Consider the following 57,671-nt stretch of genomic DNA (forward strand, 5'->3'; position numbering starts at 1 on the left):
CAGCCGACGGCGTTGAGCTGGCGATCGCGGATCACCATCATTATCAGGGCGTGGTCGGGCAACCCGGTCAGATCCAGCAGATGATTGCTCTCTGCCGGATAGAGCGCGCTCTGGTAACGGTCCAGGGCGGCAATCAGGTTGATGATGTTGGGATGGGCGGGCGATTCAGAGGTGATGGAATACATGGCAGGCTCCTTTTGTCGTTTTTCTCCACCATAACGCTGGCCGACAAACGCAACGGCATATTTTTAACTTATAGCTGCGCCTGACCATTGCGCCCCCCGCGACTGCGGCGTAAGTTTGGGCACAGTCACGGTTAACATCTCAGGAAAACAATGAACACCAAAGCCCGCAAAGTGATGATTATCGGGGCCGGAAACGTCGGTGCCTCCGCTGCCTACGCCCTGCTGAACCAGAATATCTGCGAAGAGCTGCTGCTGGTGGATATTAACCACGCCCGCAGTGAAGGCCACGCCTGGGATCTGGCGGATGCTGCCGCCTATATGCCCGGCATGATGAGCATCTCCACCCGCGAGATGAGCGACTGCGCCGATGTGGATATCGCGGTGATCACCGTCTCCGGCGGCGCCCTGAAGCCAGGACAGACGCGGCTGGATGAATTAACCGCCACGGCCAGCATTGTGAAAAACATTGTTCCGCAGATGATGGCGGGCGGCTTTAACGGCATCTTTCTGATTGCCACCAACCCGTGCGACATCATCACCTGGCCGGTGTGGCAGCTCTCCGGCCTGCCGCGTAATCAGGTGATCGGCACCGGCGTCTGGCTGGATACCACCCGTCTGCGGCGGACCCTGGCGCAGGCGCTCGATATCGGCGCCCAGAGCATCGATGCCTTTATCCTGGGTGAGCATGGCGATACGCAGTTCCCGGTCTGGTCCCATTCGTCGGTATATGGCTCACCCATTGCCGAGGTGTATCAACGCCATACCGGCCAGACGCTGGATTTTGACGAGCTGGCCGAACGCGTGCGCAAACAGGGCTTTGAGATTTACGCCCGCAAGGGCTGCACGGAGTACGGCATCGCCGCCACCATCGCTGAAATCTGCCGCAATATTTTCACCGGCAGCCACCGGGCGCTGGCGATCTCCTGCATTCTGGAGGGTGAGTATGGCGTTGATGGGGTAGCGATTGGCGTACCGGCGGTGCTGGCCCAGAGCGGCGTCCAGCAGATCATTGAATTAAAACTGGCGGAAGAGGAGCAGCAGAAGTTCCGCCATTCGGTAGAGGTGATTAAGGCCAATATCGCCCGCCTGCCCTGAGGGGTTACGGCGCTAAGGTCAGGGTGGCATCCAGCTGGCTTAAGGTCTGCTGCACATTCTCATCCAGACGTTTATCGGTGACGATATCGGTCAGGGAGTTGAGATGCGCCACGTTAAACAGCGACCAGGCGCCATATTTCGTGCTGTCGGCGAGCAGTACGCGGCGTCGGGCGTTGGCAATCAGATCGCGCTTCAGGGCCGCTTTCTCTTCCGTCGGCGAGGTAATGCCGCGCTCCAGATCCCAGCCGTTACAGCTGACAAAGGCGATATCCGGCCAGACGTTCTGCAGCAGGCGGCGACCGTGCTCGCCAATGCAGGACTGGCTGGAATCGTCGATGCGCCCGCCAATGATCGTCACCTCAATCTGCTTGAATTCTGACAAAAACAGGGCGATATGCAGATCGCTGGTGATGACACGCAGCGGCAGATGGGTCAGCTGGCGCGCGAGTTCAATCATGGTGGTGCCCGCATCGAGCACCACCGCGTCACCGGCTTTAACAAAGCTGGCGGCGGCGCAGGCGATGGCGTGTTTCTCCGCCAGGCTGCGCTGCATCTTTTCACTGGTGGTGGGCTGGGAAGGGATAAACCGGTTCAGGGTCACGCCACCATGGGTGCGGCTGATGACCCCCTCCTGATCGAGCTTAATCAGATCCCGGCGAATGGTCGCAGGCGAGGCATCCGTTGCCGCCACCAGCTGATCCACTGTCACCAGATTGTGCCCTTTGAGGTAGTCCATTATCTGTTCTAACCGGCTATATCCCTTCATATTATTCCCGTGTGATTTGCATCGCTAACTGGATAGAAACCGTCATGCTCTCAGACTTCGCTTTACCTGTCCACGCAATGTCAAATGCGGTGCCGTGGTCAGCAGAAGTACGGATAAACGGCAGCCCGGCGGTGATGTTCACCCCGTCGTAAAAACCGAGTAATTTTAACGGAATATGGCCCTGATCGTGATACATCGCCACCACTATGTCGTACATGCCTTCGTGGCACTGCATAAACACCGTATCCGGCGGACACGGCCCGAACACATTCAGCCCCTTCGCCTTCATCGCCTCAACGGCCGGGCCGACAATCTTGATCTCTTCATCACCAAACAGACCGTTCTCCCCGGCGTGCGGGTTAACCCCGGCCACCGCAATACGCGGATTGGTGTAGCCCACGCGCTTGAGGAAGGTATCGGCAATGCCAATCACGGTTTTTACCCGATCCTGGTTGAGGGTATCAAGGAATTTGCGCAACGCGATGTGGGTGGTGATGTGGATCACCTTCAGCTGATCGGTATAGAGCACCATCGCGTAATCTTTGCTGTCGGTCAGGTGCGCCAGCAGTTCGGTATGGCCCGGATAGTGGTGGCCCGCCAGATGCAGCGCCTCTTTGTTCAGCGGCGCGGTGGCAATGGCTTTCACTTCCCCCGCCATCGCCAGCTCGGTGGCGCGACGCACGCAGCGGTAGGCCAGATCCCCCGCCTGCGCCTGTACGACGCCTGGCTGTAACGCTTCGGGGTCCGCCAGCGGCTCATCCAGCACGTTAATGATCGCCGGGCCAAACTGTGCCTCGCTGACGCGGGTAATCACACGTAACTCTGCCGGCGCGGTGATACCTTTTTCCAGCACCCGTTGCAGGGTACGGGCGCAACCCACCACCACGACAGGCGCGCCGGAGAGCTTCCCATCGGTCAGGGATTTGATAATGATTTCCGGGCCGATGCCCGCCGGGTCACCCATCGTTACAGCAATGATATTAGTCACTCATCTTCTCCTCAATAAAATGCAAAACCTCAAGCAGCGTGGTTTCAGTACCAAAACCGCCCGCTTTGGTCATGACTGGCCCCTGCCAGCGACAACCCAAAAATCGACCAAACGGCACGCACTGCGCCACTTGTCCGCGAATGGCAAAACCTTGTGCGTCGAGCGCGCTGGCAACCGCCATCGCCACGTCTCCTCCGGAGACATAGAGCGCCGCCGGGCGGCTGATCTCCAGCGCGTTACGCGTCAACGCACCCAGAAAGGCGCTGATAGTCTCTCCCAGCGCCGCGCGGTTTAATCCGTGCTGCTGGCAGAGCGTCTCTATCTGATGCCGTGCCTGGGTGTCAGCGCAGGTATGCACCACGCAGTGCTGGCCTGCCGCAAGCGCCTGGGCGATCTGCTGCTGGTATCCCGCCATCGTCCCGTTAAACACATCATTGATATCAATTAATACCGTGCTGACATTGTGCTGGTCGCGCACGCGCTGGATCTGCTTTTGCGCAATTTCACTCATCGAACCGATAACCGCCAGCAGCTGGCGCGGCGTGGCAAGACGGCGCGCCAGGGCATCGCACAGCCCGGCGGAACCCACCAGCAGCGGCTTTTCATCGCAGGCAAACGCCGTGTTGATAATCTGGTCCAGCTCCGCGTCGGTCTGCGCATCCACAATCACCAGACGCGCATCGCTCGCGAGCGCTGTGGCAAGTTCCGCCGGCGTGACCACCCTGCTTTTAAGCCGGGTTTGCTCCGCCAGCACCTTCGCTACCTGCGCGTGGCGCACCGGGGTTTTCGGGTCGCTGGCAAACTCGGTCTCCGTCACTGGCACGCCGTTCACCAGGCAGAGGCCCTCTTCGGTGGTGCGCCCGGCGGCCGGAAATGCCGGGGCGATAATCGCCTGGCTCTTACCGCTAAGCCTCAGCAGCGCCTCTACTTCAGCGCCCGGGTTGCCGCGAAGCGTTGAGTCAATTTTCTTAATCAGCCACTTGGCCGCGTGAACGTCGGTCGCATACTGCGTCAGTTTTTCAGCCGCCTCTGATGCCTTCATCGCCCGGCTATCGCTATTAATAACCAGCGCATCGGTGTCGTCGGTAAAAGGCGTCTGAAACGCCACGCTGACTTTTTTGCCGCTTAGCGCCAGGCTCACCCCCGCATCGTTGGCACCGGTAAAGTCGTCGGCGATCACCACGATCTCTCTGTTCAGGTTGTTCACGTTCATCCTCAAAGGTTCGTCGTTCCTGTTAATGATTATATTCAATCATGATTGATTATATGTGAGCAAGATCAAGTTATTCGGTTTGCGAATAAATTATAAATTTAGAGACACGATGACTGTGATTGCCTGTTTTGAGCGAAATCAATCACAGACACAGCAACAGGAGAGCAATGTGTTAACCATTAACAGTACGATAATCAGCGGTGCGGGTGCGATCCCGGCCCTCGCGCCACTGCTGGCAGGCAAGTCGCGCCTTTTACTGGTCACCGACGGTAATATCGCCCGTCTGGAGGCCGCCCGCGCTATCCGCGCCCTGCTGGAAGCCGATAACCGCAGCGTCAGCGTGATTGAGCGCGTGCCGCCAGAGCCCACGCATCACGATGTTCACGCTCTGCTGGCTGACATCAACGATACCGCTTTTGATCTGGTGGTGGGCGTAGGCGGCGGCAGCGTACTGGATGTAGCGAAACTGCTCTCCGTGCTGTGCCATCCGGCCTCGCCGGGGCTGGACGCCCTGCTGGCAGGCGAAAAGCCCACCCAGCGCCTTGCTTCATTATTGATTCCCGCCAGCGCCGGTACCGGCTCCGAAGCCACGCCGAACGCGATCCTCGCCATACCAGAGCAGAGCACCAAAATCGGCATCATCTCCCCGGTGCTGCTGCCGGACTACGTGGCGCTGCTGCCGGAACTGACCACCAGCATGCCGCCGCACATCGCCTCCTCGACCGGGATCGACGCCCTGTGCCACCTGATCGAGTGTTTTACCGCCACCGTCGCGAATCCGGTGAGCGATAACGCAGCGCTGATTGGTCTGCGCAAGCTGGTCAATAACATCGAAACCGCCTGCGCCGAGCCGCACAACCTGGCGGCGAAGCTCGAAATGCTGTGGGCGTCCTACTACGGCGGCGTGGCCATTGCCCATGCCGGAACCCATCTGGTGCATGCCCTTTCCTATCCGCTGGGCGGGAAATATCACCTGCCGCATGGGGTGGCGAACGCCATCCTGTTAGCGCCCTGCATGCGCGTGGTGCGCCCGGACGCGGTGGAAAAATTTGCCCAGGTGTGGGATCTGGTGCCTGGCGCCGATACCTCCCTGTCGATGGAAGCGAAATCTCACGCGCTGGTGGAGTGGTTTGCCGCCCTGGTGCGTCGCCTGAACTTACCGGACAACCTCGAGACGCTGGGCGTCCCGCGGGATGATATCGCTTCCCTGAGCGATGCCGCCCTGAACGTAAAACGCCTGATGAATAACGCCCCGCGTCAGGTCAGCCATGCCGAGGTACAGGGTATTTACCAGACCCTGTTCCCCGAACGTTAATATCGAAGGAGTGAACAATGCGTAACAAGATTGAAGGCGTGCTGACGGCGATCGTCACCCCCTTTACGGACGACGGCGCCCTGCATCTGCCGGGGCTGAAACGCCAGATCCAGCGTCAGCTGGCGGCGGGTAACGGCATTTTCTGTGGCGGCACCAATGGGGAGTTTTTCGTGCTGACCGAAGAGGAAAAAGTGGCCGTCACCCGCGCCTGCGTGGAAGAGGTCGGCGGGCGTGCGCCGGTGGTGGCGCATATCGGGGAGATCTCCACCCGCGCCACTATTCGTCTCGGCAAGCAGATCGAAACCCTCGGCGTGGATGCCGTCTCGGTAATCACCCCATGGTTTGTTCCCCTGACCCAGGCGGAACTGATTGCCCACTACACCGCTATCGCCGATGCCCTGACGGTGCCGGTATTTCTCTACAACATCCCGGCGCGCACCGGCAATACCATTGAGCCGCAGACCGCGCGGGTGCTGGCTTCGCACCCGAATATCATCGGCATTAAGGACAGCGCAGGCAGCTACGAGAGCCTGAGCGGGTTCCTGAAAGCCGTAGCGGATATCGACGATTTTGACGTGCTCAACGGCCCCGATTCGCTCATCCATCAGGGCTTTGTTGAGGGCTGTTCGGCCTGTATTTCCGGGCTGGCGAACGTGGCGCCGGAGGCGATCAACGCCATCTGGACGCGTTTCCATGCGGGCGATGTTGAGGGCTCGCGTCGGGCGCAGGATGGCGTGACTGAACTGCGCACGAATCTGTATAAAGTGGCCTTCTCTCCGGCGGCGGTAAAAAAAGCGCTGCAGGTGATGGGCGAAGAGGTGGGTGAAAGCCGCTACGCGGTGGCTTTCGATGCGCAACAGACTGAACAGATCCGCCAGATAGTGACGAAGTCACTGCAGTAACCGGCGTTTGATTTCGTCCATAAGAATACCGGGCACCGGGTGTGCCCAGGTTTCCTACGCCCTGAAGAGAGGCAAAGATGAACAATTTTACCGCTGAAGATACCCTGATCATCGTAGGCATCGTGATTGTCTACATTCTGTTTACCACCTGGCTGACCTTCCGGTTACGCAGTAAAAACACCGGTGATTTTATGGAAGGCTCCCGGGCGATGCCAGCCTTTATCGTCGGGATCCTGCTGATGTCTGAATATATCGGCGCTAAGTCCACCATCGGGACCGCCCAGGCAGCGTTCGAGGATGGTTTTGCCGCCTCCTGGTCGGTGATTGGCGCAGCCATCGGCTTCCCGCTGTTCGGCCTGCTGCTGGTGAAGCGCATCTATAACACCGGCAAAATCACCATTTCCGGCGCGATTGCCGAAAAGTACGGCAACAGCACCAAAAACATCATCTCCATCATCATGATCTACGCCCTGCTGCTGGTAAACGTCGGCAACTATGTCTCCGGCGCGGCGGCGATCTCCACCGTACTGAAGGTCAACCTGCCGGTAGCAGCCTTTATTACCGCGGTTGTCAGTACCTTCTACTTCGCCTTTGGCGGCATGAAGGGGGTGGCTTGGGTGACGCTGCTGCACAGCGCCCTGAAATATTTCGGCATCCTGATCATCATGGGCTTCGCGCTCTCTAAAACCGGCGGCTTTACGCCTATGATTGAGCAGATGCCAAGCTACTACTGGACCTGGGACGGCAACATCGGCGCCAGCACCATTGTCGCCTGGCTGATCGGCACCATCGGCTCCATCTTCTGTACCCAGTTCGTTATCCAGGCCATCTCGTCCACCAAGGATGTGAAATCAGCTAAACGCTCCACCTGGGTCGCCTTCTTCTTCTGTCTGCCGATTGCCCTGGCGATTGCGGTGATTGGCGTGGCGGCGAAGTATCTGCACCCGGAGATCGACAGCCTCTACGCCATGCCTATCTTCCTGCAGGATATGAATCCGTGGCTGGCTGGCCTGGTGACAACGTCACTTGTGGCGTCGATTTTTGTCAGCGTGAGTACCGTGGCGCTGGCTATCGCCTCGCTGGTGGTAAAAGATTTCTACGTGCCCTACCGCAACCCGACCCCGGAGCAGGAGTTTAAAGCGACCCGCTGGCTATCGCTGCTGATTGGCTTCCTGCCGCTGATCTTCGTCCTGCTGGTACCGGAAGTGCTGAAGCTGTCGTTCTTCACTCGCGCCATTCGTCTGTCGATTTCGGTGGTGGCGGTGATCGCCTTCTACGCCCCGTTCTTCAAAAGCACCCGCGGTGCCAATGCTGGCCTGATTGGTGCCTGCGTGATGAGCTCGCTGTGGTATCTGCTGGGCGACCCGTTTGGTATTAACAATATGTACATTGCGCTGATCACCCCGGCGGTGATTATGGTTCTCGACCGCATCATCCCGAATAAAGCGGATCGCAAAGCGCCTGCCCCTGTTCAACATAATGGAGTCTGATATGTCTGTAACCGTAACCCGTGACGGGATTGTTCGCCCGCAGCCAGAGGATGCCCGCGTGGAAACGGCGATGCTGCCCTCTTCCTGCCCGCAGAACCACGCAGCCAATCTGCTGCCGCTGCCGGATGGCACCCTGATGTGCGTCTGGTTCGGCGGCACCCAGGAAGGGATCGCTGATATTTCGGTGTGGGGGTCGCGCCTGGCCCCCGGAAGCAATCAGTGGAGCGCGGCGGTGAAGCTCTCCGACGACGCCAGCCGCTCGGAGCAGAACCCGGTGCTGTTCCTCGCCCCGGACAATGTGCTGTGGCTGCTGTGGACCGCGCAGATCTCCGGCAACCAGGATACTGCCATCGTGCGCTACCGCAAGTCGCAGGATCTGGGCCAGAGCTGGGGGGAGATCGCCACCCTGCTCGATAAGCCCGGCACCTTTATTCGCCAGCCCATCGTGGTGCTGGAGAACGGCAACTGGCTGCTGCCGGTCTTCTACTGCCGCACTAAGCCGGGCGAAAAATGGGTGGGTAACGACGACATCAGCGCGGTGAAAATCTCGGAAGATCAGGGGAAAAGCTGGCGCGATGTCGAGGTGCCGGAGAGCCTGGGCTGCGTGCACATGAACATCACGGCGCTGAAAAACGGTAATCTGGTGGCGCTGTATCGCAGCCGCTGGGCGGATAATATCTACATCAGCCAGTCGCTGGACAACGGCGAAAGCTGGTCGGTGCCGGAGCCGACTGAATTGCCGAACAACAACTCATCGATTCAGGTCACCACCCTTGCGAGCGGCGAGCTGGCGCTGGTGTTTAACCACATGAGCGCGGCGGGGGCGCTGGAGCGTCGCGCCTCGCTGTATGACGAGATCGACGACGGCGACGGGCGTAAAGAGCCGGAAGTGACCGATGGCCGCGCCGCGTTCTGGGGCGCACCGCGCGCGCCGATGACGGTGGCGATATCCAACGACGGCGGGAAAAGCTGGCCCTGGCAGCGCAATCTCGACGAAGGCGACGGCTACTGCATGACCAACAACTCGCTGGAGAAGCTCAACCGTGAGTTCTCCTATCCCAGCATCAAGCAGAGCTCCGACGGCACGCTGCATATCGCCTACACGTATTTCCGTCAGGCGATCAAATATGTGTGCGTATCGCCGGAATGGGTGAAGGAGTCGCAACAGTGATTATCGGTCACCTTAACGCCCTGCCGCTGGCAGGGCTGCCCTGCGCTCTCCGTGAGATCCTCCATCGCCCGGAGTGCACTCTGGCGGCGCTAACCGCCCGGAATGACGGACGCTGGCAGCCGGAAGGCTGTACGTGGTTCTGTCATATCGGCCCGGCGCAGACCCAGCCGCAGGCCGAGCGCCATACTGAATATCACCATCAGTGGGCCGATATTCAGGTGGTGCTGGCGGGTGAAGAGATCATTAACGCTGGCATGCAGTCGCTGGCCCAGGCGGGCGATGAAGAGCGGAAGCCGGATCTCTTTATCGCTCCCGGTGCGGTGCATCCGGTGAGTATCACCCTGCGCGCCGGCGATTTCGCGGTGTTCCTGCCCGGGGAGCCCCATCAGGCATTATGTGCCGTGGATGAACCCATGACTGTGCGCAAGGCGGTGTTTAAAGTGCCGCGCGCGCTGCTGGAGGGGTGATATGCGTTCAGCCATCGTCACGGGAGCCAGCTCCGGCATCGGCGAAGCGATCGTTAACCGCCTGCTGGCCGAGGGCTGGCAGGTAACGGGCATCAGCCGTCGCGGGGTAGACAACGCCCATCCTAACTTCACCAGCCTGAGCGTCGATTTAAGTGACACTGTCACTATTTCTGCCGCGCTCAACGCCCTTCCGGTGCCACAGGCGATTATTCACGCCGCTGGGATGATGGCTGCCGCCCCGCTCGGTGAGCTGGATCCGGCAGTCAGCGCCCGCCTGTGGGGGCTGCATATTCACGCCGCCGAGATCCTGTTCAACCACTTTGCCCCACGGATGAGCGCCGGTGGACGGCTGGTAGCTATCGGTAGCCGTACCTCTCGCGGCGCCGCGGGCCGGTCGCAGTATGTCGCCACCAAAGCGGCACTGGTAGGCATGGTGCGCAGCTGGGCGGCAGAGCTGGCGCCGCGGGGGATCACCGCTAACGTGGTTGCGCCGGGAGCAACCCAGACGCCGATGCTGAGCGCGCCGGGGCGGGAAACGTCACCGCCAAAAATGCCGCCGATGGGAAGGCTCATCGCCCCGGAAGAGGTGGCGGCAATGGTGAACTACCTGCTGAGCGCCGAGGCCGCGCCCATCACCGGGCAGGAGCTGGTGCTGTGCGGGGGGGCGTCGTTGGGGTAGATTGTGCGGCCTTTAGTCGGGTGGCGGCTGCGCCTTACCCGGCCAACGGGGGGTTGTAGGTCCGTGCAAGCGCAGCGCCGCCGGGCGATGCCGACGAGGGTAATGAGTGCCCCTCTCCCACAGAGAGTGAGCAACAATTGTGCTACGTTTTAACCACTATCCCCAACGCCGGAGCTGCCATGGAATACACCCCGCTTCTTGAATTCTGGTTTCACGACCAACACCAGGCGCTCTGGTTTTCCCGTAACGATGATTTTGACGCCCAGTGCAAACATCGCTTCTACCCGTTGTGGCAGGCCGCCTGCCGGGGGGAGCTATTTCACTGGCGGGACAGGCCGCACGGACGGCTGGCGGAAATTATTTTGCTGGATCAGCTTTCGCGTAACCTGAACCGCAACGATCCCCGCGCCTGGCAGCAGGATGGTATGGCCCTGATTCTGGCTCAGGAGCTGGTTTATCAGCCGATGTGGCATGAACTGGACAGCAACCAAAAGGGCGTCTCGCTACTGCCGATGATGCATGCGGAATCACGGGTCATTCATCAGGAAGCAGAGCGGCTGTTTACCGCCCTGAATGAGCCGGGTTTTCTCAATGCGGAAATCAAACACCGGGCGATTATTGCGCGCTTTGGCCGCTATCCGCACCGCAACAGCATTATGGGGAGAAGCTCCACCCCTGAAGAGGTGGAGTGGTTAAAGCACAACAAAGGCTTCTAAAGCGTGCGGAGGAAAACGGTGCCCTTCAGATAGAGCGCCGCCTGCCCGCCAATCAACACCCTGTCGCCCTTCAGCTCGCAGCGCAGATCGCCGCCGCGGTGAGAGACCTGCCGCGCCTGTAGGGAGGTTTTACCCAGCTTCTCGCTCCAGTAAGGGATCAACATGCTGTGGGCGGAGCCAGTAACCGGATCTTCCGCCACCCCTTCGCCCGGGCAGAAGAAGCGGCTGACAAAGTCATACTTATCCCCTGGGGCGGTAACGCAGACCATCTTACCCAGCGGCATCATGCCGTCGATATCCGGGGTTAGGGCCTCAACCTGCTGCTGGTTTTCCAGCACTACCATATAATCGCGCCCTGCCCGCACCTCTTTCGCCTCGCGGATACCCAGGGTGCTGAACAGCAGTTCGGGTGGGTTTTCCACCGCCTCACAACCCCATGCCGGGAAGTCCAGCGTCAGCCAGTCGCCACTGCGCTTAACCCGCAGTTCGCCGACAAAGCGGGTGGAGAAGACGATCTCCGTGTGCGGGTAATCGAGATATTCAAAAATCACGTGGGCGCTGGCAAGCGTGGCGTGACCGCACAGGTTAATTTCATGCAGCGTGGTAAACCAGCGCAGCTCAAAACCGCTATCGGTGCGCACGAAAAAAGCGGTCTCCGACTGATTATGCTGCTGTGCCATCTTTAACAGAATCTCATCCGGCAGCCACGCCTCCAGAGGGCAAACGGCTGCAGGATTCCCACCAAATGCGCGGTCGCTAAACGCATCGACCAGATAGAATGCTATTTCTTTCATTGGGTTAACCCTTGTTATTAGCGTAAAAACAGATGACCTTTCATGTAGAGTGATGCCTTGCCGCTCATCAGCACCCGGTCGCCCTTCAGTTCACAACGCACATCGCCACCCCTCGCAGAGACCTGGCGGGCAAACAGCGAGGTTTTGTTCAGCTTTTCACTCCAGTATGGGATCAACATGGTATGCGCCGAGCCGGTGACCGGATCTTCCCACAATGCCACGCCCGGCGAGAAAAAGCGGCTGACAAAATCGTATTCGCCCTCGCCCCGGGCGGTAATCGACACTTTTTGCTCGCCGGGGGTCATGGCCTGAATATCAGGCGTAACCGCCTCAACCTGCTGACGGTTTTCCAGCACCAGCACCCAGGCACGTCCCTTACGGGCCTCGACATAACGGTCAATCCCCAGCGCATGGAGCATCTCTGGCGGTGGGGTCTGGGCCTCCGTCGGACAGGCCGGGAAATCGAGGGTTAACCAGTCACCGTCGCGGCTGACGGTGAGCCTGCCGGAAGCAGTATCAAAATGGATCCGGGCATCGGGATAGTCCATCTCGTTGAACAACACCCAGGCGGTGGCAAGCGTCGCGTGGCCGCAGAGGTTGACCTCGCCGTGGGTGGTAAACCAGCGCAGCTCGATGCCACCTTTATGGCGCACAAAAAAGGCGGTCTCCGACTGGTTATGATCCTGCGTCATCTTCAGCAGCGTCTCATCCGGCAACCACTCCGCGAGGGGGCACACTGCCGCCGGATTACCGCCAAATGCGCTATCGCTAAACGCATCAACGAGATAAAACTCAATTTCCTGCATCGCTCTACCTACTGTTAACTTAATGTTGCATCCTATATTCATGGAAAATAACCGATTTCACCAGCGATTACTTTGCCACCACAGTGAGATCTGCATCACAAAATGATTGTATTTCCATCAGTGATGGTTTTAAGATCAAAACACCTCATATACGTAACCAATCCCTGACATTCCTATGACAACCAACACAGTTTCCCGCCGGGTCGCATGGCTACGGGTGGTGACGCTCGCCGTCGCCGCATTTATCTTTAACACCACGGAGTTCGTCCCTGTCGGGTTGCTTTCGGACATCGCCAGCAGCTTCGGCATGGAGACGGCGCAGGTGGGGATCATGCTCACCATCTACGCCTGGGTGGTGGCGCTGATGTCGCTCCCCTTTATGCTGCTCACCAGCCAGATTGAGCGCCGCGCGTTGCTGATCGGCCTGTTCGTGCTGTTTATCGCCAGCCATTCGTTCCTGGCATGGAACTTTACGGTACTGGTGATAAGCCGGATCGGGATTGCGTTTGCCCACGCCATTTTCTGGTCGATTACCGCCTCGCTGGCTATCCGTCTGGCCCCTGCCGGGAAGCGCGCTCAGGCGCTGAGCCTGCTGGCGACCGGCACCGCGCTGGCAATGGTGCTCGGGTTGCCGCTGGGGCGCATTGTCGGGCAATATTTTGGCTGGCGTACCACCTTTTTCATTATCGGCCTCGGGGCGCTGTTCACCCTGCTGTGTCTGATCAAACTGTTGCCGAAACTGCCGAGCGAGCACTCCGGCTCCCTGAAAAGCCTGCCGCTGCTGGTGCGTCGCCCTGCGCTGATGAGTCTCTATCTGCTGGCGGTCGTCGTGGTGACTGCGCACTACACCGCCTACAGCTATATCGAGCCGTTTGTGCAGTCGGTTGCCGGATTCAGCGCCCGCTTTGCCACGGTACTGCTGTTGCTGTTGGGCGGCGCCGGCATTATCGGCAGCCTGCTGTTCGGTAAGCTCGGCAATCGTCACGCCTCTACGCTTGTCAGCAGCGCTATTGGCCTGTTGCTGGCGTGTCTGCTGCTTCTGCTTCCCGCCTCCGGGAGTGAAATGCATCTGGCGCTGCTGAGCCTGGTCTGGGGCGTGGCGATCATGATTATTGGTCTTGGGATGCAGGTTAAAGTGCTGGCGCTGGCGCCCGATGCCACCGACGTGGCGATGGCGCTCTTTTCCGGCATTTTCAATCTGGGGATTGGCGCAGGTGCGCTGGTGGGGAATCAGATAAGCCTGCATCTGTCGATGGCATCAATTGGCTATCTGGGGGCGATACCGGCGCTGGCGGCGTTAATCTGGTCGGTACTGATTTTCCGCAAATGGCCTGTCGCACTGGAAGAGCAGCCCCATCACGGCTAGTGAGGCGACCGGGTGGCGGAATGCCACCCGGTTCAATGATTAGGGGTAGGTCTGGATAATTTCCAGCACGCCGTTAATGATAAACTGCACGCCCATGCAGACCAGCAGGAAGCCCATCAGGCGGGAAATCGCTTCGATACCATCTTTGCCCACCCAGCGCATAATGGCGCCGGAGCTGCGCAGACAGCCCCACAGGATCACGCCGATAAGGGCGAAGATCAGCGGCGGCGCAAGCATCACCACCCATTCCGGAAAAGTTGACCCGCTACGCACCGTTGAGGCAGAGCTGATGATCATCGCAATGGTGCCCGGCCCTGCGGTGCTTGGCATCGCCAAAGGCACAAAGGCGATATTCGGCACCTCTTTACCCGGCCTCTCCTCAAGCGCGTCCTGCGCATCGGTGGTATCCGTCGCTTTTTGCGCCGGGAACAGCATTCTGAAGCCGATAAAAGCAACGATCAGCCCACCCGCGATACGCAGGCCGGGAATAGAGATCCCGAAGGTGTTCATGACCAGCTGCCCGGCGTAGTACGCCACCATCATGATCGCGAAGACGTATACGGATGCCATGAGGGACTGGTGGTTACGTTGCTCACGGTTCATATCGCCCGCCAGACCCAGGAACAGCGCAACGGTAGTTAACGGGTTAGCCAGCGGCAGTAATACCACCAGCCCAAGCCCAATTGCTTTAATTAAATCAACCATTTTACTGAGTTGTCCTTATCAAAATTTAACCGGGCAAGTATAAGGTTAAACCGCCTGTTTCAGCCACGCACACATCGTAAGTAATATTTTCGTTACGGAATCAATTTATTCTGGTGATAGATAGAACGACAAAACGGGCAAAAATTTGATCTGAATCGCTTTAGCAAATCGTGTCATAAGCAAATGCATTCAGTTGACTTATAGTTGCCTGAGCAATAATATCTGCCGTGATTAAACTACTTGCCAGGGCAACCATTGTGAAAAGCACCAGTGACCTCTTCAACGAAATCATTCCGCTGGGTCGCCTTATCTATATGGTTAACCAGAAGAAAGATCGCCTGCTCAATGACTATCTGTCGCCGCTGGATATCACCGCTACGCAGTTTAAAGTGCTCTGTTCTGTGCGCTGCGAAGGGTGTATTACCCCGGTTGAGCTGAAGAAAATCTTATCTGTGGACCTCGGCGCGCTGACCCGAATGATCGATCGGCTGGTCTGCAAAGGGTGGATTGAACGCCGCCCGAATCCGAATGACAAACGCGGCGTGCTGTTGCAACTGACCAGCAACGGCGCGGAAATGTGTGAAAAATGTCATCAATTAGTAGGACAAGAGCTGCACCAGGAACTAACAAAAAACTTAACGGCGGACGAAGTGGCAACTCTTGAGCGTTTGCTTAAGAAAATCCTGCCGTAAACAGAAAGAGGTATGACGATGTCCAGACGCAATACTGACGCCATCACTATTCATAGCATTTTGGACTGGATCGAAGATAACCTGGAGTCACCGCTCTCGCTTGAAAAAGTGTCTGAGCGCTCAGGTTACTCAAAATGGCACCTGCAACGGATGTTTAAAAAAGAGACCGGCCACTCATTAGGCCAGTACATCCGCAGCCGCAAATTAACGGAAATCGCACAGAAGCTGAAGGAAAGTAACGAGCCGATCCTGTATCTGGCTGAGCGTTACGGGTTTGAATCGCAACAGACCCTGACCCGCACGTTCAAGAACTACTTCGATGTGCCACCGCATAAATACCGTATTACCAATATGCATGGGGAATCCCGGTATCTGCTTCCGATCAATCATTGTAACTGCTAATCGCCTGTATTAAGAGCCTGGTGAGTTAGGTTCTAAGACGTATCGAGGAAATCATGAAACTATTCGCTTCCGCCGCCTTTACCGCTTTGGTGCTGGTCTCAGGCCAGAGTTTTGCGGAGCAAACGCCATCCGTGCCGCAGCCACACAGCCGCGACACGATGATTCTGCCGACCGCTAACGGTCAGTCGCCTCACGATTTTAACCATATGGGCGCAGGCAGCGACAAATCCGACGAATTAGGGGTGCCGTACTACAATCAGCACAATTAATTCGTTTTGCCCCGCCCGCGCGGGGCTTTTTTTTTAGCTTCTCACCCGCGCCGTCCGGCGCACGCGAAAACCAAAGACATTAATATAAAGCCCTGCCATCACCAGAACCGCTCCTGCAAGCTGCAATGCGCCGAGCTTTTCATCCAACAGCAGCGCCGCGCTGGCGATTCCCACCACCGGTACTAACAGCGACAGTGGCGCCACCCGCCAGGTTTCGTAGCGTCCGAGCAGTGAGCCCCAGATGCCATAGCCGATAATGGTGGCGACAAAGGCCAGGTAGAAAAGCGACAAAATGGTAGTGATATCGAGAGTGACCAGGCTGTTAAGCATGACCGTCGGGCCATCCATCAGCCAGGAGGCCAGCATAAAGGGCACAATCGGGATAAGCGCGCTCCACACCACCAGCGACATCACCGCCGGACGCGTCTCCAGCTGCATGATCTTTTTGTTGAAAATGTTGCCGCAGGCCCAGCTGAACGCCGCCGCCAGGGTCAGCAAAAAGCCCAGCAGCGCGACATGCTGCCCGTTGAGGCTGGCCTCTGCCAGCACCAGCACGCCGACGACGGCCAGAGCGATCCCCGCCAGCTGTTTGCCCTGCAGCCGCTCGCCAAACACCATTGCTCCAAGGATGATGGTAAAGAATGCCTGCGCCTGCAGCACCAGGGAAGCCAGCCCGGCGGGCATGCCGAAGTTGATGGCGCAAAACAGAAAGGCAAACTGCCCGAAGCTGATGGTCAGACCGTAGCCCAGCAACAGTCGAAACGGGATTTTTGGGCGCGCAACAAAAAAGAGCGCCGGGAAGGCTACCAGCAGAAAACGTAAACCGGCCAGCATCAGCGGGGGCATATTGTGCAGCCCAACTTTGATCACCACAAAATTCAGTCCCCAAACCACCACCACCAGCAACGCCAGCAGCCCGTCTTTGCGTGTCATACCCTGCCCCTGTTTATTAAATTTTTGTAAACACTTATCAAAGTAACGAAAAAAACGGGCGAGGAACAGATCATTAATTCTGACAGGCAGGCAAAGCACTTAGGGATAAATTGGGTGCTATACAAGACGCTTATGGCGTGATAATCCTGATAGATATTACAAAAATTTACATGCATTTGTCGGGCAGGAAAATGAAACACTCTCTCAGGGGTTCAACCGCAGCGCTGCTGGCCTCATCGCTATTACTCACCATTGGCCGCGGCGCCACGCTGCCGTTTATGACCATCTATTTAACCCGCGTCTTCAACATGAGCGTGGAGAATATTGGTTATGCCCTGACGGTGGCCATGACGATTGGCGTGGTCTTCAGCTTAGGGTTTGGCATTCTGGCCGACAAGTTCGATAAAAACCGCTATATGCTGATCGCCATTACCGCAGTGGCACTGGGCTTCCTGGCGATCCCGCTGGTGGATAATGCAGTCATGGTGGTGCTGGCATTCTCGCTCATCAACTGCGCCTATTCGGTCTTTTCCACGGTGCTCAAGGCCTGGTTTTCCGATGTGCTGAGCCCGGCGGAAAAGGCGCGCGTTTTCTCGCTTAACTACAGTTTTTTGAACATTGGCTGGACCATTGGACCGCCGCTGAGCACGCTGCTGGTGATGTACAGCCTGCAACTGCCGTTCTGGGTTGCCGCCTTCTGCGCTGCGCTGCCGCTGGTTTTAGTTCAGCGCTATGTGCAGGAAAGCGTGGCGGCCGACGGTGAAAACGCCCCGGTGCCGTGGCAGCCGTCAGTGCTGCTTCGTGACCGGGCGCTGTTCTGGTATACCCTTTCCGGGCTGCTGGCCTCCTACGTGGGCGGCTCATTCGCCAGCTGTATCTCTCAGTATGTGCTGGCGGCCGATTACGACAGCGATTTTGCCCAAAAGGTGGTGGCCGTAGTGCTGCCGGTGAATGCCGCGCTGGTGGTCTCCCTGCAATACATCATTGGTCGCAAACTGTCGGCACGTAATATTCGCCCGCTGATGACCCTGGGCACCCTATTTTTCGTCCTTGGACTGGCGGGGTTTATGCTCTCCGGCGAGAATCTGGTCTACTGGGGTATTGCCGCGGCGGTGTTTACCATCGGCGAAATTATTTATGCGCCAGGTGAATATATGCTGATCGACAACATCGCCCCACCGGGCATGAAGGCCAGCTACTTCTCCGCCCAGGCCCTTGGCTGGCTGGGTGCGGCGTTTAACCCGATGATTACCGGGCTGATACTAACCCATCTTCCGCACTGGTCGCTGTTTGTGATAATGATGGTCGCCATTGTGCTGGCATGGATGATGATTTTGCGCGGGATGCGGATGAAGGCGTGGGATGAATTACCTCGTGTAGCTTGAGAGCAGCGCCCGGCGACGCGGCGCTTGCCGGGCCAGTCTGAATAACACTGGAGCTTAATGTTCACATTTTACGCGAATACACGATGGTTCCAGCTATCTTCGTAGAGAATATTTCCATCAATGTACTTCCACAGAATCTTTTCATACCGTAACTCAATATCTTCAAGGTGCGTGCTTGTCATACCACTGGGATGCAAATTCGGCGTAATGGCACAAATTTTGACGTTTTCCATGACAATATTGAAATACTCTACCTCAATACCAGCGTCGTTGGTTTGATACATCTTCAGCGTTGCTGTTTTTAAAGTACGGCCTTCGCAAAGTGCCCGAAACAGCAATGGCGTCGTTCTATCAAACTCTTTCTGGACTTTTACAGGAGTATTGACCTGCCCCCACGATTAGATACAACACTCAGTTAGTAACGTCGGAATCTTCATTCTCAGAATGACCCTTTCTCCAGCCCGCTGCAAATTCAGACGGTGTCTGATAATTCAGCGTGGAGTGCGGGCGGCATTCGTTATAATCCTGCCGCCAGTCATTAATAATTTTCCTGGCATGAACGATATCGCTGAACCAGTGCTCATTCAAACATTCATCGCGAAATCGTCCGTTAAAGCTCTCAATAAATCCGTTCTGCGTTGGCTTGCCCGGCTGGATTAAGCGCAACTCAACACCATGCTCAAAGGCCCATTGATCCAGTGCACGGCAAGTGAACTCCGGCCCCTGGTCAGTTCTTATCGTCGCCGGATAGCCTCGAAACAGTGCAATGCTGTCCAGAATACGCGTGACCTGAACGCCTGAAATCCCAAAGGCAACAGTGACCGTCAGGCATTCCTTTGTGAAATCATCGACGCAGGTAAGACACTTGATCCTGCGACCGGTGGAAAGTGCGTCCATGACGAAATCCATCGACCAGGTCAGATTGGGCGCCGCCGGACGGAGCAGCGGCAGACGTTCTGTTGCCAGCCCTTTACGACGTCTTCTGCGTTTTACGCCCAGGCCACTGAGGTGATAAAGCCGGTACACGCGCTTATGATTAACATGAAGCCCTTCACGGCGCAGCAACTGCCAAATACGACGGTAGCCAAAACGCCTGCGCTCCAGTGCCAGCTCAGTGATGCGCCCTGATAAATGCGCATCAGCAGCCGGACGGTGAGCCTCATAGCGGCAGGTCGACAGGGATAAACCTGTAAGCCTGCAGGCACGACGTTGCGACAGACCGGTCGCATCACACATCAACATCACGGCTTCCCGCTTCTGGTCTGTCGTCAGTACTTTCGCCCAAGAGCCACCTGAAGCGCCTCTTTATCCAGCATGGCTTCGGCAAGCAGCTTCTTGAGTCTGGCGTTCTCTTCCTCAAGCGACTTCAGGCGCTTAACTTCAGGCACCTCCATACCGCCATACTTCTTACGCCAGGTGTAAAACGTGGCATCGGAAATGGCATGCTTGCGGCAGAGTTCACGGGCGGGTACCCCAGCTTCGGCTTCGCGGAGAATACTGATGATCTGTTCGTCGGAAAAACGCTTCTTCATGGGGATGTCCTCATGTGGCTTATGAAGACATTACTAACATCGGGGTGTACTAATCAACGGGGAGCAGGTCAGTATGAAGTCTGGTCCCACTTAGTTTACCCGTATTTGGATCCGAGGGTAACCAAACATGATGACTAACAGACCGCAGTTCAATAGAACCAAGTCGGGCAGGCATAAGACAAGGACCAACTATGGGTGAACCGTTGTCATCCGTAAGCCATAAATGTGCGGGGTTAGACATATTTTATATCCTCTCTATCACTTTTTAAATTTAAACCAGAGAAAAACGTGAAAACCAATAAGAAATAAAATAAATAATCCTGTTAACTCGATGGCAACATCAGGAAAGTGAGAGACAGCGAACATAGCAAATACAACAATTGATAAACAACATCCCCATCCCCATAGAAACAGGACAAACTCTTCTTTCAACCATTTTTTTAAGAACCGCATAATTTACCTCATTAGCCTGACAATTAAATCAACAAGCTCATCATCTGATATAATCATGGGGTTTAGATAGGGGCTACGGGTAATTAATGGCTCGATAATGAAATACATCATCTCAAGTTTACGCGCATAGAGCGCCTGATAATAAAACGCATTAAATGTCTTAAGATTATCAGCACAAAGCGCTGCTTCATGAACTAAACCATAAACGCTGAGCGAAACTGCTGTAGCTGTTACGCTTCCTTTTAGAATCAGCGATCTGGCTTGACTTAGTCGCCCGTGTACTATGGCATGAAAACTGTAGCTTTGGCAGATCGCAGTTGCCACAGAAATAGTGAGCAGCCGGTTCGTCGTGCCTGTTGTTGATAGATAAACACCAGCTTTAACAAGTTTGCGAAGGATATGTTGAATACGCCCTTCTGTTTTATTTTTAAAATGAATTTCTATATACAGTCGAATCATTTCAAAAATAACATCTCGATCTTTATATAACTGGATAAGACCAGAGATAAACCTTGCATCCTCATGCTTAAGTTTCGCACATACATCCTGATAATTCTCTAAAAAGCAAGATATATAATACGATGCACGGGTTACACCACCTTCCATTTGCTTAAGAGTGGAGGTGACGTTATCCTTGACGCCTGCTACCGCCTTATCCAACTTAAGAGCAAGGATTTTATCAGCTTGCACAGAAGTAATGATTGCATCATTGAAATACATACTCCTCCCATCAGTAATTTTTTATTAGCATTACAGGATGAGATATAAGCACACATAACTTGAAGAAAGTATTAATGAATTCCGAAATATTAGTAGGCCGGGTAAGGCGCAACCGCCACCCGGCACACATATCGCACCGAAATTAATGGTGCAACATCTCCTCAACGACCTGCTCTTTATACATTTCGTTTGGATAGTAGGTTGGCCAGTTGTCCATCTCTTTTAATAACGCCTCGTGGGAAGTATTGCCCATAAAGATATGGAAATGGCTGGACTGGCGCGGGCCGATAATATGGTCGCTGAACTGGACAAATTTCGGCGCCTGGCTGCTGGCGTCCTTACATTCAAACAGGTAGCGCACCCCTTTTTTACCGGACGCGTAAGTCAGGATCTTATAGCCGTTAGAGACATATTCGCAGCTGGCGACGTTTTTCCCGCGATGAAATTCCATCACATTATTTTCGATGCCGATGCTCTCTACGTCGGTGGCGTAACCGGTGCGGTAGTAGGCTTTTACCTGATCAAAAGTTTTACTTTTGTCTTTCTCCGCCTTCTTTTTGAATACCGGGTCGAGATCGCCGCTCAGCAGAAACGGATAGACCGACTGCCAGACGCCGTCCCAGTTGGAGAGCGGGCGATCCTTTACATCTTTATCGTTAAATACGCCGTTTGCCGCTTTTTGTTCCGCCTCGGTCATCTGATGTCCGTGGGAATGGGCATAGAGCTGGCCGCTGACCAGCAGCGCCCCCAGAGTTATTGCAAACTTACCAATATGTCCTGCCAAGATAATATCCTCACTCCGTTTAAGTGAGTGAGGATGTTATAGTATAACATTGCGAAAAACAACCCTGTTAAATTGCGACAAGGCCGCGGACACCCTCCTGCTCCATATTCTTCCCGCGCCCGCGCTGGATAATACTTCCCCGGGACATGAGCAGATAACTGTCGGCCAGCTCGGCGGCAAAATCATAGAACTGCTCCACCAGCAGGATCGCCATATCTCCCCGGTTGGCGAGCTGTCGGATCACTTGGCCGATCTCCTTGATCACCGACGGCTGAATACCCTCCGTCGGCTCATCCAGAATCAGCAGCTGCGGACGACTCGCCAGCGCCCGGCCAATCGCCAGCTGCTGCTGTTGCCCGCCCGAGAGATCGCCGCCCCGGCGCAGCTTCATCTCCTTAAGCACCGGAAACAGCTGCCAGATCTCCTCCGGGACCTGCTTTGCCTCGCGCGCCGGAAAGCGCGATAGCCCGAGCAGCAGATTCTCTTCTACCGTCAGTCGGGGAAAAATGTCCCGCCCCTGCGGCACATAGGCGACACCCGCCTGCACCCGCTGGTGCGGTTTAGCCTGGGTAAGATTTTTGCCCTGCCAGAGGATCTCCCCGTTGCGCGCCGGGATCAGCCCCATCAAACACTTCAGTAGCGTGGTTTTGCCTACGCCGTTGCGCCCGAGCAGGCAGGTGACTTCGCCGGGCAGCGCCTCAAAGCTGACCCCGCGCAGGATGTGGCTCCCGCCGTAATACTGATTGAGTTCATTAACCTTAAGCATCCGCGCTCCTTAGCGTCCAAGATAGACGTCAATCACCTGTTCGTTGGCCTGCACGTCGCGCAGCGAACCCTCCGCCAGCACCCGGCCCTGATGGAGCACCGTCACGTGATCGGCAATGGTTTCAACAAAACCCATGTCATGCTCCACCACCATCAGGGAGTGTTTACCCGCCAGGGTGCGGAACAGCTCGGCGGTGTACTCGGTTTCGGCGTCGGTCATCCCGGCGGCCGGTTCGTCGAGCAGTAACAAATGCGGCTCCTGCACCAGCAGCATGCCGATCTCCAGGAACTGCTTCTGGCCGTGCGACAGCAACCCTGCCCTGCGATGCCGCTCCCCGCCGAGGCGTAGCAGGCTCAGCATCTCGTTGATCCGGTCCCCCTGCTCGCTGCTTAACCGGGCGCGCAGGCTGGCCCACACTGACTTATCCCCTTTCATTGCCAGCTCGAGGTTTTCCCATACCGTCAGGGCTTCAAACACCGTCGGCTTCTGGAATTTGCGCCCGATGCCCTGGCGGGCAATGGCTATCGGGTCGAGGGTAGTGAGATCGGTTGTCTGATCGTAAATCGCCCGCCCGCACTGGGGCCGCGTTTTACCGGTGATAACATCCATCAGGGTGGTTTTGCCCGCGCCGTTGGGGCCAATCACGCAGCGCAACTCCCCCACGCCAATATTGAGCGACAGATCGGTAAGTGCTTTAAAACCATCAAAGCTGACGTTGATCCCCTCCAGCTGCAACACCGGGTCAGTTTGATCGCGGTAACGATCCCCGGGAAGCTGGCGGGTAAACAACGCTTCGGCTGGCTGCATTATTTATCTCCTTTGCGCAACAGGCCCGTGACCCCGCGCGGTAAAAACAGCGTGACGGCAATAAAGATTAGCCCCAGAAACAGCTGCCAGTACTCCGGCATCACCACGGTGAAAACGCTTTTTGCGCCGTTGACCAACGCCGCGCCAATCACCGGGCCGATCAGCGTGCCGCGTCCGCCGAGGGCCACCCAGATCGCCGCTTCAATGGAGTTGGTAGGCGACATCTCGCCGGGGTTGATAATGCCCACCTGCGGAACGTAGAGCGCTCCGGCCAGTCCGCACAGCACTGCGGACAGGGTCCAGACCAGCAGCTTAAAGCCGCGCGGATCGTAGCCGCAGAAGGTGAGCCGGTTTTCCGCATCCCGCACCGCCGTCAGAATGCGACCAAACTTGCTTTTCGCCAGCGCATAGCCCACCGCCAGCGAGGCGGCTAACAGCAGCACGGTGGCAATAAACAATCCGATACGCGTGGTGGTGGCGGTCACGGAAAAGCCCAGCAACGTGGTAAAGCCGGTAAAACCGTTGTTGCCGCCAAAGCCCGTTTCATTGCGAAAGAACAGCAACATCCCGGCGAAGGTCAGCGCCTGGGTCATAATCGAAAAATAGACCCCTTTGATTTTTGAGCGGAAGGCAAACCAGCCGAACAGCAACGCCAGCAGGCCGGGCACCATGACGATCAGCACCAGCGCCCAGGCAAAATGCTGAGTGCCCCACCAGTACCAGGGCAATTCACTCCAGGAGAGGAAAGACATAAACGCCGGTAATCCGTCACCTGCCGCCTGACGCATCAGGTACATTCCCATGGCGTAGCCGCCGAGGGCAAAAAAGAGACCGTGGCCGAGCGAGAGCATCCCGGCGTAGCCCCACACCAGATCAAGGGCCACGGCGACAACGGCGTAACAGAGAATTTTGCCTACCAGGGTCAGCATCCAGGTCGAAACGGCCAGCGGATGGCTGGCGGGCAGCAGAGCCAGAAACGGCAGCACCAGCAGTGCCGCCAGAATCAGGGCGCCGAGTATCGGTACGCTGCGCGGCGCCTTGCGCGCCAGGGTTAAGGTCAGTGGCTGGCTCATCAGTCGATTACCCTCCCTTTCAGTGCAAACAACCCCTGAGGGCGCTTCTGAATAAACAGAATAATCGCCACCAGAATCACAATTTTGCCCAGTACGGCCCCCATCTGCGGCTCGAGGATCTTATTGAAAATCCCCAGACCAAAGGCGGCCGCCACGCTGCCCGCCAGTTGACCCACACCGCCGAGCACCACCACGAGGAAGGAGTCGATGATGTAGCCCTGGCCCAGCTCCGGCCCGACGTTCCCCAGCTGCGACAGCGCCACGCCGCCGAGCCCGGCAATCCCCGATCCGAGCCCAAAAGCCAGCATATCGACGCGCCCGGTGGGCACCCCGCAGCAGGCGGCCATGCTGCGGTTCTGCGTTACCGCCCGCACGTTCAGCCCCAGACGGGTTTTGTTGAGGATGAGCCAGGTGAAAAACAGCACCAGCAGCACAAAGCCCAGCACCACCAGCCGGTTCCACGGCAGGATCAGGCTGGCATAGACCTGGACGCCGCCGGAGAGCCATGCCGGATTCGCCACTTCAAGGTTCTGCGCCCCGAAGAGCATGCGCACCAGCTGGATGAGCATCAGGCTGATACCCCAGGTGGCGAGCAGGGTTTCCAGCGGACGGCCATAGAGATGACGGATCACCGTGCGCTCAAGGGCCATACCTACCGTCGCCGTCAGCATGAACGCCACCGGCAGCGCCACCAGCGGATAAAAGGTGAGCCATTGCGGGGTAAACTGCGCCATCGCCTGCTGCACCAGCCAGGTGGCGTAGGCCCCGAGCATCAGCATCTCCCCGTGCGCCATATTGATCACCCCGAGCAGGCCGTAGGTGATCGCCAGCCCGAGCGCAGCCAGCAGCAGAATGGAGCCCAGCGACAGCCCCATGAACGCCTGCCCCAGCAGGTCGCTTATCGTCTGACGATGCTGGATCTGGCGCAGGCTTTCCGCCGCGGCCTCGCGTACTTCACCATCCGGCTCCGTCTGGGCGTGGGTATAGGGCAGCAGGCGGGCCTGCACTTCCGGGTCGCTCGATTCTCCCAGCAGCGTCACCGCCTGCTTGCGCACCGCGGGTTGCGGGCTGGTCAGTTGCAGACTGGCGACGGCGAGGCTCAACACCTCCCGCACCCCATCATCACTTTCACTCGCCAGCTGGCGTTGTAAAAACGGCAGCATTTGTGGCTGGGGATCGCGCTGAAGCTGACGCGCCGCCGCCAGCCTTTCGGTGACACTGTCACCTGTCAGCTGATGGGTAGCGAGCGCGGTGGCGGCCAGCACCCTCAGGCGGTTGGTCAGGCGCACCGCTTTCGGTGAGCCCTGCGCCTGAGCCGCATCACCGAGGGCGATTAACCCGCCCGCCTGGCGGGCAAAAGCGTGTTTGTTGTCGTCGACAACGACGTTCTCTTGCTTCAGAGCCCGCAGCAGCGGCAGCCTGGACGGATCCGGCGCGGCGGCCCACTGCTCCAGCAGAACGGCCTGCTGGCTGCGGCTGGCGGCAACAAAGTTATCGGCGTCCGTTGCCTGCGCCATCCCTGGCAGCAGTCCGGCAAGCCATACGAGAGCGAAGATCGTGCGCATGACGTTCATGGCTTTACCTCTCTGATCCGGATTCAGTTGCTGGCGGTTTTAATCGGCGTGTCGGGTTTTTTGTCGTTTCCGGCGATGAACGGGCTCCACGGCTGGGCGCGTACCGGCGCTTCGGTCTGCCACACCACGTTGAACTGGCCGTTACCCTCGATTTCACCAATCATTACCGGCTTATGCAGATGGTGGTTGGTGGCATCCATGGTCAGGGTGAAGCCCGACGGCGCTTTAAAGGACTGGCCTGCCATCGCCGCTCGCACCTTATCCACGTCGGTGGTGCCCGCTTTCTCTACCGCCTGGGCCCACATATGGATCCCCACGTAGGTAGCTTCCATCGGATCGTTGGTCACGACCGTATCGGCGTTTGGCAGTTTCTGCGTTTTCGCCCAGTTTTTGTACGCCGCAACGAAGGTCTGGTTGGCCGGGTTATCCACCGATTCGAAGTAGTTCCACGCTGCCAGATTACCCACCAGCGGTTTGGTGTCGATGCCGCGCAGCTCCTCTTCCCCTACCGAGAAGGCGACAACCGGCACCTCAGTGGCTTTTACGCCCTGGTTCGCCAGCTCTTTGTAGAACGGTACGTTGGAGTCGCCGTTGATGGTGGAGACCACCGCGGTTTTGCCTGCGGCGGAGAATTTCTTGATGCTGGCGACGATGGTCTGGTAATCGCTGTGGCCGAACGGGGTATAGACCTCTTCGATGTCTTTATCCTGAACGCCTTTGGAGTGTAGGAAGGCGCGCAGAATTTTGTTGGTGGTGCGCGGGTAGACGTAGTCGGTGCCGAGCAGGAAGAAGCGCTTCGCCGCTCCGCCGTCTTCACTCATCAGGTACTCCACCGCCGGGATAGCCTGCTGGTTAGGCGCGGCCCCGGTGTAGAAGACGTTCGGCGACATCTCTTCCCCTTCGTACTGCACCGGGTAGAACAGCAGACCGTTCAGCTCCTCAAATACCGGCAGGACCGATTTGCGCGACACCGAGGTCCAGCAGCCGAAGACCGCCGCCACTTTATCCTGGCTTAACAGCTGGCGAGCCTTCTCGGCAAACAGCGGCCAGTTGGAGGCGGGGTCCACCACCACCGGCTCCAGTTTTTTACCCAGCACGCCGCCTTTGGCGTTGATTTCATCGATGGTCATCAGCGCCACGTCCTTAAGCGGCGTTTCGGAAATCGCCATCGTTCCGGAGAGGGAGTGCATGATGCCAATTTTAATGGTGTCGGCGGCCTGCACGCTGAAACTCATCCCCATGGCCACCACAGAGGCCGATAAAGCAAAGGCTTTTAACAAGGTACGACGATGCATAATTTTCACTCCTGAAAAGAAACGCTGTGCGAAATCGTCCGTTACGGCATGGACGAAGAAAAAGCATTCAGGAGGAGACAGAGCAAAAAGGATGCCAGAATGAAAAAACTGTGGATTCAGGGGGCTGGGGAGGATTTCTGAAGCAGGCGCGGATCAGGATGGCACAGCGTTGCACTTTATTAATGCAACGCTGTGAGAAGTGTTTACCAGACTTCGCTGGCGATTTGCGTGACCAGACGCACCTTGTCCCACTGTTGCGCTTCGGTCAGGGCGTTCCCCTCTTCGGTGGAGGCAAAGCCGCACTGCGGGCTGAGGCAGATCTGATCTTTCGCGACATATTTCGCCGCCTCTTCCAGACGCGCCTTCACCCCTTCCGGGTTCTCCAGCTCGCCGCTTTTGGTGGTGATCAGACCCAGCACCACCTGCTGCTTGCCCGGACGGATAAAGCGTAACGGGGCAAAATCGCCGCTGCGATCGTTGTCGTATTCCAGGAAGAAGGCGTCAACATTCACGGTACTGAAGAGGATCTCCGCCACCGGCTCGTAACCCCCTTCGGAAATCCAGGTCGAGCGGAAGTTGCCGCGGCAGACGTGCAGCCCGATGGTCAGATCCTCCGGCTTGCCTTCCAGCGCCTTGTTCAGCACGCGGGCATAGGTACGCGCCAGCTGATCCGGGTCATCGCCGCGCTCGCGGATCTGGCGGCGCTGATCGTCGGAGCAGAGATAGGCCCAGACGGTATCGTCCAGCTGTAGATTACGGCAGCCCGCGTCGTAAAACGCGTGGATAGCATCGCGCCAGGTCTGCGCCAGATCGTCGAAATAGACATTCAGATCCGGGTAGACCGTGGCGTCGATGACCTTACGCCCACCGCGGAAATGCAGCACGCTCGGGCTTGGGATGGTCATCTTCGGCTGGGCATTACCGCTGATGCTTTGCAGATAGCGGAAGTCGTCGAGCATCGGATGGCTGCCGAAGCCCAGTTTACCGGTGACGCGCACGCCGTGGGCTTTGGTCTGCACGCCGTTAAACTGGATCCCCTGCTCAGATTCGTAGCGCTCCACACCCTGCAGACCGTCGAAGAAATCAAAGTGCCACCAGGCGCGACGAAACTCCCCGTCGGTCACGACCTGCAGGCCGCAGGCGCACTGCTGTTCAACCACGTGGCGAATCGCCTCGTCTTCTACTGCACGCAGCTGCTGCGCGTTAATCTCACCGCTGGCAAACTGGATCCGCGCCTGCTTGATGGCGTCGGGACGTAAGAAACTGCCCACCACATCGGCACGGTACGGGGCGTGTTGTCGCTGCATGCTTTTCTCCTTTAACTGCCGCCAGGTAATTGCCGACAGTGATAATTCATCTCTTGAAGTTTTAGCCTTCTGGATGGCTAAATGTCTAAAAAAGATGTCACAGCGCTGGGCTTACGGCAAACGAGAAAAATTCACTAGTGTTGAAAAAAATTCATGTTCAGGCTGAAAGGCAAAAAAACCGCCAGAGACTGGCGGTAAATGCTTGCATGGATAGATTTGTATTTTGCTATCTACGGACCCGGCATTCCATACCAGGCTGCGGATCCTCAATAAGCTAGCATGGGGAAGATAAATAAAGACTAAACATGCGCTATAGCTGCGGGATATTTGCCCTTTTCTGGCGCATGGAGCGGGATAAAAGCCAGATAAGGGTGCAGGCAACCACCGGCACCAGCCAGTCGAGCAGGCTGGCGACATTCCAGACCTGCCAGTCAAACCCGCCCCACCACGGCATATTGGCGCGCTTGCCGTGACCAAACAGGGCAATCCAGCGGTATTCAGCCTGGGTCTGTTCCCGGGCGATAAACCACAGCGAACCCAGCGCCCCGCCCGTACCCCACCGATCCCATTTCAGACCGCACAGAAACTGGACAAGAAGTGCCGCTAACGCGTGCATAAAAGGGGATAAATCCATTACTTTGCCTGACGAGTTCATCTTTAGTTCAATATGAGCACAGCAACATACGGGTAAAAGCGGCTCGGGTGAAGTGTTTTGCGAAGATAGCTTCAGCAAACACGGCAACATTCGAATTTTTTATGGCTGGCTCCTTACATTACACACAGCCAGCCTTACAAATATGTTATGTAGTAAGAAATGGCCGACTTGCTGGACTGATTTTTTCATTTCCACCTCACGTTATTTATAAATAGTTCTCGAAAATGTAAAAGGTTTAGCATATACTTTTTTCAAAAATCCAATATGGCAATTTAACATGGATTATGTGTTATATAACTTGATGTTTTTAGTCTGTATTATCTTGGCGATATACATCAATTCATTATTGTGCCGAGTCAATTTTTATGATCATATAGATTTCTCTGGCAGGCGCTATTTCCATCTTGATGGCATAAGAGGATTAGCAGCATTATTTGTCGTAATGAATCATGCGGTTTTTTCTTTTGCAAATAATGGTTTTACACCTGATGAAATAGACACCTACAATTTCTGGATATTCGCCCATGCTGGAGACACAGGCGTACAGATATTTTTCAGCATTACTGGATTTCTTTTTTTTGATAAGATCATCAAGACCAATAATAACATTGACTGGGGTGGCTTTTTTCAAGCTCGGGTAAAACGACTCGTACCTATGTATATAATGGCAACAACCATAGTAGCGATTCTCACGCTACTATGGTCGCACGGTCAACAATCCCCCCTGACGACACTGAGACAGCTGATAAATATTTATGGCTTTGGATTTCTTGGCAGTGACATATGGGTAAATGGCTTCAGGACATATTCATTAAATGCTGTAATCTGGACACTTCCTTACGAATGGCGATTTTACTGCATTTTACCCGTAATATGTACCCTTATAAGATATAAGCGTCTATTTTATTTTTCATTTGTTTTAGCATTTCTTTATGCATTGAACGATCTCTATACTGGGCAAGTTGTTTGGGTTTATTTTATATCAGGAGCAGCAGCCGCTGTTGTAAATAACACCGCCAAACTCACACTCCGTAGGAAGACGGTTGCAATTGATGTTATTTCTTCTTTTGCCGTCATAATTTGCTTGATCTATTTGCTAAATTGCGATTTGAGCGGATATGGATTTGAGCGATTTATAATCATAAGCATACTATTTATATTTATTATATGGCTAAAGCCTGGCATATTAACACTCAGACCATTAGTCTATTTAGGTGAGGCGAGCTATAGCTCATACCTGCTTCATTTAATTGTCAATGCGCTTGTCATCAAGAGCTTGTCTAGTTTAACTGATTTAAATAAGGCTTCGCCTCTCTTATTTTGGTGCGTAATAGCCTCGCTCGTAGGAATCACAACACTCCTCACAGCCTATACATTTAAATACATTGAGTATAAATTTCTCAAAAAATAGGCGGTTCTACCGCCTGAGTTCTGTTTTGTGATATAACTGATAACTAAATTTGCCATCCGCCTGGCTTAATCACTTAACCTAAGCCTCAAAAAACCGCCCGAAGGCGGTTAATGAATTTCATAGCGGTCTCTTGGTTACATCAGGGTCATCCACGACCGGCGGGTCGTTCACATCTGGTGTGTCAGGTATATCATCATCAGGAAGCGATTCATCATCAGGAAGAGGATCAACGTAATCTGGACGATCGGTCATAAAGCCTCCGTCAAACTTGGTTATGAGAGTCTACTTAGACTTACCCGGTTTCTGTTTGGACTGGTCATCTTTCGGGTTCTTTTGAGACTGCTTAGATTGATCTCTGTTTGAACCTTGCTCATTGGATTTCATTTTGAACTCCTGTTGGCATATGCGGCAAATCGCCACCTTTAAAATATAAGGCATGCTTATGGTTATATCGAGCGAGGCGAGAGGATAAACAGAAGGTTCAACTGAGCTGGCAAATGCATCTTTCAGGTGAAAAAGCCGGGCATCACGCCCGGTTCTGTTGCCAGCCTGAAAATGCCCTTACGCGCTCAATCCGCGGTTCACCAGCATCGGCTCAATCTTTGGATCGTGCCCGCGCCACTGACGATAAAGTTCAGCTAAATCAGTGCTGTTCCCGCGCGACAAAATCGCCTCACGGAATTTTTGGCCGTTCTCGCGGGTCAGCCCGCCTTCTTCCACAAACCACTGATAGCCGTCGTCGGCCAGCATTTGGGTCCAGAGATAGGCGTAATAGCCGGCTGCGTAGCCGCCGCCGAAGATATGGGCGAAATAGCTGCTGCGATAGCGCGGTGGTACGGCAGGGAGATCCAGCTGTTCGCGTTCCAGCGCCGCGGCTTCGAACGCCTCCACGTTTGCTGGGGCTTCGCTGGCGGTTATTCCGTGCCAGTTCATATCCAGCAGTGCGGCGCTGAGCAGCTCGGTCATGTCATAGCCTTTATTAAACTGGGTGGCACTGAGCATTTTCTCGCGCAGCGCGTCGGGCATCGGCTCCCCGGTTTCGTAATGGCGGGCATAATGGGCAAAGACCTCGGGATGGCTGGCCCAGTGCTCGTTGATTTGTGACGGGAATTCCACGAAATCCCGCGGCGTATTGGTGCCAGAGAGCGTGGCGTAACGCTGGCTGGCAAACAGGCCGTGCAGAGTATGGCCAAATTCGTGGAACAGAGTGATCACATCATCCCACGAGATTAGCGCTGGTTGGCCTTCAGCCGGTTTTTGATAGTTGCAGACGTTGTAGATCACCGGCCGCGTCCCGGCTTCATGGGATTGTTCAATAAAGTTACCCATCCACGCCCCGCCGCCTTTCGAGTCGCGGGCGAAGAAGTCACCGTAAAAGAGCGCCATCCCTTCTCCGTGGTGATCGAAAATCTCCCAGACTCGCACATCAGGGTGGTAGACAGGGATATCCCTGCGCTCAGCAAACGTAATGCCGAAAAGCCGGGTCGCCGCCCAGAAGACGCCGTCGGTCAGCACCCTGTCGAGAGCAAAATAGGGTTTAACCTGTGATTCATCCAGAGCGTACTTCGCCAGACGCACGCGTTCAGCGTAAAAGGCCCAGTCCCAGGCCTGAACCTGAAAGTGGCCCTGCTCTTCATCAATCACTTTCTGAATGTCAGCCTGCTCCTGCAGGGCGCGACCGCGCGCAGTAGGAACGATACCCCGCATAAACTGCAGCGCAGCGTCGGGGGTTTTCGCCATCTGATCGGCAATTTTCCAGCTGGCGTAGCTGTCATAGCCCAGCAGTTCAGCCTGACGCGCACGGAGCGCCACCAGACGTGCGACCACTTCGCGGGTATCGTTGGCATCGTTTTTTTGCGTGCGCAGCCAGCCCGCCTTAAAGAGATTTTCTCTGGTCTGACGATCGCGTAGCTGTTGCAGAGCCGGCTGTTGCGTGGTGTTCAGCAGCGGAATGAGCCAGCGATCGCTGAGTCCCTTCTCCGCTGCGGCCTCGGCAGCCGCGGCCTGTTCCGCCGGGCTCAGGCCATCCAGTTGATGCTGATAATCCACCACCAGCCCACCCGCCTTGTCTGCCGCCAGCAGGCGCTTGTTAAACTGGCTGGTTAGCGCGGCGGATTCGGTATTGAGCGCTTTCAGCGCCTGCTTTTCCGCCTCCCCCAGCCGGGCCCCAGCCAGAATAAAGCGCTGATGCAGCTCCTCAATCAGCCGCAGGGACTCGGCATCTGGCGCCATCGTCTGGCGGTCATTGTAGATGGCGTCCACCCGGGCGAAGAGCGCGTCATTCAGCCAGATGTCGTTAGAAAGCGCCGCCAGTTCGGTGGAAATCGCCTCTTCCAGCTGCTGCAGGTAGTCATTGGTGTGCGCCGAGGTCATGGCAAAGAAGACGTTGCTCACCCGGCTCAGCAGCTCGCCGCTTTTCTCCAGCGCCAGGACGGTATTGGCAAAATCAGGCGCATCCGCGGAGCCAGCTATCGCCGCGATCTCCTTGCGCTTCTGGCGGATGGCTTCGTCAAAGGCCGGACGATAATGTTCGTCGCGGATCAAATCAAAATGCGGTGCCTGGTACGGCAGCGTGCTGCTTGTGAAAAACGGGTTGGTGCCAGACATATCAGACTCCTGAATACGGTAAATTTCACCAGAGTAGGCCAGCCCGGCAGCCACTGCAATCTCTGTCACCTGAAGGGGCTAAAAAGTCGCCTTACTCTGCGTCAGATCACATGCTATGGTAGTACTACACAAAAAGCGTTGAGGAACAGTGACATGATTATTTTAGTTACCGGGGCGACAGCTGGATTTGGTGAAAGCATTACGCGTCGCTTCGTCGCAAACGGCCATAAAGTGATTGCCACAGGCCGCCGTCAGGAGCGTCTGCAGGAGCTGAAAGAGGAGCTTGGCGACAGCATTCTGACCGCCCAGTTGGACGTGCGTAACCGCGCATCCATTGAAGAGATGATTGCCAATCTGCCAGCGGAATGGCGTGACATCGACGTGCTGGTCAACAACGCCGGGCTGGCGCTGGGTCTTGAGCCCGCACACAAAGCCAGTGTGGAAGACTGGGAAACGATGATCGACACCAACAACAAAGGCCTGGTCTATATGACCCGCGCCGTACTGCCCGGCATGGTGGAGCGCAACCGCGGTCATGTGATCAATATCGGCTCGACCGCCGGTAGCTGGCCCTATGCCGGCGGTAACGTCTATGGCGCGACCAAAGCCTTTGTACGCCAGTTCAGCCTGAACCTGCGCACCGATCTGCACGGCACCGCTATCCGCGTAACGGATATCGAGCCGGGTCTGGTGGGCGGTACGGAGTTCTCCAACGTGCGCTTTAAAGGCGATGATGCGAAAGCGGACAAAACTTATGAGAACACCACTGCCCTGACCCCGGATGATGTCACCGAAGCCGTCTGGTGGGTAGCCACGCTGCCCAAGCACGTCAACATCAACACCGTTGAGATGATGCCGGTGACGCAGAGCTTTGCTGGCCTGAGCGTCCATCGCGGATGATCTTTCCCCGCCCGGCCTGCGGGCCGGGTCTGGGATACCGGGTAAAAGAATGGTAGTATTTCCGGGTTAACCCTCTGAGAAATCACATCGAATGGCCGCTGAATCGCAACTTAATCCGACACAACCCGTAAATCAGCAAATTTATCGTATTTTGCGCAGCGACATCGTGCATTGTCTGATCCCGCCGGGAACCCCTTTATCAGAAAAAGAGGTGTCGGTACGTTTTGATGTCTCCCGGCAGCCGGTTCGCGAAGCCTTTATCAAGCTGGCGGAAAATGGCCTGATTCAGATCCGCCCCCAGCGCGGCAGTTACGTCAATAAGATCTCCCTCAGTCAGGTGCAAAACGGCTGTTTTGTCCGCCAGGCCATCGAGTGCGCCGTCGTCCGTCGCGCGGCAAGCCTGGTTGACGATCATCAGTGCTATCAGCTGGAGCAGAATCTGCATCAGCAGCGTATCGCCATTGAGCGTAAACAGCTGAATGACTTCTTCCTGCTCGACGATGAATTTCATCAGAAGCTGGCGCAAATTGCTGGCTGTCAGCTGGCATGGGACACTATCGAGAACATCAAGGCGACCATGGACCGGGTGCGTTACATGAGCCTTAATCACGTATCACCGCCAGAGATGCTGCTGCGCCAGCATCTGGATATTTTCCATGCCCTGGAAAAGCGTGACGCCGATGCGGTAGAAAAAGCGATGACCCTGCATCTGCAGGAAATTGGCGAGTCAGTACAGTTAATTCGTCAGGAAAATAGTGACTGGTTTAGCGAAGAGTAGCCAAAATGAATGCCGCCATGGCGGCGGCATTCGGCAGAGTTAACCCGCGATATAGTGTGCCACCGCGGCTTTCGCCCCTTTCTCCAGCAACATTTGATACGCCGCGGTTACCGCCTCGACAAAAGTCGCATCCTGCGGCAGTTCCTTACCAAAGATCGCCTCGATACCCATCAGCGCCTTCACGCGGGATGCCCCTTCAGCACTGCCTTTTACCGCGGCCTGGATCACCGACAGCAGCGGATCGCATACCTCGATGGCCTCGCCGCGCTCATCCACGCCGCCGACATAACGCATCCAGCCGGCAATCCCCAGCGCCAGTAGCGGGAATGGCTTCTGATGCACCCGGTGCCAGCGCACGGAGTCGAGCATACGCTGCGGCAGCTTCTGACTGCCATCCATCGCGATCTGCCAGGTCCGGTGGCGCAGCGCCGGGTTGCTATAACGGTCGATCAGCAGATCGGCATAACGCCCCAGATCCACACCAGTCACTTTCAGCGTCGGCGCCTGCTCGTTTAACATCAGTGCATGGGCGGCGCGCTTGTAGTTCGCGTCTTCCATGCAGTCGTTGATGTGTTGATAACCCGCCAGATAGCCCAGATATGCCAGGAAGGAGTGGCTGCCGTTCAGCATGCGCAGCTTCATCTCTTCAAACGGAATAACGTCTGCGACCAGCTCGGCCCCGGCTTTTTCCCACGCCGGACGACCCGCAACAAAGTTGTCTTCAATTACCCACTGGCGGAACGGCTCGCAGGCCACACCCGCCGGATCGCGCACGCCGGTAATCTCTTCGATTTTGTTCAGCGTGTCGGCAGTCACGGCAGGCACAATACGGTCGACCATGGTTGACGGGAAAGTGACGTTGGCTTCAATCCACTCCGCCAGCTCAGCGTTGACCGCGCGGGCATAGGCGCAGGTAACGTTGCGCATGACGTGACCGTTCTCCGGCATATTGTCGCAGGACATCACGGTGAAGGCTGGCAACCCGGCGTTTTTACGTCGCGCCAGCGCTTCCACCACCACACCAACAGCGGAAACAGGCTGATGAGGATTCTTTAGATCGGCGGCGATCATTGGATGATCCAGCATCAGCTGCCCGGTCGCCGGGGCGTGGCAATACCCTTTTTCGGTAATGGTTAATGAGACGATCGCCACCTGCGGTTCACACAGGGCGGACAGCACCGCTTCAAGACCATCCACCTGCGCGTGCAGCGCCTTTTTGACCACGCCAACGACCCGCGCTGTCCATGCATCCGCGGACATTTCAGCAACGGTGTAGAGATTATCCTGGGCTTTCAGATCGGCTATCTGCTGCTCACCGCCGATCAGATTGACTTCGTAATAGCCCCAGTCACTGCCGTGTTCGGCGGCGAGGATATCGCTATAGACCGCCTGATGCGCGCGGTGGAAGGCACCAAATCCCAGGTGCACGATGCGTGATTGCAGGTTATCCCGGTTGTAGTGAGGAATCGTAGCTTGCGCCTGTAATAACGGATTATTCATGATAGTACTCGTTAATGTGATTAAGCGATGAATCCGGGCCGGCTTGACTCCCTGACCCGGCTTACTAACCCAACTAGAATGGTAGGTGGCATAAAAAATTCTCTGCCGTTAACCATACTGATTGTTGATACGTCGATATTGATTTACGTTAACTTTTCACCATCTGGTGTGACATCAATGCAAAGTTGTGTGACAACATTCGCTATAAACCGCAAGGTTGTGAACCACTCAACCCACGGTTGTGGCTCTCTCTTTTGGCATCACTGATGCTGGAGCCGCTTCCGTCCAGAGGCTGTCATAGTCATGGCCCGTCAGATCTTCCACGATACGTCGAACATGAGGATCAACCACCGTTTTGGCGCCGTTGGCGCGAAGGCGTTCGACCTCTTCCACGAAGATCTGGTGTGTCTGTTTATTCAGACGGAACGTCAGCGCCTGCCAGAGGGCCAGCATCAGCAGCCCGGCGGTACCGATAAACATCAGCATGGCGATCGTATGAATCGCTTCCGGCGGCTGAACCTGGCTCCCCTTCACGAAACCGCCGCTTTGCAGCAGCAAGCCGACCACAAAGGTGGCGATGTCCACAGTGGTTTTACGGGAGAAAGTCATGACGGCAGCGAACAACCCTTCCCGGCGCTGGCGGCTGACCATTTCGTCAATATCAGGAATGAACGGGAACACGTTCCACGGGGTGAACTCCAGCACACAGCGGCCCACCTGATAGAGTCCGGCGAGGATGAAGAGCGTGGCAACGGTATTCAGCGACGGGATCTGATAGACCGCCAGGAAACCAGCCAGACAGAGCATCATCAGGGCATAGGCGAAGACATAGAGCCGGGCCGGACCATATTTGATGATCCCAAGCCCTGCAATAAGCGTTACCGGCAAGCCCACGATACTCATCGACAGCAGACTTCCCGCCAGCGATGACGAGACGTTAAGGCAGTAGACGCAGAAGAAGACGAACACGGTGTTATAGACATCTTTGCCAGTAAACGACAGGAGATAAATCGCCAGATGCTTTCTGAAGGCGCGGATTTTCAGCGTCGAGGCGTAGGATTTAAACAGATCGATAATGGCGCGCAGTTTGTCAGACAGGCTGCCAGGCATAGCTGACTTTTCCAGTTCCGCCTGCATCTGCGGGGTGAGCTCCCGCTCCCATGTTACTTTCCATGAGATAAAGACGCAGATCATAAACAGCACGGCGAAAATTACGCCATTAATCAGATAGGCGCTGGCGTTCTGCTCGCCAAAATAGCCAATCAGCAGCCCAGGGATAAAGGTCGCCAGAAAGGTGCCGGACGCCGACATAAACATCCGGCAGGTTGAGAGTTTGGTGCGGCCATTAAACTCTTTGGTCATTTCGGAAGGCAAGGTTTCCCAGGGGATGAGGACCATCGCGGCGATGATCTCAAAGGCGAGATAGACCGCCAGATAAAAGGCGTAACTCATGCCATCGAGCCACAGTAAGGCATAGACCAGCATCAACGGCGCGCCAATCAGTAGGAAAAAACGCCGACGGCCAAATTTCTTGCCAAAATAGTTTTTATAAAAGTGGTCCGTTAAGCTGCCCATAAATAAACTGACCACCGCATCAACAATACGGGCAATGGCGACGATCGAGGCCGCTTCAATTGGCGATAAGCCAACAAAGGTGGTGTAGAAAAATAACAGCCATGCGCCAATTACGGTAAACGCGCCGCCACCCATAATATCGGTCAGGCCATATCCAATACTCACCGGAATGGTGACGTTTTTCTTTGCACGAGACATACAGTTTCCTTACCTGAAAAAAAAATCCAGTTAATTTCCGATGCTTCTGTGAAGTTTTTTTATTAGCGTTGATTATCGAGAGGCATAAAAAAAGACTCCCCTGCGTTTACAGAGGAGTCATCAGTCATTACGAGATGGCGCGATGTTTACCGTGAATCTTTAGCGCGGCAGCTTTATCGTCTGCAGCATCTTCCAGCGTACTCAGATCGCGGTCACATACCTCTGGCATCAGCAGGGCTGAGATCAGGCCGATGAAGGAGTAAACCACCACCATCGCCACGATTGGCCACCAGGAGCCGGTCATGTTGCAGAAGATCCCTGCCAGGACCGGACCAAAACCAACCGCAATCAGACCACCCGCCTCTTTTGAAATTGCCATCCGGGTGAAGCGGTTACGGGAACCAAACATCTCGGCCATGGTGATGTTTTCCAGGGCGAACAGTCCCAGCACCGCGAAGTTATGGATAACAATAATCGAGGTCATGATCACGCCAGGGCTGTACGACTTGTCGACAATTATCGACAGCATCGGGTAGGCCAGAATAATGGCGGAAATGCTCAGCAGAATGTAAGGCAGGCGACGACCATATTTATCGGACAACCAGCCCAACAGCGGGATAGTAATAAAGCCGAGAATAGAACTGATCATCAGGGCGTCGGTCGGAATAGCCTTATCAAACAGCAGCGTCTGCACCAGATACCCGGCGAGGAACGTCTGGATCAGGCCGGAGTTACCCGCCTGGCCGAAGCGCAGACCGGTCGCCAGCCAGAAGGATTTGCTTTTCAGCATCCCACCCAGGGTATTTTCTTCAACCGCAGCCTGAACAGGCGCATCGTCGGTATTAACCTGCTCAAATACCGGGCTCTCCTTGAGGTTCATACGCAGCCAGATGGCAAAGATCATCACCACCACGCTTGCCAGAAACGGCACACGCCATCCCCAGGCCAGCAGCTGTTCGCGGTCGAGGGCAAAGAACATCACTGCCCAGATCGCCGTGGCGCTCAGGGTGCCGCAGTTAGTGCCCATCGCCACCAGTGAAGAGATGATGCCGCGTTTCCCTTTCGGCGCATATTCCGCCAGCATCGTGCCCGCACCGGAGATCTCCGCCCCTGCGCCCAGCCCCTGGATAATACGCAGCGTCACCAGCAGCACCGGCGCGAAAATGCCAATTTGTGCATAGGTCGGCAGCACACCAATCAGCGTGGTACAGATCCCCATCATGGTAATGGTGATAAACAGTACCTTCTTGCGTCCGACGCGGTCACCCATTTTGCCGAAGACAAAGGCGCCAACGATACGGGCAATATAGCCCGCCCCATAGGTACCCATCGCCAGAATCAGCGCCATCGCCGCCGACTGTTCCGGGAAGAAGATCTCGTGAAAGACTAATGCCGCGCCCAGCGAATAAAGCTGGAAGTCCATGATTTAAAGCGCTGTTTCAGGTCTTTATGGGATTGTCCTTAATTCCTGAGTATTTAACAGTAACTTGCCGCTGGTGAAATGCATCCATTTGTTCTTTTGCATATCACCTGCGGTACTTTTATGCCCCACCCATGCCCCAAAGAATTTCTTTGCATAATTCCTTCGAGAAATCCCACCCTTCTTTGACGAGGCGAAACTCCCTGGCAGTATCTTTACCGATCCGTTGTATATTTTCAGGGTGCGCAATGCTTCCTTTACCGCAGACCGCTATGTGCCAATAGCGGACGTTGTTAAGCTCATGCAGTATGGATTCACGAAGAACAGACGTTATATTTTGTCCTGATTGACACGGGATGAAAGCTCCTGATGGCTCTCTTTTCGCTCGCTGTAACGATCCGCAAGATAACCGGTTTGTCCCTTAAGCAGCAGTGTGATTTTAAACAGCTCCTCGGCTACATCGACGATGCGGTCATACCATGACGAAGGTTTCATTCGGCCGTTTTCGTCGAACTCTTGCCATGCCCTGGCTACGGAAGACTGGTTGGGGATCGTAAACATCCGCATCCAGCGGCCCAGAATACGCATCTGGTTCACTGCATTGAAGGACTGGGAACCACCGCAGACCTGCATTACCGCAAGTGTTTTGCCCTGCGAAGGACGAACCGCGCCTTCACTTAATGGTATCCAGTCAATCTGCGCCTTCATAACTGCGCTCATAGCCCCGTGCCGCTCCGGAGAACTCCACACCATCCCGTCACACCATCTGACCAGACCGCGTAGCTCGGTGACTTTAGGGTGCGTGTCCGGCGCATCATCCGGCAGGGGTAAACCGGAGGGGTTAAAGAGTTTTACCTCCGCGCCCATCGCCGCCAGCAGGCGACCAGCTTCTTCCGCGGCAAAACGGCTGTAGGAGCGCTCTCTTACTGAACCATACAGGATCAGAATCCGTGGCGGCTCCTGCAGGTGCAGGCGTTCAGCAATGTGTTGATCAAAGCATTCAGTATTCAGGGCAGGAAATTGTTCCATTTTTCTCCTCCGGAGAGAACAGGTGATTTTAAAATCATTATATATGATTTAACATATATGTATTCTAAAGGGAACGGAGAGAAAAATGCTACAACCTGTTCAGCTTTTCAAAATCCTGTCGGATGAAACTCGGCTCGCCATCGTCATGCTTCTCCGGGAGTCCGGAGAACTGTGCGTCTGCGATATCTGTGCGGTCACCTCCGAATCGCAGCCCAAAATCTCGCGACATATAGCTATCCTGCGCGAAGCCGGGCTGGTTCTTGACCGTCGTGAAGGCAAATGGATCCATTATCGCCTGTCACCCCACATACCGGCATGGGCAGCTGAGACAATCACTACGTCCTGGCAGTGTATGCGGGAGGAAGTACGTGAATGGCTGGATAAATCAGCCTGCACCTCCTGCTGAGAAAGAAAAACACATTTACATAATCATATATAACGGAGTCTGAGATGCTTCTGGCAGGGAGTATATTTTTACTGACGCTGGTACTGGTGATCTGGCAACCCAGAGGCCTGAGTATTGGCTGGAGCGCGAGTATCGGGGCTGTGCTGGCGCTGGGAGCCGGTGTCATCCATGTCGCTGATATTCCCGTTGTCTGGAATATCGTCTGGAACGCGACAGCAGCATTTATTGCAGTCATCATCATCAGCCTGCTGCTCGATGAGTCCGGCTTCTTTGAATGGGCTGCACTACACGTCTCCCGCTGGGGTAACGGACGTGGCCGCCTGCTGTTTACCTGGATAGTGTTGCTCGGTGCCGCTGTTGCTGCGTTGTTTGCCAATGACGGCGCCGCGCTGATCCTGACGCCGATTGTGATTGCGATGCTGCTTGCACTGGGTTCAGCCAGGGCACGACTCTGGCCTTTGTCATGGCCGCAGGATTTATCGCAGATACGGCCAGCCTGCCGCTCATTGTTTCTAACCTGGTGAATATCGTCTCGGCGGACTTTTTCGGTCTGGGCTTTACGCAGTACGCCTCCGTTATGATCCCTGTGGATGTGGCAGCGATTGCGGCCACCCTGGTCATGTTGCATCTCTTCTTCCGCAGGGATATTCCGGCCACGTATGACGTTTCGCTGCTGAAGACGCCTGCCAGTGCGATCAAGGATCCGGCAACCGTCAGGGCGGGCTGGATTGTCCTCTTATTGCTGCTTGTCGGTTTCTTTGTCCTGGAGCCGCTGGGGATCCCGGTCAGTGCGATAGCGGCGGCTGGCGCAGCAGTGCTGTTTGTGGTGGCGAAAAGAGGCCATGCCATCAACACCGGGAAAGTCCTGCGCGGTGCGCCATGGCAGATCGTTATTTTCTCGCTCGGCATGTACCTGGTGGTCTATGGCCTGCGCAATGCAGGGCTCACGGAGTATCTGTCGGGCGTGTTAAATCTTCTGGCAGACAAAGGGTTATGGGCAGCGACGTTCGGCACCGGCTTCCTGACGGCATTTCTCTCATCGGTGATGAACAATATGCCGACGGTACTGATTGGCGCGCTCTCGATTGACGGGAGTACGGCGACCGGCGTCGTCAAAGAGGCAATGGTTTATGCCAATGTGATTGGCTGCGATTTAGGCCCGAAAATCACCCCGATTGGCAGTCTGGCAACCCTGCTGTGGCTGCATGTGCTTGCCCGGAAAAATATAAAGATTACCTGGGGATATTACTTCCGTACCGGCATTGTCATGACTGTGCCGGTGCTGTTTGTCACTCTGGCCGCGCTGGCGTGGCGGCTCTCTGTCACTTTGTAATGAGATACTGATATGAGCAACATTACCATCTATCACAACCCGGCCTGTGGCACCTCACGCAACACGCTGGAGATGATCCGTAACAGCGGCAACAAACCGACGATAATTTATTATCTCGATACGCCCCCGACCCACGATGAGCTTATTAAACTTATTTCAGATATGGGAATTACGGTACGTGCATTGCTGCGTAAGAATGTTGAGCCTTATGAGCAACTGGGACTTGATGAAGAGAAATTTAGTGATGAGCAGTTGATTGATTTCATGCTTCAACATCCGATCCTGATTAATCGGCCGATTGTCGTTACGCCGCTTGGCACTCGTCTTTGCCGCCCTTCAGAAATAGTGCTGGATATTCTACCGGAAAGCCAGAAAGGAGCGTTTACCAAAGAGGATGGCGAGAAGGTCATTGACGAAACGGGGAAGCGGGTTAAGTAATCTGCCCACTTCAAAATATCGGGCGCCTGTTTACGTTTTGCGGGCGTCCGCTTTTCGTTCATAGCGGACATTTAAACTCATTAGGGAGTATCATCTGATCCCCCCTAACTACGCATCGCTTCTTACACCGGGCACTTATCACCATCACTATCGACGCTGTTGATGAAGTACGTCACCCTGCCCATAACTTCGACCTCTTCCGCCGCTGGCCCCTCGATCGCCTCGCCGTCATCAGTGATTAACGCTTTCCCCATGAATCGTGCAAATTGTGTCTGTCCGCCATTAAGGATCAGCAGAACCTGCCCTTGGTTAACCGATTTTGATGAAATCAATATGTGATAGGTTTCGGATTGGGCCTGAATGGCTCTAAGGGCTGTAGCAACTATCGGAGGAAGATCTAAACCACCTGCTTAGGCCATCGCCTTTTCCGTGGCTTTGGAATGATGGAGCGGGTGGTAAGCCGGGTACCACATACAGAACATACCGCTCCGTGTGGCTGGTTGTGCACGGGATTGAAGGTGGTGAAAAAGAACCGGTTGCTGCTACAAACAGGACAGATGAATTTCATAACAGATACGACGCTCCCTGGCCGCTGGCTGCACTAAAATCATAATATTTTTATAGAGCTCATAGCGAATCATTGCAACACTTCTTAACATCCTTTTATCGCTCACTGTCTGACCTGCCCTTCCCGCTTCTTCCTGCGCAGTTGAGCCAGTCGAAATGTCTTAAGTCGCGCTGTTAAAGTAATAGCTAATGCTGCCGATATGTTACTTACCTGCGTCCTGAACGCGGGATTGATAACAAAACTAAGGGATTTGTGCCCGTTCCCGTACGGGCTTTTTTGCTCTTCAGCTGCTTCAGGAATAGGTTCACAACCCTAATGACGTTCCGGGTCACACCAGGCGCTCATCAACTGTCTCAAAATATAGATAAGCCCAGAAGGAATTATAAGCGCGGTTAAACCAGCCAGAATAGCCATCGTCATAAGAAACTCCATGTTCTCAGATTTGCTCTTAAGGAATCTTAGAACGTATTTTTCTAGTGTCACTAGGGTCAGGAAATTTTTACTTCAGCACCTGTATTACTTGGTAGGTAAGAGGTGAGCGATCAGCGAAGAAATCGGCAGCTATGCCTATTGATAATTACTGCTGAACATCTGGCTGTTCTGCTGGATCATCCGGCTCCTCTTCCTCTGCTTTCAGCCTTTCGGCCTCAGCTTCTGCCTCCGCCTTCAATTTTGCTTCCAGCACTGCCTGGGCCAGCGCCTCCTCGTTGCGAATCCTTGCCTTCTCCTGCTGCTGGTTCCAGATGCTGTCCATCGGCATCTCAACACGAACAGAGATAAACTGGCCCGCCGGGATATCTACAGGATCGCCGTCTGCCACGCCCTCAATAATGTTCCGTGCAAATTTAGGCGCGCCGGCATGCTCCCGGTGATAGGTTTTAACCATCACCGATCCGTCAGGGTTAACCTCATAATCAAGCCATACCTTCGGCTGCTTATTGCGATCCAGCGGTATCTCAAATCCACCATCGATACCTCCCCAGGCCGCATCTGAATTGAGACCAAGACACCCTTCAATCAGGTACTGCCCGACAGCAATGCGGGTCACTGTGCAGCCTTCTGACTCATCATTTGTAACGACCGAACCATCACCATAAACATTCACAATTGGCGATGCTGTTTTTATAAACCCGTTACCGTCAACAGCGGTGTTTGCTTCCGTCCTGAAGGCATATGCTCTGGAAAAGAAGTCATTTGTGTCCGTGCCCGTGAACCATACTTTATTGCCGCGCGCGGAAATCTTGAATGCGCCGTTGTTACCTGAAGCATCTACCCACGGAACGCAGACAAGCTGTCCGACAAGATCCGAAGCTCCAAGCCCGGATTGCGGCAGATGCCCGCCAAGCGAGACACCGCCGCTGAGGCCCTGAGGAAAATTAAGAATGCCAGCATAGGCGGTTATTCCGCGATAATCGCTGATCGCCTGCATCGCTACCTTGCGCTCACTCTGGAAAACCATGTTGCTGTCGTAAACATCATAGATCGCAGCTGATTTGAGGCCGAGGCCAGTGCGGGCTGTGGCCTGCGTATTCCCGCCTGTACCGCCATTAGCCACCGGAATTACGCTGGCGGATGTGAAGTTTTCATAAACAGCAAATGTGCGGCTACCTGCTACGCCGGACATAACAATGAAATAACTTTTTCCTGATGCCGATTGCGTGAATTGAGTAACCAGCATCACCAGCGCTGTAGTGCCGGCACGACCGCCAAGAACATTGATATTGGTAGGCGATGATGTGCCAGCATAAGCCAGGCCTGATGGAATATTGGTTTGGTTAGATGGCAGGCAAACATGTTGAGCGCCAGGAACAAAGTTAAACGTCTGCCAGTCCAGAGCGGGAAGCATGGCTATTGGCGAACCGATACCCACATCAGCCAGCGCCCCTTTGCCTTGCAGATCCCAGTTCGACCATGTAGTGCCTGAGAGGGTGCGCGTCCACGTCCGGTTAATAAAGGCTGCATTGGTGACAACTGATTTGAATGTCTGAACCACTGAGTTTGTGCTTGACCGTAGTTCAACGGTGCAAATTCCAGTAGGCGTTGCTGTTTGCCCGTCAGGGATCGGCCCATTGGTGACAGCGGATGTAATCGACCAGATCCCAGGAGTTACCAGCACATTCATATCGCCAGTGAAATAGCCTGGCATCGAACTGAACCCCACTGGCAACCATGCGCCCCATGGCCCATCTGTGCCGTTCCATGATCCAGTAAGCGACCGGATGTAAATATTTCCAGATCTAACAGTGTAGCGCTGAGTGCAGCCAAACTGACCACCTTGAATTACTTCCAGCACCCCGACAGCACTATCTTCTGGGAATCCATTGGCAATTGTTGCGCCTGTTGATGAACCCTGACCCCATGAGCCAGAATAAGCTGATGTAGGACCATAATTGTTGAGGTTTGCTCCTGATGGTAACGCCCCACGCCACTGCACCGCCGCATTAACGACTGATGACATCTTCGGCCATGACGGGCCGGTGGCTGTAGTACCGTCTGCCCGCGTAAGGGTCACATCGCCCGGGCCCACCAGTAATTTATCCTGATTGGATATATCGATTTGCGCCTGGCGCAATGCTTCCGTAACGGCTTTTGCTAAATTGTCATCAATCGTGGCCATTCGTGATGTCCTTAAAATGAAAAACCCCGGCTCGGCGGGGTATGAGGATTTGAGTTAGAAAGAGAAGGAACCGGTACCGCGGGTTATGGTTAATGTCGGAGCGGAAATACGCTTACTTACCGTGCCAGTGCCAATCACCGTAATAGTTGCCACAACGACATTGTCAGTAATGCCTCGCACAGCGTGGCGCACAGGCATCCATAGCCCTCCCGTCCCGGAAGGAACGCTGACAGAGCCAAAATCACGGACATTATTGTTGATGTTGAGAGCAATATTTACAGTGGTGGCGGTGGAGGAGGAAATATAAATAAGCGCCTCAAGCAGTGCCGACTTAGTCAGTGCCGAAGATGAGGAATCAGTAAAGGCAATCGCACTATATGCGTTGGCGGCGCCTGATGCAGTAACATCAGCAGCAACCCCAGATTGGCAACGTCTCCGACGAATGACGTAGCTTCCACCGCCCCTTTGAAGCTCCCGCTTGTCGCCTCAACTCTTCCTTTAAAACTTCCATCGGTTGCATAAACCGTCCCTCGCACGGTCACGTTGTTAAACACTGCATACCCGGATTTGTTGATATGCCATCCGACATTGCCGGTTCCATCCCACGTACTGGACTGGATGTAATTGCCGATTTTGGTGTTATCAATCGAGCCATCTTGGATAAACACCGATCGCAAAAACATCTGCCCGCCGGTCGCCGCAAACACCAGTTCCTGCCCGGTCGTCGTCGGGTTATAAACTGCGAACGTATCAGCGCTGACGAGGAAGTTAGAGGAGCCAGTGGCATCAATGCCCAGCTGAATACCCGCGATGCGTTTGATGCCGTTCGCCTCCACCTGGACTTTAACACCCCACTGCGCACTCAACTTGCCGTTGATATCAGCAACAGCCTGGCTGGTAGTCTGGACATTGGCGTTGGTTTGCCCAATCGACGCCGTCACCTGCTGAATGCTGGTCGCTGTGGCGCTCTCCAGATCCGCAACCGTCCGATCGATGCGGGTGATCGCAGCCGCGTTGGTCTGGCCATTGGTTTCAACAGTCGCTTTAAGCGTGGTGACCTGCTCCGCCAGGGCACTGGTGGCATCCGCTGATGTTTTCCGCACGTCGGTTATCTCGGCCATTGCTTTCGTATCGGCAACGGCAAACGTGACGCGCTGATCCGAGAATGCCATGAAGTTGGCGAGCGCATTGGTGACGTTGCCGACAATACCGGCATCCCTGCTGGCCGTGTTGCCGTCAACATCAACTTTCAGACTGTCGATGCGGCGGCCAAGCGCGCTGTCACCATCCGTGCGGGCCGTGGTTTCAGTGCTGATGTCTGCTGTGTTCTGGTCAGTCGTAGCCTTAACCGCCGCCAGCGCGGTGGTCTGCGCCTTGTCGTTATCAGCAACGGCTTTATCGATGCGCGTAATAGCGCCGGAGTTTTTGCCGACGGTAGTCTGCAGGCCCGAAAGCGTGGTGGCCTGAGCCTCCTGCTCAGTTGTCAGCGTTGCCAGTTCCTGGGTCACAGCGGCATGGTTGTCGTTTACGGTCGATTCCAGCTTCTTCCGCTCTGTCACCTCCGCTTCCTGCGCCGTAATGCGCGCCTGGCGTTCGGTGTACAGCAGGCCCGATGCCAGTTTTGACGGGTCGTCACCGGTATAGCCGCCCCGGATCTGCGTCGCCAGCGTCTCACGGGCCGTGGCTTCCGCTTGGTCACCAGTGACACGGGCAGTCGTCTCCTGCTGCAGCGCCGCCATCCCTGCCCCAGGCGTTGGCCGTCCCACCGCCACCCAGTCAATCAGGTAATAGTTCGTCGCGTCCTGTTTGGTGGACAGGTCCAGTCTGAACTGATTCATTGTGGTTTCGGTCAGCCACGGGATATTGTCGAACTCCACCGTGGCGATACCGTTCGCGTCATAGGCAGGCTCGGCGACGGTGAACATGTTGGTGTCGTTGAAACCACCTGTACCACGCCACCGTAACTGCCCCGTCCAGCCCGGAGCACCGAATTTCCTGATGCGGAGTTTAACGAAGCGATAGGACGAGGAGTTGATAGCCAGTGAACCCGGTGATGCCACCCACGGATCGGTGGCATGGTTAGCCGGGCGAATCCACCCGTCAACGATTGTGGGAGTTCCGTTCCCGGTCCAGCCCTCCACTGTCGAATCGAAGTACCAGATTTTGGCAGGATCGAACTGCGAACCGGTACCCGCCGAAATCTGCGCGATCTGCTGCGCCAGTGAGTCAGAGGTGGTCTGAATCGTCTGGTTGACGTTGCTGATATCCGCGACGCGCTCGTTTTTCTCGGTCAGCAGCGCCTGCCCGCGAGCCGTTGCCTCGTCGGTGATGGCTTTCTTACGGTCAGCCACCTCCTGCGCGAGGCCTGTTTTCGTCGCCGCCGACTCAGTCGTCACCATCTTGATGTCATCACGCGCCGACTGAATGTCGTCAGTCAGGTCCTGGATATCTTCGGTAAGTTCCTTATACGCGTCCGTTTGCTTAATCTGGTTATCAATGTCTACCAAATAATCAGCAGCGTTTGAGCTGCTACTGCCCTGAATCCAGTCCGTCCATGCCGACTGGTTGCCAGTGCGATCAACAAGCCGCGCCCGGTACCAGAACCCCACCCCGGCCTTTAGACCAAGCTGCTGGTATATTTGCTGTGGATACGGCACGCCAGCCAGCAGCATGGGATTCGCGCCCGTTGAAACGGTGGAATACTGAATTTCAGTCTGCAGGGTATCGCCGGTGCCTGCAGGAAAATCCCAGTCCAGCTGTACACCCCAGAGCAGTGGTGTTGTGCGGAAATTGACTGGCTTAGGTACATCACCGGCACGGCCCTTGAGATGAGTCAGTACTGATGTTGCCCACAGGCTGGAAGCGCCTCCGGCGTTAATCGCCCGAACACGCACAAGATAATCGCCTTCGAAGATCCCCGGCACTTCAATGTTTCGAAGCCCGGTTTGCGGAACATTCACCCACTCACTCTCATTTCTGCGCCACTGAGCCTGATAAGCGATCACATCGGCCTGAGGCTTACCGGCTTTATCGAGCGGTACATCCCAGGATGCCGTCAGCGTCGCTATGCGCTGGCCCTGACGCACCGACTCATAACTCGACACCACAATATTGCCGGGCTGCGAGACAACCCCAGTTGGGATGAGGCTGATCGGTGGGATATCTAGCCGCGCGTTGTGGTCAACTGCATCATATTTGGACGCATTGTATTCCGCGCCGGCAATGGTGTAGGTGTTCTCCTCGTCGTTGAATGTCAGGTTCATCACACGGAAATACTGCAGGCGCAGCTGTCCGGCATCGATAACGAAAACGGCATCTGGCGCTGGCGCAGAGGAAAACGCCGTGGCCACGATTAACTGCGTGCCGTTGACCGCCTGAATGACCCGGTTTTCCACAATGCCGCCCTGTGTGCGGATCACCAGCGTGTCGCCCGGGACGGCGCTGGTCCCGCGATCGGTTGTAACGGCTTTAAGCCCGGCGTTGTAACTCACAACGCGCCCACCGTACACACGCCCGGAAAAGCGTTCATCCGCAAAAGCGAATACGGTGCCGGGAACATAGGCAAAGCCATCCAGCCCGGTTTGCAGCGTGATCAGGCGATCGAGATAGTTGGAGTATACCGCCCACCCGCCGCGGCGCTGCGCCTCACTCTCACGCGTACAGCCAATGGCAGTCAGCTGCGTCTGCTTGAATTTGAACTGCTTCACCAGGTCAGGAAACATCACCGCAGTGGTGCGATCCTGGTAGTGGTTGTCCGGGTCGCTGAAGTTAATCAGCGCCGAACTGTAGCGGTTCTTCTCGCTGCCGCTGGAATAGTTCGGCTTACCGACGACCGAGGCGCGGGTGAGGATCTGCAGTTTCGTCGTGTCTGCCGGCATGTCCGAGACAACATTGAACATGTTGTTGCCCCAGAACGTCATACCGTTGAAGCCAGCGGCGATATCCTTAATCACCTGCCAGGCATCGGCCTGCGACTGGATATAGACGTCAAACAGGAAGCGCGGCTCGGTACCGGTGCCGCCCTTGCCATCGGGCACCTTCTGGTCACAGCGCTGGGCTATACGGTACAGCTCCCACTTATCCAGCATGGCTGCCGTTACCCGACGACCCAGGCCAAAGCGCGGCTCCGTGAGTACATCGAACCAGATCCACGCCGGGTTATTCGACCAGCCCCATTTGAATGTCCCATCCCAGGTGCCGTTATAAACCCGGCTAACCGGATCATAGTTCTGCGGGATGCGGATAATCCGCCCTTTTGGCTTGCAGGATATCTTCGGGATGTTGTTGAAGGATTTTGCGTTGAACGACACATACAGCAGCGCGGTATGCGGATAGCGCAGGCGCGCGTCGATCACCTCTGTGATGGCCTGCACCTGCGTTTTGTTCTGTAGCATCTGGCTGGTGCTGTCGGCGGTATCACGAACCACGCGGATCTGCCAGCCGGTGTTTGCCTTCGGCAGATTGATGCGGTGGGTCAGCTCGTACAGCGAGCTGAGCTTTTCGGTTACGGTTTTGGTGAGCACGGTGCTGTATGCCCCGCCATCTACCGCCACATCGATATGATAAGTGACGGAAGTGCCGACGATATCGCCATCATTTTCCTGCTGCTGCAGACCGGTAATGCCGATACGCACCAGCACTGCGTCAATCTGGGTATTACTGATGGCCCGGGTCCAGGGAGTGACCTTCGTCAGCGACACACCAATGCTGGTCTCGTTCTCTACGGCGGGGAACCCGGGGATCGGCGACTGCGTCTGCGTGCCCGGACGAAAGTCCCAGGAGACATTCTCGAAGTTCATCGAGCCGTCGGCGTTGCCCAGCGGCGTGCCGTCAAGGAAAATCCGGGTAGCATCCAGTCCACCAGCAAACTCGCCTTCACCGAGCGCCAGCAGCATACGGCAGCGCGCCATCGACTGCGCGGAATCGGGGTGTTCAACAGGCGTGTGCTGCTTCTGACTGCCGCCTTTTGCACCAGTAATCGTTGCCATATTGCATCCATAAAAAAGCACCCGATTGGGTGCTAATTGAAGAGTAAGAAATTTTCAGATGTCCTCGGCCACGATCCCCGCACTGATTATGGCGCCGCCAATTTCGCGCTCGCCATACAGCAGCGCGACCGGGTTGCCCATCGCCAGGGTGTTCACTGCGCCGCCGAAGGCATAGCTGGGCTTATTGTCGGGGTCATCACGCCCCTGAAGGCCTTTGGGCTGCGGCGAGAGCATCTGGTAGATACCGCCCGCAGCCATGCCGATACCAGCAGAAATCATGGCGCTACCGACCGGACTGGCCCAGCCAGCAGAGAGGCCAGACACTACGATGCCCGCCACTACCATCACTGCGCCAAGGATCGTCTGGAATAAACCTGCCTTTTTCGCCCCTTCAAGCACAGGCGCGATGCGGATATCACTGTCACCACCCAACTCCTTGAAATCCTGTTCGCCGATGTTGCGTCTGCCGCGAAACACCGCGAACGTCATGCCGTTTTTTTTGGCATTCATGAGAAAGCTTTCCAGCCCGTCTAGGTTGATGCACAGCGCCTTTACCGCTTCCGCTGACGTCTGCACCGCCAGCCGGTGAACGCGGCCAAACCGGGCACCCAGCGCGCCATACAATCGAATCGTGGTTAAGCGCGCCATGGCTTAATCTCCTGCGGCAGGTCTTTGTGCCGAACGCAGATCATCGTCCGGTCTTTAAAATATCCACGGGCATAAGGCGTGATGCAGGATGGCTGGCCGTACAGGTGGTGCAGCAGCTCGCCCTCTTCGGTGATGATCCCCGCGTGGTTCCACTTGTCCGACTCGACCTGCATGATCACCATGCACCCGGGCGCGGGGTCGCATTCGACAAACCCCTCACACTCCCAGTTATCGAAATAGAGGTTGTCGGGGTACTGGCTTTCCCACCACGGATAATCCACGCGGAAATCGTTCAGCGTGACGCCCTGTATGGCGTGCCAGTCCATGACCAGGCCCCAGCAGTCGTGCGAGCCAAGGAGGAACGGGCGGCCAATCAGCGGGATGGCGTCCGGTGTTATCTCTGCGTATTCATCGCAGTCCGGCGCGTAAATGCCCCAGACCACACCAGAGTTATTACACTGCTGGCGATCGAGGTCAGACGGAATAGGTCGTGCGCCATCGCCCGGGTGGGAGTGAATGACGCGGATAATGGTTCCTGCGTCCTCGGCGTTCGCCCAGTGCAGACCATCGATTCTGAAATGCTCGGTCGGGTTTTCGTGGCTGTTCGGCACCGGGATGTAGCGCTGGCGCCGTCCTGACTGAATGACGAAGCCGCAGCACTCGCGTGGGGATTCCTCCAGCGCATGCGCCCGGATCGCCGTCATAATGATTTTGTTCATGGGTATATCCGGTTATCGGGTGAAGAGAACTGTCGCCGGGTAGCCGCCGAAATCAAGAACGGCAGTGTTCGGTTCTGCCAGCCCGGCGCCGAAACGCTTGCGGCAGTCACTGAGGCAACCCCCGCATACATCAAACGCCGGGTCAGCTACCGCATTACCCTTCGCATCGAAATATGCCGTGCCGTTGTAGGTGCAGCCGTCACCGCTGCGGTATTGTCCGCGCAGTGCCCATTCGCAGAGAGAGGTGATCTGCCGGGTGGGTATAACCAGGTTCTGCAGGTCTGCCGGGCTACTGAGCGACCAGGACACCATCTCGTCATCTTCAGAGGTTTTGGTGTCCAGCCAGAAGGTCTGTAGGGAGAACATCGTCGGGTCTGCTGTCGGATTAACACCGCCCGGGAAGTTCACCGCATCCAGGTAAACCGCGTAGGTGTCAATGATGCTTACCTTTGCATTCACCATGTCTTTAAACTGGAGACACAGCGCAGTGATATGGCCGTCGAGGTTAGACACGCTGAGCTTTGGCTCGGCGGCCTGATCCGTTGAAAGCGCCAGGTCGGCAATCTGGAAGGGCCAGAACTCGTAGGCGTTGCCATCCCAGATGATGGGCTTCGGCCCCAGCCTGGCCTCGTCGCCGTTCGCCGCGTCTATCTCGGCAGGTGAATAGGGAAACGGGCTGTAGTGAAAGCGGTGGATCCCGCCGCTGAACTCTGAGGCATCCACTTCGACTAGGCGGACCCTGCCACCTGGCGCCAGCTTCGCCGCCTGATCAACAAGTGCCATTGGTAATGACTCCAACTTACTGATAGTGTTTTATGTTCAGATAATGCCCGATGACCTTGTCATGAAGCTCCACCGATTTTGAGAACGACAGTGACTTCCGTCCCAGCCTTGCCAGATGTTGTCTCAGATTCAGGTTATGTCGCTCAATGCGCTGAGTGTAACGCTTGCTGATAACGTGCAGCTTTCCCTTCAGGCGTGATTCGTACAGCGGCCAGCCATCCGTCATCCATACCACGACCTCAAAGGCCGACAGCAGGCTCAGAAGACGCTCCAGTGTGGCCAGAGTGCGTTCACCGAAGACGTGCGCCACAACCGTCCTCCGTATCCTGTCATACGCGTAAAACAGCCAGCGCTGACGTGATTTAGCACCGACGTAGCCCCACTGTTCGTCCATTTCAGCGCAGACAATCACATCACTGCCCGGTTGTATGCGCGAGGTTACCGACTGCGGCCTGAGTTTTTTAAGTGACGTAAAACCGTGTTGAGGCCAACGCCCATAATGCGTGCACTGGCGCGACATCCGACGCCATTCATGGCCATATCAATGATTTTCTGGTGCGTACCGGGCTGAGAGGCGGTGTAAGTGAACTGTAGTTGCCATGTTTTACGGCAATGAGAGCAGAGATAGCGCTGATGTCCGGCAGTGCTTTTGCCGTTACGCACCACGCCTTCAGTAGCGGAGCAGGAAGGACATCTGATGGAAATGGAAGCCACGCAAGCACCTTAAAATCACCATCATACACTAAATCAGTAAGTTGGCAGCATTACCCTGTTCAACTGCGATGAAAAATTCTCTGGCGTTATTCATTCCACCTCAAACGGCGCGACCACTGTCGTCCTTGATGGCGGTTACATCCTCGGCGAGTTCGACTGCCCGCACTGCGCCGTAACTGAGCTTTCCCTTCTTTCAGCCAACATCACCACCGGTGATAAAGCCGGATTTGGCGATTACCGCAACTATAAGCAGGAATTCGCGGGCCGTATTTTTAAAACCATCCATTAAGCGAAAGCCCACACAAGGTGGGCCTCCCCGTCCGGTACCACCGACCAAAGCGAACCGGACTTTAGCTAAATAACCTCAGGCGGTTTGAGTAGCCGCTTGGGATCTTACATCCAAAATGAGGATCTGACATGGAATATTCTCACTTAATTCCAGCAACGCAGAAATCAGGAAAGCCTGACGCTTATATCTGGTTCACCGCCGCGACTAAGTCCCGCGCCGCGCTGATGCTGGATGTCGCGCTGGAAGATGCAGGCATCGAAACCGGACGTGGTAAAGATTATGGCAAACCTATTCAAACTGACATGCCGGTTGTGGACGATCTGCCTGAAGAAGGTGTCGTCTGCTTCGAGTTCTGCAAACGCTACACCCTGGCCGACGATCAGCGCACCTGGAGCGTTATCCCTGGCGCCGCATCCCAGGGTGAAACCACCCCTACCCAGGCGACCACCAGCGATGCGGATCTGCCTGCCGCGCCGGGAACTACCGTTGAAACTCCAGAAGTCGTCAATGCCGCCAAGGGCGAGGCGAGTCATTGGTATGAAAACGGCCTGCGTGTAAATAAAAACGACGATGGGTTAACACGCTATCCGGTCTGCAAAATGCCATTCCGCAAACAGCTGCTGGCCCAGCTGACGGTGGACGAACTGCGCCACCACATCACCCGCAGCGAGAATGCGGAACTGCATGCGCTGGAAATGGATACGGATAATGGTTATGTCCAGGATCTTCTGCTCGCTGCTGAAAATTTCCCGGAATTTAAGGCGTTCGATACCAAAGACCTGTGGCGCTATACGAATGCCATTCGCAAAGTGTTCAGCATGGACAAACGCCATGAGCTGGGCCTGCTGCTGCAGTTCACTAAAGCCTTCGTAACTACCCCTTATATTGACCGCGGGATCCTGACGCGTGAATGGGCCGCCGGTAACCGCATTAACCTCGTGCAGCGCACCGACGCTGGCACCAATGCCGACGGCGGGTATGTAACTGATCGCGGTGAGGGCGCGCATCACACCCTGGAAACCCTCGATCTGGAGATCGCCAGCGCCCTGATGCCGATGGACTTTAACTATCGTGAAATTCCGGTGAGCACCGCGCGCCGCGCCAAAGAAATCATCGCGAAAAAGGAAGAGCCATGGAAATCGTGGAGCAAAATCCTGCGCAACCAGCCCGGCGTTCTGGCAGTGAACCGCGCGGCCATCTTCAACTTGGTGCGCATCGCGCCGGAGAATATCCACCTGACGCCGGTTGCGCATCTGGAGTTCGTGAACCAGACGATGACGGCTGAATTCAACGCTGCAACTGAGTTGATGCAGTTGCCAAAAGCAGTCCCTACTCCAGTAGAGGCTCAAATTGATAGCCATTTTGTTGACCAGCAGCTGGCGGCCGACCGTGGCGAATTTGTAGAAGGCATCAGCGACCCAGCCGATCCGAAGTGGGTTAAAGAGGACCTGACCGCCGCCAGCCAGCCGCAGGTCGAAAACCTCGGTGGCGGCATGTTCTCCATCGAAGGCCTGATGAACGAAAACCAACCAGAAAATGATGACCGTTCACCGGTTAATGAGGAGACCACCAGCGATGTGCAGATGGAAACGACTGACCCGGCGGAAGGAGAAAGTGTTGACGCGGTTCCACCAGGCGAAAGCGCTGATGCAGCTGATCCGCAAACAGTTGCCCTGAACCCGGCTGAGGTGCTGGCCGCCGCGGCGCCGGAACTGGCGAGTGCCACGCAGCCGGAAGTTACCACCGAAGCGCAGGAGGAAACCACCAGCGCGCCGGAATACCCAGCGTACTTCGAACCGGGCCGCTATGAAGACCTTCCAAACAACGTTTATCACGCGGCGAACGGGATCAGCAGCACCCAGGTGAAGGATGCCCGCGTCTCTCTGATGTACTTCAACGCGCGCCACGTCGCCAAGACCATACCGCGCGAAGGTTCCAAAGTGCTGGATATGGGCAACCTGGTGCATGCGCTGGCGCTGCAGCCGGAAAATCTTGAAGAAGAGTTCAGCGTGGAGCCGGTGATCCCGGAAGGGGCCTTCACCACTGCGGCAACCCTGCGCGCCTTTATCGACGAACACAATGCCAGCCTGCCCGCTCTGCTGAGCGCTGACGATATCAAAGCGCTGCTGGATGATCACAACGCCACCCTGCCCGCACAGGTGCCGATGGGCGGCAGCCTGGAAGAAACATCACAGAGCTATATGACATTGCCCGCTGAATTCCAGCGTATCGAGCCAGACCAGAAGCAGACCGCTGTCGCAATGAAGGCCTGCATCAAAGAGTACAACGCCACCCTGCCTGCACACGTGAAAACCAGCGGCAGCCGCGACTCGCTGCTGGAGCAGTTGGCAATCATCAATCCTGACCTGGTGGCGCAGGAAGCGCAGAAACCGGTACCGCTGAAAGTGTCCGGCACCAAAGCAGAGATGATCCAGGCGGTGAAGTCCGTTAAGCCGGATGCCGTGTTTGCTGACGAACTGCTGGACGCGTGGCGCGACAACCCGGGCGACAAGATTCTGGTGACCCACCAGCAGATGGAAACGGCGCTGGCCATTCAGAAAGCCCTGCACCAGCACCCGACCGCCGGGAAACTGCTGCTGCACCCTGATCGCGCTGTTGAGACGAGCTATTTCGGTATCGACGAAGAGACCGGTCTGGAAATCCGAGTGCGCCCGGATCTGGAAATCGACATCGACGGCGTGCGGGTCGGCGCCGACCTGAAAACCATCAGCATGTGGAACGTGAAGCAGTCCGGCCTGCGCGCCCGCCTGCATCGCGAAATCATCGACCGCGATTATCACCTCAGTGCGGCCATGTACATGAGCACCGCGGCGCTGGACCAGTTCTTCTGGATTTTCGTCAACAAAGACGAGGGCTACCACTGGATCGCCATCGTCGAAGCCAGCGAGGAGCTGATTGAGCTGGGCATGCTGGAGTATCGCCAGACGATGAACCGCATCGCAAACGCGTTCGACACTGGCGAGTGGCCAGCGCCGATCACCGAAGACTACACCGACGAACTGAACGACTTCGACCTGCGCCGCCTTGAAGCGCTGCGTACTCAGGCATAAGGGGAAAAGAACATGTCTACAGCAATTTCTACAAACGAAAACAAGACGCAAATGATCGACAACATCTCCATTTTGACCAACGGAGAGCTCTTCGAGCGTCTGCGCACTCTCTCAGTAGTAATGGCTAACAGTGGCGCGTTCGTACCTGACCACTTTCGCGGCAAGCCGGATGCATGCATGGCGGTTGTGATGCAAGCCGCCCGATGGGGTATGGATCCTTTCGCTGTAGCGCAAAAGACCCACATTGTTAGCGGGGCGTTGGGTTATGAAGCGCAGCTGATTAACGCGGTCATCACCAAGATGTCACCCACTAAAGACCGCCTCCATTACGACTGGTTTGGGCCATGGGAAAAAATCATTGGCCGATTCGTAGA

General features: G+C 55.8%; 51 protein-coding genes and 5 pseudogenes (2 of these 56 running past the window's edge). 22 read left to right on the forward strand and 34 right to left on the reverse strand.

What is annotated here, in order from left to right:
- Positions 1-185, reverse strand: partial view of a GNAT family N-acetyltransferase gene (locus tag DVA44_RS12345; RefSeq protein WP_114387101.1) — the 5' portion only. It extends 298 nt beyond the left edge of the window; the window shows 185 of its 483 coding nt (coding positions 1-185); the start codon lies at positions 183-185; its stop codon lies beyond the left edge, outside the window.
- A 150-nt stretch (positions 186-335) separates the two neighbouring features.
- Between DVA44_RS12345 and DVA44_RS12350 the strand changes: the two genes are divergently transcribed.
- Entirely contained in the window at positions 336-1,280 is a 945-nt protein-coding gene (locus DVA44_RS12350) for an L-lactate dehydrogenase (protein ID WP_114387102.1), read from the forward strand.
- A 4-nt stretch (positions 1,281-1,284) separates the two neighbouring features.
- Here DVA44_RS12350 and DVA44_RS12355 read toward each other — a convergent pair whose 3' ends face one another.
- From DVA44_RS12355 to DVA44_RS12365, 3 genes are read right to left on the reverse strand one after another with little or no spacing between them, the layout of a single operon-like run.
- The gene (locus tag DVA44_RS12355; protein WP_103824434.1) at positions 1,285-2,046 is read right to left on the reverse strand and encodes a DeoR/GlpR family DNA-binding transcription regulator; all 762 of its coding nucleotides are present in this window, start codon (positions 2,044-2,046) and stop codon (positions 1,285-1,287) included.
- Between the two features lies 1 nt (position 2,047).
- On the reverse strand, positions 2,048-3,034 hold the full coding sequence (locus DVA44_RS12360; protein WP_114387103.1) for a D-threonate 4-phosphate dehydrogenase: 987 nt from the start codon (positions 3,032-3,034) through the stop codon (positions 2,048-2,050).
- Entirely contained in the window at positions 3,027-4,247 is a 1,221-nt protein-coding gene (locus tag DVA44_RS12365) for a four-carbon acid sugar kinase family protein (protein WP_114387104.1), read from the reverse strand. Before DVA44_RS12365 ends, DVA44_RS12360 begins: the two co-directional genes overlap by 8 nt.
- Before the next feature lie 169 nt (positions 4,248-4,416).
- On the opposite strand from DVA44_RS12365, the gene DVA44_RS12370 reads away from it, so the two are divergent.
- The 7 genes from DVA44_RS12370 (at position 4,417) to DVA44_RS12400 (ending at position 10,987) form a co-directional block, all read left to right on the forward strand.
- The gene (locus DVA44_RS12370; RefSeq protein ID WP_103824437.1) at positions 4,417-5,562 is read left to right on the forward strand and encodes an iron-containing alcohol dehydrogenase; all 1,146 of its coding nucleotides are present in this window, start codon (positions 4,417-4,419) and stop codon (positions 5,560-5,562) included.
- A gap of 17 nt (positions 5,563-5,579) precedes the next feature.
- Positions 5,580-6,464, forward strand: coding sequence for a dihydrodipicolinate synthase family protein (locus DVA44_RS12375; protein ID WP_114387105.1), 885 nt, complete (start codon positions 5,580-5,582; stop codon positions 6,462-6,464).
- Positions 6,465-6,541: 77 nt separating this feature from the next.
- Positions 6,542-7,954: a sodium:solute symporter family protein gene (locus DVA44_RS12380; protein WP_114387106.1), complete on the forward strand. Its 1,413-nt coding sequence runs from the start codon at positions 6,542-6,544 to the stop codon at positions 7,952-7,954.
- 1 nt (position 7,955) lies between these two features.
- Positions 7,956-9,125, forward strand: coding sequence for an exo-alpha-sialidase (locus DVA44_RS12385; RefSeq protein WP_114387107.1), 1,170 nt, complete (start codon positions 7,956-7,958; stop codon positions 9,123-9,125).
- Positions 9,122-9,592 carry a YhcH/YjgK/YiaL family protein gene (locus tag DVA44_RS12390; protein WP_114387108.1) on the forward strand — a complete coding sequence of 157 codons (471 nt, stop codon included), beginning with the start codon at positions 9,122-9,124 and terminating at the stop codon, positions 9,590-9,592. Before DVA44_RS12385 ends, DVA44_RS12390 begins: the two co-directional genes overlap by 4 nt.
- A gap of 1 nt (position 9,593) precedes the next feature.
- Entirely contained in the window at positions 9,594-10,271 is a 678-nt protein-coding gene (locus tag DVA44_RS12395; protein WP_114387109.1) for an SDR family NAD(P)-dependent oxidoreductase, read from the forward strand.
- 179 nt (positions 10,272-10,450) lie between these two features.
- Positions 10,451-10,987 (forward strand): DUF924 family protein, encoded by a 537-nt coding sequence (locus tag DVA44_RS12400; RefSeq protein WP_114387110.1) that lies wholly within the window; start codon positions 10,451-10,453, stop codon positions 10,985-10,987.
- Here the strand turns inward: DVA44_RS12400 and DVA44_RS12405 are convergent.
- Positions 10,984-11,781 carry a PhzF family phenazine biosynthesis protein gene (locus DVA44_RS12405; RefSeq protein WP_114387111.1) on the reverse strand — a complete coding sequence of 266 codons (798 nt, stop codon included), beginning with the start codon at positions 11,779-11,781 and terminating at the stop codon, positions 10,984-10,986. The genes DVA44_RS12400 and DVA44_RS12405 overlap by 4 nt on opposite strands.
- 17 nt (positions 11,782-11,798) lie before the next feature.
- The gene (locus tag DVA44_RS12410; RefSeq protein WP_114387112.1) at positions 11,799-12,587 is read right to left on the reverse strand and encodes a PhzF family phenazine biosynthesis protein; all 789 of its coding nucleotides are present in this window, start codon (positions 12,585-12,587) and stop codon (positions 11,799-11,801) included.
- Between the two features lie 175 nt (positions 12,588-12,762).
- On the opposite strand from DVA44_RS12410, the gene DVA44_RS12415 reads away from it, so the two are divergent.
- Positions 12,763-13,953: a sugar transporter gene (locus tag DVA44_RS12415; RefSeq protein ID WP_114387113.1), complete on the forward strand. Its 1,191-nt coding sequence runs from the start codon at positions 12,763-12,765 to the stop codon at positions 13,951-13,953.
- 39 nt (positions 13,954-13,992) lie between these two features.
- Here DVA44_RS12415 and DVA44_RS12420 read toward each other — a convergent pair whose 3' ends face one another.
- Positions 13,993-14,658: a MarC family NAAT transporter gene (locus DVA44_RS12420; RefSeq protein ID WP_103824447.1), complete on the reverse strand. Its 666-nt coding sequence runs from the start codon at positions 14,656-14,658 to the stop codon at positions 13,993-13,995.
- 257 nt (positions 14,659-14,915) lie between these two features.
- Here DVA44_RS12420 and marR point away from each other — a divergent pair, with 257 nt between their 5' ends.
- Genes marR through marB form a run of 3 tightly spaced genes read left to right on the forward strand, consistent with a single transcriptional unit; the run spans position 14,916 to position 16,021 of the window.
- Positions 14,916-15,350: a multiple antibiotic resistance transcriptional regulator MarR gene (gene marR, locus DVA44_RS12425; protein WP_103824448.1), complete on the forward strand. Its 435-nt coding sequence runs from the start codon at positions 14,916-14,918 to the stop codon at positions 15,348-15,350.
- Positions 15,351-15,368: 18 nt separating this feature from the next.
- Positions 15,369-15,752 carry an MDR efflux pump AcrAB transcriptional activator MarA gene (gene marA / locus DVA44_RS12430; protein ID WP_139156372.1) on the forward strand — a complete coding sequence of 128 codons (384 nt, stop codon included), beginning with the start codon at positions 15,369-15,371 and terminating at the stop codon, positions 15,750-15,752.
- A gap of 53 nt (positions 15,753-15,805) precedes the next feature.
- Positions 15,806-16,021: a multiple antibiotic resistance protein MarB gene (gene marB / locus DVA44_RS12435; protein WP_103179554.1), complete on the forward strand. Its 216-nt coding sequence runs from the start codon at positions 15,806-15,808 to the stop codon at positions 16,019-16,021.
- A gap of 33 nt (positions 16,022-16,054) precedes the next feature.
- On the opposite strand, the gene eamA is transcribed toward marB, so the two are convergent.
- Entirely contained in the window at positions 16,055-16,954 is a 900-nt protein-coding gene (eamA, locus tag DVA44_RS12440) for an O-acetylserine/cysteine exporter (protein ID WP_114387114.1), read from the reverse strand.
- A 191-nt stretch (positions 16,955-17,145) separates the two neighbouring features.
- Here eamA and ydeE point away from each other — a divergent pair, with 191 nt between their 5' ends.
- A complete protein-coding gene (gene ydeE, locus DVA44_RS12445) occupies positions 17,146-18,339 on the forward strand; it encodes an efflux MFS transporter YdeE (protein ID WP_114387115.1) in 1,194 nt (397 codons plus the stop codon).
- 68 nt (positions 18,340-18,407) lie between these two features.
- On the opposite strand, the pseudogene DVA44_RS12450 reads toward ydeE, so the two are convergent.
- The 13 genes and pseudogenes from DVA44_RS12450 to DVA44_RS12515 all read right to left on the reverse strand — a co-directional run.
- A pseudogene (locus tag DVA44_RS12450) lies at positions 18,408-18,728 on the reverse strand (Hcp family type VI secretion system effector); the annotation flags it as partial.
- A 22-nt stretch (positions 18,729-18,750) separates the two neighbouring features.
- Positions 18,751-19,871 (reverse strand): IS3-like element ISSen4 family transposase gene (locus tag DVA44_RS12455; RefSeq protein ID WP_087451024.1). Its coding sequence is split into 2 segments (ribosomal slippage): positions 18,751-19,613 and positions 19,613-19,871, totalling 1,122 coding nucleotides; the frame shifts between segments, so codons are not numbered across the junction.
- Positions 19,872-19,941: 70 nt separating this feature from the next.
- A pseudogene (locus DVA44_RS26020) lies at positions 19,942-20,112 on the reverse strand (type VI secretion system tube protein Hcp); the annotation flags it as partial.
- A 17-nt stretch (positions 20,113-20,129) separates the two neighbouring features.
- The gene (locus tag DVA44_RS26025; RefSeq protein ID WP_114315018.1) at positions 20,130-20,324 is read right to left on the reverse strand and encodes a hypothetical protein; all 195 of its coding nucleotides are present in this window, start codon (positions 20,322-20,324) and stop codon (positions 20,130-20,132) included.
- A 3-nt stretch (positions 20,325-20,327) separates the two neighbouring features.
- On the reverse strand, positions 20,328-21,044 hold the full coding sequence (locus DVA44_RS12475; protein ID WP_114315019.1) for a hypothetical protein: 717 nt from the start codon (positions 21,042-21,044) through the stop codon (positions 20,328-20,330).
- A 142-nt stretch (positions 21,045-21,186) separates the two neighbouring features.
- On the reverse strand, positions 21,187-21,828 hold the full coding sequence (gene zinT / locus DVA44_RS12480) for a metal-binding protein ZinT (RefSeq protein WP_114387117.1): 642 nt from the start codon (positions 21,826-21,828) through the stop codon (positions 21,187-21,189).
- Positions 21,829-21,895: 67 nt separating this feature from the next.
- The gene (gene urtE, locus DVA44_RS12485; protein WP_114387118.1) at positions 21,896-22,594 is read right to left on the reverse strand and encodes an urea ABC transporter ATP-binding subunit UrtE; all 699 of its coding nucleotides are present in this window, start codon (positions 22,592-22,594) and stop codon (positions 21,896-21,898) included.
- 9 nt (positions 22,595-22,603) lie between these two features.
- Positions 22,604-23,401 (reverse strand): urea ABC transporter ATP-binding protein UrtD, encoded by a 798-nt coding sequence (gene urtD, locus DVA44_RS12490; RefSeq protein ID WP_114387119.1) that lies wholly within the window; start codon positions 23,399-23,401, stop codon positions 22,604-22,606.
- Entirely contained in the window at positions 23,401-24,474 is a 1,074-nt protein-coding gene (gene urtC, locus DVA44_RS12495) for an urea ABC transporter permease subunit UrtC (RefSeq protein ID WP_114315023.1), read from the reverse strand. The genes urtD and urtC overlap by 1 nt, the downstream gene beginning before the upstream one ends.
- Positions 24,474-26,048 carry an urea ABC transporter permease subunit UrtB gene (gene urtB, locus DVA44_RS12500; protein ID WP_114387120.1) on the reverse strand — a complete coding sequence of 525 codons (1,575 nt, stop codon included), beginning with the start codon at positions 26,046-26,048 and terminating at the stop codon, positions 24,474-24,476. Before urtB ends, urtC begins: the two co-directional genes overlap by 1 nt.
- 23 nt (positions 26,049-26,071) lie before the next feature.
- The gene (gene urtA, locus DVA44_RS12505) at positions 26,072-27,343 is read right to left on the reverse strand and encodes an urea ABC transporter substrate-binding protein (protein WP_103824459.1); all 1,272 of its coding nucleotides are present in this window, start codon (positions 27,341-27,343) and stop codon (positions 26,072-26,074) included.
- Between the two features lie 203 nt (positions 27,344-27,546).
- Complete coding sequence (locus tag DVA44_RS12510; RefSeq protein WP_114387121.1) at positions 27,547-28,650, reverse strand: cobalamin-independent methionine synthase II family protein; 1,104 nt, start codon at positions 28,648-28,650, stop codon at positions 27,547-27,549.
- A gap of 310 nt (positions 28,651-28,960) precedes the next feature.
- Entirely contained in the window at positions 28,961-29,284 is a 324-nt protein-coding gene (locus DVA44_RS12515; RefSeq protein ID WP_114387122.1) for a hypothetical protein, read from the reverse strand.
- Positions 29,285-29,582: 298 nt separating this feature from the next.
- Here DVA44_RS12515 and DVA44_RS12520 point away from each other — a divergent pair, with 298 nt between their 5' ends.
- Entirely contained in the window at positions 29,583-30,716 is a 1,134-nt protein-coding gene (locus tag DVA44_RS12520; RefSeq protein WP_114387123.1) for an acyltransferase, read from the forward strand.
- Between the two features lie 117 nt (positions 30,717-30,833).
- Here DVA44_RS12520 and DVA44_RS26030 read toward each other — a convergent pair whose 3' ends face one another.
- Both DVA44_RS26030 and dcp read right to left on the reverse strand, forming a co-directional pair.
- On the reverse strand, positions 30,834-30,968 hold the full coding sequence (locus DVA44_RS26030; protein WP_246842280.1) for a hypothetical protein: 135 nt from the start codon (positions 30,966-30,968) through the stop codon (positions 30,834-30,836).
- A 309-nt stretch (positions 30,969-31,277) separates the two neighbouring features.
- Positions 31,278-33,323 (reverse strand): peptidyl-dipeptidase Dcp, encoded by a 2,046-nt coding sequence (gene dcp, locus DVA44_RS12525; RefSeq protein ID WP_114388416.1) that lies wholly within the window; start codon positions 33,321-33,323, stop codon positions 31,278-31,280.
- Between the two features lie 153 nt (positions 33,324-33,476).
- On the opposite strand from dcp, the gene ydfG reads away from it, so the two are divergent.
- Together ydfG and DVA44_RS12535 are read left to right on the forward strand one after the other, a co-directional pair.
- Positions 33,477-34,223, forward strand: coding sequence for a bifunctional NADP-dependent 3-hydroxy acid dehydrogenase/3-hydroxypropionate dehydrogenase YdfG (ydfG, locus tag DVA44_RS12530; protein WP_114315029.1), 747 nt, complete (start codon positions 33,477-33,479; stop codon positions 34,221-34,223).
- Between the two features lie 91 nt (positions 34,224-34,314).
- Positions 34,315-35,001: a GntR family transcriptional regulator gene (locus tag DVA44_RS12535; protein ID WP_103824467.1), complete on the forward strand. Its 687-nt coding sequence runs from the start codon at positions 34,315-34,317 to the stop codon at positions 34,999-35,001.
- Positions 35,002-35,040: 39 nt separating this feature from the next.
- Here the strand turns inward: DVA44_RS12535 and DVA44_RS12540 are convergent, their stop codons facing one another.
- From DVA44_RS12540 to arsH, 4 genes and pseudogenes are all read right to left on the reverse strand, one after another.
- Entirely contained in the window at positions 35,041-36,501 is a 1,461-nt protein-coding gene (locus DVA44_RS12540; RefSeq protein ID WP_114387124.1) for a mannitol dehydrogenase family protein, read from the reverse strand.
- A 228-nt stretch (positions 36,502-36,729) separates the two neighbouring features.
- Entirely contained in the window at positions 36,730-38,274 is a 1,545-nt protein-coding gene (locus tag DVA44_RS12545) for an MFS transporter (protein WP_114387125.1), read from the reverse strand.
- A gap of 127 nt (positions 38,275-38,401) precedes the next feature.
- Positions 38,402-39,697, reverse strand: a pseudogene (locus DVA44_RS12550) (MFS transporter); the annotation flags it as partial.
- Positions 39,698-40,024: 327 nt separating this feature from the next.
- Positions 40,025-40,723 carry an arsenical resistance protein ArsH gene (gene arsH, locus DVA44_RS12555; protein WP_114315033.1) on the reverse strand — a complete coding sequence of 233 codons (699 nt, stop codon included), beginning with the start codon at positions 40,721-40,723 and terminating at the stop codon, positions 40,025-40,027.
- Between the two features lie 85 nt (positions 40,724-40,808).
- On the opposite strand from arsH, the gene DVA44_RS12560 reads away from it, so the two are divergent.
- The 3 genes and pseudogenes from DVA44_RS12560 (at position 40,809) to arsC (ending at position 42,900) form a co-directional block, all read left to right on the forward strand.
- Positions 40,809-41,129, forward strand: a complete 321-nt coding sequence (locus DVA44_RS12560; RefSeq protein ID WP_114387127.1) for a transcriptional regulator — start codon at positions 40,809-40,811, stop codon at positions 41,127-41,129.
- 44 nt (positions 41,130-41,173) lie between these two features.
- A pseudogene (locus DVA44_RS12565) lies at positions 41,174-42,462 on the forward strand (arsenic transporter).
- 12 nt (positions 42,463-42,474) lie between these two features.
- On the forward strand, positions 42,475-42,900 hold the full coding sequence (arsC, locus tag DVA44_RS12570) for a glutaredoxin-dependent arsenate reductase (protein WP_114315036.1): 426 nt from the start codon (positions 42,475-42,477) through the stop codon (positions 42,898-42,900).
- 122 nt (positions 42,901-43,022) lie between these two features.
- Here the strand turns inward: arsC and DVA44_RS12575 are convergent.
- The 7 genes and pseudogenes from DVA44_RS12575 to DVA44_RS12605 all read right to left on the reverse strand — a co-directional run.
- Positions 43,023-43,208 (reverse strand): annotated as a pseudogene (locus tag DVA44_RS12575) (hypothetical protein); the annotation flags it as partial.
- An 837-nt stretch (positions 43,209-44,045) separates the two neighbouring features.
- Positions 44,046-46,085 (reverse strand): pyocin knob domain-containing protein, encoded by a 2,040-nt coding sequence (locus DVA44_RS26035; protein ID WP_246842281.1) that lies wholly within the window; start codon positions 46,083-46,085, stop codon positions 44,046-44,048.
- 335 nt (positions 46,086-46,420) lie between these two features.
- The gene (locus DVA44_RS12585) at positions 46,421-51,073 is read right to left on the reverse strand and encodes a phage tail protein (RefSeq protein WP_114387129.1); all 4,653 of its coding nucleotides are present in this window, start codon (positions 51,071-51,073) and stop codon (positions 46,421-46,423) included.
- A gap of 54 nt (positions 51,074-51,127) precedes the next feature.
- Positions 51,128-51,721: a tail assembly protein gene (locus tag DVA44_RS12590; RefSeq protein ID WP_114315038.1), complete on the reverse strand. Its 594-nt coding sequence runs from the start codon at positions 51,719-51,721 to the stop codon at positions 51,128-51,130.
- Positions 51,709-52,440, reverse strand: a complete 732-nt coding sequence (locus DVA44_RS12595; protein ID WP_114315039.1) for a C40 family peptidase — start codon at positions 52,438-52,440, stop codon at positions 51,709-51,711. Before DVA44_RS12595 ends, DVA44_RS12590 begins: the two co-directional genes overlap by 13 nt.
- A gap of 12 nt (positions 52,441-52,452) precedes the next feature.
- Positions 52,453-53,223 carry a phage minor tail protein L gene (locus tag DVA44_RS12600; protein WP_114387130.1) on the reverse strand — a complete coding sequence of 257 codons (771 nt, stop codon included), beginning with the start codon at positions 53,221-53,223 and terminating at the stop codon, positions 52,453-52,455.
- Positions 53,224-53,239: 16 nt separating this feature from the next.
- Positions 53,240-53,937, reverse strand: a protein-coding gene (locus DVA44_RS12605; protein ID WP_094106546.1) for an IS1 family transposase whose coding sequence is annotated in 2 segments (ribosomal slippage) — positions 53,240-53,688 and positions 53,688-53,937 — 699 coding nt in all. Because the reading frame shifts where the segments join, the coding sequence is not laid out codon by codon here.
- A 49-nt stretch (positions 53,938-53,986) separates the two neighbouring features.
- Between DVA44_RS12605 and DVA44_RS26040 the strand changes: the two genes are divergently transcribed.
- The 3 genes from DVA44_RS26040 to DVA44_RS12620 form a co-directional block, all read left to right on the forward strand.
- Positions 53,987-54,226, forward strand: a complete 240-nt coding sequence (locus DVA44_RS26040; protein WP_114388417.1) for a DNA breaking-rejoining protein — start codon at positions 53,987-53,989, stop codon at positions 54,224-54,226.
- Between the two features lie 128 nt (positions 54,227-54,354).
- The gene (locus DVA44_RS12615; protein ID WP_114387131.1) at positions 54,355-57,297 is read left to right on the forward strand and encodes a RecE family exodeoxyribonuclease; all 2,943 of its coding nucleotides are present in this window, start codon (positions 54,355-54,357) and stop codon (positions 57,295-57,297) included.
- A 12-nt stretch (positions 57,298-57,309) separates the two neighbouring features.
- Positions 57,310-57,671, forward strand: the start of a protein-coding gene (locus DVA44_RS12620; protein WP_114387132.1) for a RecT family recombinase. Its footprint extends 724 nt past the window's final position; 362 of the gene's 1,086 nt are visible here — the first part of the coding sequence; the start codon lies at positions 57,310-57,312; the stop codon falls past the right edge of the window.

It is taken from the genome of Leclercia sp. W17 (genome assembly GCF_003336325.1).
GTDB lineage: Bacteria > Pseudomonadota > Gammaproteobacteria > Enterobacterales > Enterobacteriaceae > Enterobacter.

What these genes read in the sequence shown, in the direction of transcription:
- DVA44_RS12350 (WP_114387102.1), top strand. Translation starts at nt 336, where the DNA reads ATGAACACCAAAGCCCGCAAAGTGATGATTATCGGGGCCGGAAACGTC.
- DVA44_RS12355 (WP_103824434.1), bottom strand. Translation starts at nt 2,046, where the DNA reads ATGAAGGGATATAGCCGGTTAGAACAGATAATGGACTACCTCAAAGGG.
- DVA44_RS12365 (WP_114387104.1), bottom strand. Translation starts at nt 4,247, where the DNA reads ATGAACGTGAACAACCTGAACAGAGAGATCGTGGTGATCGCCGACGAC.
- DVA44_RS12375 (WP_114387105.1), top strand. Translation starts at nt 5,580, where the DNA reads ATGCGTAACAAGATTGAAGGCGTGCTGACGGCGATCGTCACCCCCTTT.
- DVA44_RS12380 (WP_114387106.1), top strand. Translation starts at nt 6,542, where the DNA reads ATGAACAATTTTACCGCTGAAGATACCCTGATCATCGTAGGCATCGTG.
- DVA44_RS12385 (WP_114387107.1), top strand. Translation starts at nt 7,956, where the DNA reads ATGTCTGTAACCGTAACCCGTGACGGGATTGTTCGCCCGCAGCCAGAG.
- DVA44_RS12395 (WP_114387109.1), top strand. Translation starts at nt 9,594, where the DNA reads ATGCGTTCAGCCATCGTCACGGGAGCCAGCTCCGGCATCGGCGAAGCG.
- DVA44_RS12400 (WP_114387110.1), top strand. Translation starts at nt 10,451, where the DNA reads ATGGAATACACCCCGCTTCTTGAATTCTGGTTTCACGACCAACACCAG.
- DVA44_RS12405 (WP_114387111.1), bottom strand. Translation starts at nt 11,781, where the DNA reads ATGAAAGAAATAGCATTCTATCTGGTCGATGCGTTTAGCGACCGCGCA.
- DVA44_RS12410 (WP_114387112.1), bottom strand. Translation starts at nt 12,587, where the DNA reads ATGCAGGAAATTGAGTTTTATCTCGTTGATGCGTTTAGCGATAGCGCA.
- DVA44_RS12415 (WP_114387113.1), top strand. Translation starts at nt 12,763, where the DNA reads ATGACAACCAACACAGTTTCCCGCCGGGTCGCATGGCTACGGGTGGTG.
- DVA44_RS12420 (WP_103824447.1), bottom strand. Translation starts at nt 14,658, where the DNA reads ATGGTTGATTTAATTAAAGCAATTGGGCTTGGGCTGGTGGTATTACTG.
- marA (WP_139156372.1), top strand. Translation starts at nt 15,369, where the DNA reads ATGTCCAGACGCAATACTGACGCCATCACTATTCATAGCATTTTGGAC.
- marB (WP_103179554.1), top strand. Translation starts at nt 15,806, where the DNA reads ATGAAACTATTCGCTTCCGCCGCCTTTACCGCTTTGGTGCTGGTCTCA.
- eamA (WP_114387114.1), bottom strand. Translation starts at nt 16,954, where the DNA reads ATGACACGCAAAGACGGGCTGCTGGCGTTGCTGGTGGTGGTGGTTTGG.
- ydeE (WP_114387115.1), top strand. Translation starts at nt 17,146, where the DNA reads ATGAAACACTCTCTCAGGGGTTCAACCGCAGCGCTGCTGGCCTCATCG.
- DVA44_RS26025 (WP_114315018.1), bottom strand. Translation starts at nt 20,324, where the DNA reads ATGCGGTTCTTAAAAAAATGGTTGAAAGAAGAGTTTGTCCTGTTTCTA.
- DVA44_RS12475 (WP_114315019.1), bottom strand. Translation starts at nt 21,044, where the DNA reads ATGTATTTCAATGATGCAATCATTACTTCTGTGCAAGCTGATAAAATC.
- urtE (WP_114387118.1), bottom strand. Translation starts at nt 22,594, where the DNA reads ATGCTTAAGGTTAATGAACTCAATCAGTATTACGGCGGGAGCCACATC.
- urtD (WP_114387119.1), bottom strand. Translation starts at nt 23,401, where the DNA reads ATGCAGCCAGCCGAAGCGTTGTTTACCCGCCAGCTTCCCGGGGATCGT.
- urtC (WP_114315023.1), bottom strand. Translation starts at nt 24,474, where the DNA reads ATGAGCCAGCCACTGACCTTAACCCTGGCGCGCAAGGCGCCGCGCAGC.
- urtB (WP_114387120.1), bottom strand. Translation starts at nt 26,048, where the DNA reads ATGAACGTCATGCGCACGATCTTCGCTCTCGTATGGCTTGCCGGACTG.
- urtA (WP_103824459.1), bottom strand. Translation starts at nt 27,343, where the DNA reads ATGCATCGTCGTACCTTGTTAAAAGCCTTTGCTTTATCGGCCTCTGTG.
- DVA44_RS12510 (WP_114387121.1), bottom strand. Translation starts at nt 28,650, where the DNA reads ATGCAGCGACAACACGCCCCGTACCGTGCCGATGTGGTGGGCAGTTTC.
- DVA44_RS12515 (WP_114387122.1), bottom strand. Translation starts at nt 29,284, where the DNA reads ATGGATTTATCCCCTTTTATGCACGCGTTAGCGGCACTTCTTGTCCAG.
- DVA44_RS12520 (WP_114387123.1), top strand. Translation starts at nt 29,583, where the DNA reads ATGGATTATGTGTTATATAACTTGATGTTTTTAGTCTGTATTATCTTG.
- DVA44_RS26030 (WP_246842280.1), bottom strand. Translation starts at nt 30,968, where the DNA reads ATGACCGATCGTCCAGATTACGTTGATCCTCTTCCTGATGATGAATCG.
- dcp (WP_114388416.1), bottom strand. Translation starts at nt 33,323, where the DNA reads ATGTCTGGCACCAACCCGTTTTTCACAAGCAGCACGCTGCCGTACCAG.
- ydfG (WP_114315029.1), top strand. Translation starts at nt 33,477, where the DNA reads ATGATTATTTTAGTTACCGGGGCGACAGCTGGATTTGGTGAAAGCATT.
- DVA44_RS12535 (WP_103824467.1), top strand. Translation starts at nt 34,315, where the DNA reads ATGGCCGCTGAATCGCAACTTAATCCGACACAACCCGTAAATCAGCAA.
- DVA44_RS12540 (WP_114387124.1), bottom strand. Translation starts at nt 36,501, where the DNA reads ATGAATAATCCGTTATTACAGGCGCAAGCTACGATTCCTCACTACAAC.
- DVA44_RS12545 (WP_114387125.1), bottom strand. Translation starts at nt 38,274, where the DNA reads ATGTCTCGTGCAAAGAAAAACGTCACCATTCCGGTGAGTATTGGATAT.
- arsH (WP_114315033.1), bottom strand. Translation starts at nt 40,723, where the DNA reads ATGGAACAATTTCCTGCCCTGAATACTGAATGCTTTGATCAACACATT.
- DVA44_RS12560 (WP_114387127.1), top strand. Translation starts at nt 40,809, where the DNA reads ATGCTACAACCTGTTCAGCTTTTCAAAATCCTGTCGGATGAAACTCGG.
- arsC (WP_114315036.1), top strand. Translation starts at nt 42,475, where the DNA reads ATGAGCAACATTACCATCTATCACAACCCGGCCTGTGGCACCTCACGC.
- DVA44_RS26035 (WP_246842281.1), bottom strand. Translation starts at nt 46,085, where the DNA reads ATGGCCACGATTGATGACAATTTAGCAAAAGCCGTTACGGAAGCATTG.
- DVA44_RS12585 (WP_114387129.1), bottom strand. Translation starts at nt 51,073, where the DNA reads ATGGCAACGATTACTGGTGCAAAAGGCGGCAGTCAGAAGCAGCACACG.
- DVA44_RS12590 (WP_114315038.1), bottom strand. Translation starts at nt 51,721, where the DNA reads ATGGCGCGCTTAACCACGATTCGATTGTATGGCGCGCTGGGTGCCCGG.
- DVA44_RS12595 (WP_114315039.1), bottom strand. Translation starts at nt 52,440, where the DNA reads ATGAACAAAATCATTATGACGGCGATCCGGGCGCATGCGCTGGAGGAA.
- DVA44_RS12600 (WP_114387130.1), bottom strand. Translation starts at nt 53,223, where the DNA reads ATGGCACTTGTTGATCAGGCGGCGAAGCTGGCGCCAGGTGGCAGGGTC.
- DVA44_RS12615 (WP_114387131.1), top strand. Translation starts at nt 54,355, where the DNA reads ATGGAATATTCTCACTTAATTCCAGCAACGCAGAAATCAGGAAAGCCT.